The 43656-nt window shown below is 64.9% G+C and carries 38 protein-coding genes; 20 read left to right on the top strand and 18 right to left on the bottom strand.

What is annotated here, in order from left to right; translation table 11 throughout:
- Positions 1-114: 114 nt before the first annotated feature.
- Together urtB and urtA are read right to left on the bottom strand one after the other, a co-directional pair.
- Positions 115-1713: an urea ABC transporter permease subunit UrtB gene (gene urtB / locus PMN64_RS20935; protein WP_411781978.1), complete on the bottom strand. Its 1599-nt coding sequence runs from the start codon at positions 1711-1713 to the stop codon at positions 115-117.
- A 144-nt stretch (positions 1714-1857) separates the two neighbouring features.
- The gene (urtA, locus tag PMN64_RS20930) at positions 1858-3153 is read right to left on the bottom strand and encodes an urea ABC transporter substrate-binding protein (RefSeq protein WP_411781977.1); all 1296 of its coding nucleotides are present in this window, start codon (positions 3151-3153) and stop codon (positions 1858-1860) included.
- A gap of 564 nt (positions 3154-3717) precedes the next feature.
- Between urtA and PMN64_RS20925 the strand changes: the two genes are divergently transcribed.
- The 3 genes from PMN64_RS20925 (at position 3718) to PMN64_RS20915 (ending at position 5958) form a co-directional block, all read left to right on the top strand.
- Positions 3718-5148 carry a DEAD/DEAH box helicase gene (locus PMN64_RS20925; protein ID WP_411781976.1) on the top strand — a complete coding sequence of 477 codons (1431 nt, stop codon included), beginning with the start codon at positions 3718-3720 and terminating at the stop codon, positions 5146-5148.
- A 24-nt stretch (positions 5149-5172) separates the two neighbouring features.
- Positions 5173-5466 (top strand): translation initiation factor IF-1, encoded by a 294-nt coding sequence (infA, locus tag PMN64_RS20920; RefSeq protein WP_016842649.1) that lies wholly within the window; start codon positions 5173-5175, stop codon positions 5464-5466.
- 279 nt (positions 5467-5745) lie between these two features.
- Positions 5746-5958, top strand: a complete 213-nt coding sequence (locus PMN64_RS20915; protein WP_016842648.1) for a cold-shock protein — start codon at positions 5746-5748, stop codon at positions 5956-5958.
- A gap of 222 nt (positions 5959-6180) precedes the next feature.
- Here PMN64_RS20915 and PMN64_RS20910 read toward each other — a convergent pair whose 3' ends face one another.
- From PMN64_RS20910 to PMN64_RS20890, 5 genes are all read right to left on the bottom strand, one after another.
- Positions 6181-6810: a TadE/TadG family type IV pilus assembly protein gene (locus PMN64_RS20910; protein ID WP_244980827.1), complete on the bottom strand. Its 630-nt coding sequence runs from the start codon at positions 6808-6810 to the stop codon at positions 6181-6183.
- A gap of 8 nt (positions 6811-6818) precedes the next feature.
- Entirely contained in the window at positions 6819-7388 is a 570-nt protein-coding gene (locus tag PMN64_RS20905; protein WP_016842646.1) for a TadE/TadG family type IV pilus assembly protein, read from the bottom strand.
- A 170-nt stretch (positions 7389-7558) separates the two neighbouring features.
- Positions 7559-8065, bottom strand: a complete 507-nt coding sequence (locus tag PMN64_RS20900; RefSeq protein WP_038387572.1) for a pilus assembly protein N-terminal domain-containing protein — start codon at positions 8063-8065, stop codon at positions 7559-7561.
- Positions 8066-8261: 196 nt separating this feature from the next.
- On the bottom strand, positions 8262-9707 hold the full coding sequence (locus PMN64_RS20895) for a hypothetical protein (RefSeq protein ID WP_411781975.1): 1446 nt from the start codon (positions 9705-9707) through the stop codon (positions 8262-8264).
- A gap of 15 nt (positions 9708-9722) precedes the next feature.
- Positions 9723-10553: a sterol desaturase family protein gene (locus PMN64_RS20890; protein WP_411781974.1), complete on the bottom strand. Its 831-nt coding sequence runs from the start codon at positions 10551-10553 to the stop codon at positions 9723-9725.
- 280 nt (positions 10554-10833) lie between these two features.
- On the opposite strand from PMN64_RS20890, the gene PMN64_RS20885 reads away from it, so the two are divergent.
- The 9 genes from PMN64_RS20885 to PMN64_RS20845 all read left to right on the top strand — a co-directional run bounded on the left by PMN64_RS20885 (position 10834) and on the right by PMN64_RS20845 (position 19584).
- Complete coding sequence (locus tag PMN64_RS20885) at positions 10834-10998, top strand: Flp family type IVb pilin (RefSeq protein ID WP_016842642.1); 165 nt, start codon at positions 10834-10836, stop codon at positions 10996-10998.
- A gap of 171 nt (positions 10999-11169) precedes the next feature.
- The gene (locus PMN64_RS20880; RefSeq protein ID WP_028342284.1) at positions 11170-11694 is read left to right on the top strand and encodes a prepilin peptidase; all 525 of its coding nucleotides are present in this window, start codon (positions 11170-11172) and stop codon (positions 11692-11694) included.
- A gap of 127 nt (positions 11695-11821) precedes the next feature.
- Complete coding sequence (gene cpaB / locus PMN64_RS20875; RefSeq protein ID WP_411781973.1) at positions 11822-12616, top strand: Flp pilus assembly protein CpaB; 795 nt, start codon at positions 11822-11824, stop codon at positions 12614-12616.
- A 2-nt stretch (positions 12617-12618) separates the two neighbouring features.
- Positions 12619-14097, top strand: a complete 1479-nt coding sequence (locus tag PMN64_RS20870; protein WP_085970777.1) for a type II and III secretion system protein family protein — start codon at positions 12619-12621, stop codon at positions 14095-14097.
- Between the two features lie 8 nt (positions 14098-14105).
- Complete coding sequence (locus PMN64_RS20865; protein WP_411781972.1) at positions 14106-14858, top strand: CpaD family pilus assembly protein; 753 nt, start codon at positions 14106-14108, stop codon at positions 14856-14858.
- Positions 14855-16123: a CpaE family protein gene (locus tag PMN64_RS20860; protein WP_028342288.1), complete on the top strand. Its 1269-nt coding sequence runs from the start codon at positions 14855-14857 to the stop codon at positions 16121-16123. Before PMN64_RS20865 ends, PMN64_RS20860 begins: the two co-directional genes overlap by 4 nt.
- A gap of 24 nt (positions 16124-16147) precedes the next feature.
- On the top strand, positions 16148-17611 hold the full coding sequence (locus PMN64_RS20855) for a CpaF family protein (RefSeq protein ID WP_028342289.1): 1464 nt from the start codon (positions 16148-16150) through the stop codon (positions 17609-17611).
- 11 nt (positions 17612-17622) lie between these two features.
- Positions 17623-18600: a type II secretion system F family protein gene (locus PMN64_RS20850; RefSeq protein ID WP_028342290.1), complete on the top strand. Its 978-nt coding sequence runs from the start codon at positions 17623-17625 to the stop codon at positions 18598-18600.
- A 9-nt stretch (positions 18601-18609) separates the two neighbouring features.
- Positions 18610-19584, top strand: a complete 975-nt coding sequence (locus PMN64_RS20845; RefSeq protein ID WP_028342291.1) for a type II secretion system F family protein — start codon at positions 18610-18612, stop codon at positions 19582-19584.
- A gap of 336 nt (positions 19585-19920) precedes the next feature.
- On the opposite strand, the gene PMN64_RS20840 is transcribed toward PMN64_RS20845, so the two are convergent.
- On the bottom strand, positions 19921-20718 hold the full coding sequence (locus PMN64_RS20840) for a tetratricopeptide repeat protein (RefSeq protein WP_411781971.1): 798 nt from the start codon (positions 20716-20718) through the stop codon (positions 19921-19923).
- 205 nt (positions 20719-20923) lie between these two features.
- On the opposite strand from PMN64_RS20840, the gene PMN64_RS20835 reads away from it, so the two are divergent.
- Entirely contained in the window at positions 20924-22300 is a 1377-nt protein-coding gene (locus PMN64_RS20835; protein ID WP_411781970.1) for a leucyl aminopeptidase family protein, read from the top strand.
- Complete coding sequence (locus PMN64_RS20830; protein WP_411781969.1) at positions 22293-23135, top strand: C40 family peptidase; 843 nt, start codon at positions 22293-22295, stop codon at positions 23133-23135. Before PMN64_RS20835 ends, PMN64_RS20830 begins: the two co-directional genes overlap by 8 nt.
- 275 nt (positions 23136-23410) lie before the next feature.
- Here PMN64_RS20830 and PMN64_RS20825 read toward each other — a convergent pair whose 3' ends face one another.
- The 6 genes from PMN64_RS20825 to PMN64_RS20800 form a co-directional block, all read right to left on the bottom strand.
- Positions 23411-25036, bottom strand: coding sequence for an ABC transporter ATP-binding protein (locus tag PMN64_RS20825; protein ID WP_411781968.1), 1626 nt, complete (start codon positions 25034-25036; stop codon positions 23411-23413).
- Positions 25037-25039: 3 nt separating this feature from the next.
- On the bottom strand, positions 25040-26224 hold the full coding sequence (locus PMN64_RS20820; RefSeq protein WP_028342296.1) for an ABC transporter permease: 1185 nt from the start codon (positions 26222-26224) through the stop codon (positions 25040-25042).
- Complete coding sequence (locus PMN64_RS20815; RefSeq protein WP_016842625.1) at positions 26224-27333, bottom strand: microcin C ABC transporter permease YejB; 1110 nt, start codon at positions 27331-27333, stop codon at positions 26224-26226. Before PMN64_RS20815 ends, PMN64_RS20820 begins: the two co-directional genes overlap by 1 nt.
- Positions 27334-27336: 3 nt before the next feature.
- Positions 27337-29208, bottom strand: coding sequence for an extracellular solute-binding protein (locus tag PMN64_RS20810; protein WP_411781967.1), 1872 nt, complete (start codon positions 29206-29208; stop codon positions 27337-27339).
- 17 nt (positions 29209-29225) lie between these two features.
- Entirely contained in the window at positions 29226-31082 is a 1857-nt protein-coding gene (locus tag PMN64_RS20805) for an extracellular solute-binding protein (protein WP_411781966.1), read from the bottom strand.
- Positions 31083-31345: 263 nt separating this feature from the next.
- Positions 31346-31894: a c-type cytochrome gene (locus PMN64_RS20800; protein ID WP_028342300.1), complete on the bottom strand. Its 549-nt coding sequence runs from the start codon at positions 31892-31894 to the stop codon at positions 31346-31348.
- A gap of 200 nt (positions 31895-32094) precedes the next feature.
- Here PMN64_RS20800 and PMN64_RS20795 point away from each other — a divergent pair, with 200 nt between their 5' ends.
- Positions 32095-32835, top strand: a complete 741-nt coding sequence (locus PMN64_RS20795; RefSeq protein WP_411781965.1) for a 3-deoxy-manno-octulosonate cytidylyltransferase — start codon at positions 32095-32097, stop codon at positions 32833-32835.
- A 21-nt stretch (positions 32836-32856) separates the two neighbouring features.
- Entirely contained in the window at positions 32857-33717 is an 861-nt protein-coding gene (locus PMN64_RS20790; protein WP_411781964.1) for a prephenate dehydratase, read from the top strand.
- Between the two features lie 169 nt (positions 33718-33886).
- Here PMN64_RS20790 and PMN64_RS20785 read toward each other — a convergent pair whose 3' ends face one another.
- On the bottom strand, positions 33887-34906 hold the full coding sequence (locus PMN64_RS20785; protein ID WP_411781963.1) for an LLM class flavin-dependent oxidoreductase: 1020 nt from the start codon (positions 34904-34906) through the stop codon (positions 33887-33889).
- 389 nt (positions 34907-35295) lie between these two features.
- On the opposite strand from PMN64_RS20785, the gene metF reads away from it, so the two are divergent.
- From metF to maiA, 3 genes are all read left to right on the top strand, one after another.
- Positions 35296-36210, top strand: coding sequence for a methylenetetrahydrofolate reductase [NAD(P)H] (gene metF / locus PMN64_RS20780; protein ID WP_038387593.1), 915 nt, complete (start codon positions 35296-35298; stop codon positions 36208-36210).
- A 3-nt stretch (positions 36211-36213) separates the two neighbouring features.
- Complete coding sequence (gene metH / locus PMN64_RS20775) at positions 36214-40068, top strand: methionine synthase (RefSeq protein ID WP_411781962.1); 3855 nt, start codon at positions 36214-36216, stop codon at positions 40066-40068.
- Between the two features lie 227 nt (positions 40069-40295).
- A complete protein-coding gene (gene maiA, locus PMN64_RS20770; protein WP_411781961.1) occupies positions 40296-40955 on the top strand; it encodes a maleylacetoacetate isomerase in 660 nt (219 codons plus the stop codon).
- A 304-nt stretch (positions 40956-41259) separates the two neighbouring features.
- Here the strand turns inward: maiA and PMN64_RS20765 are convergent, their stop codons facing one another.
- The 3 genes from PMN64_RS20765 to PMN64_RS20755 all read right to left on the bottom strand — a co-directional run bounded on the left by PMN64_RS20765 (position 41260) and on the right by PMN64_RS20755 (position 42986).
- Complete coding sequence (locus PMN64_RS20765) at positions 41260-41886, bottom strand: glutathione S-transferase family protein (RefSeq protein ID WP_304498454.1); 627 nt, start codon at positions 41884-41886, stop codon at positions 41260-41262.
- Between the two features lie 203 nt (positions 41887-42089).
- Positions 42090-42380 (bottom strand): hypothetical protein, encoded by a 291-nt coding sequence (locus PMN64_RS20760; RefSeq protein ID WP_028342307.1) that lies wholly within the window; start codon positions 42378-42380, stop codon positions 42090-42092.
- Between the two features lie 12 nt (positions 42381-42392).
- Positions 42393-42986 carry a GNAT family N-acetyltransferase gene (locus PMN64_RS20755; RefSeq protein ID WP_411781960.1) on the bottom strand — a complete coding sequence of 198 codons (594 nt, stop codon included), beginning with the start codon at positions 42984-42986 and terminating at the stop codon, positions 42393-42395.
- A 152-nt stretch (positions 42987-43138) separates the two neighbouring features.
- Between PMN64_RS20755 and PMN64_RS20750 the strand changes: the two genes are divergently transcribed.
- A complete protein-coding gene (locus PMN64_RS20750; protein WP_411781959.1) occupies positions 43139-43420 on the top strand; it encodes a hypothetical protein in 282 nt (93 codons plus the stop codon).
- The last annotated feature ends 236 nt before the right edge of the window (positions 43421-43656 follow it).

Genomic DNA, 43656 nt, shown 5'->3' with positions numbered 1-43656 from the left:
CCATGGTCGTCGGCAGCGTCAGATGTGTATAAGAGACAGACCCCAACCCTCCCCCGCAAGCGGGAGAGGGAGTTGCAGCGCGCTTCGGGGCAGCCATTGGTTGCTCAGAGCAGGTCATGCTTCCACCGCCCGCCCCTTGAGCGCGAACAGGCCGCGCGGCCGCTTCTGGATGAACAGGATGATCAGCACCAGGATCGCGATCTTGCCGAGCACCGCGCCGGCCATCGGCTCGAGGAACTTGTTGGCGATGCCGAGCGTGAAGGCGCCGACCAGCGTGCCCCAGAGATTGCCGACGCCGCCGAACACCACGACCATGAAGCTGTCGATGATGTAGCTCTGGCCGAGATTCGGGCTGACATTGTCGATCTGCGACAGCGCCACGCCGGCAATGCCGGCGATCCCCGAGCCGAGGCCGAAGGTCAGCGCGTCGACGCGCGAGGTGGCGATTCCCATCGAGGCCGCCATGCGGCGGTTCTGCGTCACCGCGCGCATCTCGAGTCCGAGCGCGGTGTAGCGCAGCATCGCCAGCAGGATGGCAAACACCGCGAGCGTGAAGCAGAGGATCCACAGCCGGTTATAAGTGATGGTGATCTGGCCGAGCTCGAAGGCACCGCTCATCCAGGAGGGGTTGCCGACCTCGCGGTTGGTCGGACCGAACGCGGTGCGTACCGCCTGCTGCAACACCAGCGACAGCCCCCAGGTCGCAAGCAGCGTCTCCAGCGGGCGGCCGTAGAGGAAGCGGATGATGGTGCGCTCGATCACGACACCGATCAAGCCGGCGACCAGGAAGGCGAGCGGCACCGCAATCAGCAGCGAGTAGTCGAACAGCGCAGGATAGCGGCTGCGGATCACCTCCTGCACCACGAAGGTGGTGTAGGCCCCGAGCATCACCATCTCGCCATGCGCCATGTTGATGACGCCCATCACGCCGAAGGTGATGGCAAGCCCGATCGCGGCGAGCAGCAGCACCGAGCCGAGTGACAGGCCGTACCACGCATTCTGCACCATCGACCACATCGCCAGATTGCTCTGGATCGAGGACACCGCGCTCGCGGCCGCGTTGGCGACCAGCGGCGGCTGGTCGGTGCCGAGCCCTGTGAGCAGCGCCAGCGCCTCCTGATCGCCGCGCGCCTTGACCACGGCGACGGCGTCGAGCTTGTCGCTGTCGGATGCGTCCGACTTGAACAGGATGATGGCGGCGCGCGCCTCGGCGAAGGCCTGCTTGACCGACTTGACGCTCTCCTTGGCGAGCGCAGTCTCCACCGTCGGCAGCAAATTCTCCTCGTGGCTCTTGAACACCGACTGCGCGGCGGCGAGGCGTTTGGCCGGATCCGGCGACAGCAGCGTCAGGCCGCCGAGCGCGGCCTCCACGGTGCGGCGCAGGCGGTTGTTGAGGCGGACGGCAGCGGCGTTGTCGGGCAGCTTGTCGACGGCAGCACCCGTGGCGGCGTCGACGATCTTGCCGTCGGTCCGCGTGATGAAGACCTTCTTGCTGTCGGGATCGGCCGAGAGCCGGCCGTCCTGCAGCGCGCCGATGATGGGCGAGGCCAGCGCATTGCCCGACGCGGCGACCTCACCGATCGCAGCCTCGGTGTCGGAGAACTCGTCATTGGCGAATTTGGCGACCGAATCCTCGAACGGACCGGCCAGCGCCGGCACAGCAAGGCAGCTCAGCAGCACGATCGAGAGAAACAGCGCACGAAAACGATCAATACAATTGGCGAACACGTCAGTACCCCGGCAGGAGTGTGAGGAGAAGGCGGCGAGCTGTACCGCCTTCTCCAGGTTCTTGGATGGTTGTGTTGTGTCGTCGATCAGGTCAGGAGCTCAGGAGCCCTGTTGTCAGGAGCCTTGTTGTCAGGAGCCCTGGCCGCCGCACTTGTTGGTCTTGGTGTTGTAGTTGCCGCACTTCTTGCCGACCCAATCGCCGATCAGGTCCCTGGAGCCCTCGAGCTCCTTCGACCAGGCGTCGCCGGCCACCAGGCCCGGGGTCTTCCAGACCACGTCGAACTGGCCGTTGCCCTTGATCTCGCCGATGAACACCGGCTTGGTGATGTGGTGGTTCGGCAGCATCTGCGACACGCCGCCGGTCAGGTTCGGCGCCTCGATGCCGGGAAGCGCATCGATCACCTTGTCCGGATCGGTCGACTTCACCTTCTCGACCGCCTTCACCCACATGTTGAAGCCGATGTAGTGCGCTTCCATCGGATCGTTGGTCACGCGCTTCGGATTCTTGGTGTAGGCCTGCCACTCCTTGATGAACTTCTCGTTCGCCGGGGTCTTGATCGACTCGAAGTAGTTCCAGGCGGCGAGATGGCCGAGCAGCGGCTTGGTGTCGATGCCGGCGAGCTCTTCCTCGCCGACCGAGAACGCGACCACCGGGATATCGGTCGCCTTGATGCCCTGGTTGCCGAGCTCCTTGTAGAACGGAACGTTGGCGTCGCCGTTGATGGTGGAGACCACCGCGGTCTTCTTGCCGGCCGAGCCGAACTTCTTGATGTCGGCCACGATCGTCTGCCAGTCGGAGTGACCGAACGGCGTGTAGTTGATCATGATGTCGTCCTGGGCGACGCCCTTCGACTTCAGATAGGCTTCCAGGATCTTGTTGGTGGTGCGGGGATAGACGTAGTCGGTGCCGGCCAGCACCCAGCGCTTCACCTTCTCTTCCTTCATCAGATAGTCGACGGCGGGGATCGCCTGCTGGTTCGGCGCCGCGCCGGTGTAGAACACGTTGCGCTCGGACTCCTCGCCCTCATACTGCACCGGATAGAACAGAATGTTGTTCAGCTCCTTGAACACCGGGAGCACGGATTTGCGCGACACCGAGGTCCAGCAGCCGAACACGACCGCGACCTTGTCCTTGGTGATCAGCTCGCGGGCCTTTTCGGCGAACAGCGGCCAGTTCGAGGCGGGGTCGACCACGACGGGCTCGAGCTTCTTGCCGAGCACGCCGCCCTTCTTGTTCTGCTCGTCGATCAGGAAAAGGATCGTGTCCTTCAGCGTGGTTTCGCTGATGGCCATGGTGCCTGACAGCGAGTGAAGGATGCCAACCTTGATGGTGTCGTCGGCCGCTTGCGCGGGCGCGAGGGACGAGGACGCAGCCAGGCCCAAAACCAGGCCGGCCGTCGCCGCGAGCGCGCGGCGGCGGGTCATCGTCGTTATTTTGTGAGAAAGGTGAGTAAGCATGAAATGTCGTCTCCCTGACGCAGGCGTGGAACGCTGCGAACGGCCGCTTGGCCGCCTGCGGTTAAGGGAATCGCAAGAACTGTGCCACGGTGCGCAGCCCCCGTAAGCCGATGAACCGGCTGGATAATTTCATCGGTTCCGGGCAAATACGGAAGCCGTTTGCTCAATCATTGAGCCGTCAACTTGACTGCCGAAAGAGCAATCAGACTATTTTGTAGGCAAAATCGCAGTCTTGGCTAAATTTCCGGCACCGATTTGTGACAGTTTGCGCGATGGTTCAGCGAACTCCGGGCACCAAAGACGACGATCTCATCTTGAAACCGCCCAGTTCCTGGTCCATATCCTCGCCATGCCCGCGACATCGCGGTGCCTTCGCGAGCTGCGTGTTCAAGCTGCCCCAAGCGGCTTCTGGCTCGCCTTTCAGCTAACCCAGCTTGACGCCCCAGACACGCGGGTGTCCCCGAATGCCTTCCTGCGCTTCCGGCCGATATGGGCCGGGACGACGACGGCTTTTATGGAAAGAACCACCTTTTGACCTCCTTTCAGGATTTCGGCCTCGCCGATCCCATCGCCCGCGCGCTCCGAGAAGAAAATTATCTCACGCCGACCCCCATCCAAGCCCAGACCATCCCGCTAGCCCTTGCCGGCCGCGACGTCGTCGGCATCGCCCAGACCGGTACCGGCAAGACCGCCTCCTTCGCGCTGCCGATCCTGCACCGGCTGCTTGAAAACCGCGTCCGCCCGCAGCCCAAGAGCTGCCGCGTGCTGGTGCTCTCGCCGACCCGCGAACTGTCCGGGCAGATCCTCGACAGTTTCAACACCTATGGCCGCCACATCCGGCTGTCCTCGACGCTCGCCATCGGCGGCGTGCCGATGGGCCGCCAGGTCCGCTCCCTGATGCAGGGGGTCGAGGTGCTGGTCGCCACCCCCGGCCGCCTGCTCGACCTCGTGCAGAGCAACGGACTGAAGCTCAACCAGGTCGAGTTCCTGGTGCTCGATGAAGCCGACCGCATGCTCGACATGGGCTTCATCAACGACATCCGGAAAATCGTCGCCAAGCTGCCGATCCGGCGCCAGACGCTGTTCTTCTCGGCCACTATGCCCAAGGACATCGCCGAGCTCGCCGAGGCGATGCTGCGCGACCCGGCCCGCGTGGCGGTGACGCCGGTGGCCTCGACGGTGGATCGCATCGCCCAGCGCGCGATCCAGGTCGATTTCGCGGCCAAGCCGACGGTTCTCGCCCAGTTGCTGAAGCAGGAACCGGTCAACCGTGCCCTGGTCTTCACCCGCACCAAGCACGGCGCCGACAAGGTGGTGAAAAGCCTTGCCAAGGCCGGCATCGAGGCCAATGCGATCCACGGCAACAAGTCGCAGAACCACCGCGAGCGCACGCTGGCGGCGTTCCGTTCCGGCGAGATCCGTACGCTGGTGGCGACCGATATCGCCGCCCGCGGCATCGACGTCGACGGCGTCAGCCACGTCGTGAATTTCGACCTGCCCAACATCCCGGAGACCTACGTGCACCGCATCGGCCGCACAGCGCGCGCCGGCGCCGACGGCGTCGCGATCTCGCTGATCGCCGGCGCCGAGGAGATGGGCTATTTGCGCGACATCGAGCGGCTGATCCGGATTACCGTGCCGCGGGAAGACCGCCGCACGCAAGGCAGCTCCTCTGGCGGCCGCGAAGCCGCCGCGTCGGCCCAGGCCACCCACCCGCACCGGGGCGGCCGTTCTGCGCCTCGCGCACATAATGTCCGTGGGAATGAGGCCGCTCCGGGTGCAAAAGGCCCTCGCCGCCGCCGCCGTCGAGGTGGTAATAATGGCGCGCCGCAGACGAGCCGGGGCGAGTCGCCGCGTCCGTCGCAGGCCGGCAATAGCGAAGGCATCCAGGGCGTCGCCTTCTTGCATCGCGAGAGCCGGCCGAATCCGCAACACAACCGCAACAACCGACCGAAGCACTAGCCGTCGCTCGATCTGGAGAAACATATGGCTAAGGAAGAGCTGATCCAGTTCGAAGGACTGGTGACCGAAATCCTCCCCGACGCTCGTTACCGGGTGCAACTCGATGCCGGTCACGAGATCGTCGCCTACACCGCCGGCAAGATGAAGAAAAACCGCATCAAGACGCTGGCCGGCGACCGTGTTACGATCGAAATGTCGCCCTACGATCTCGAAAAGGGGCGCCTGATCTTCCGGCACAAGGACGAGCGTCCGAGCGGCGCGCCGGGCGGCCCGCCGCGGGGCGGAGCCCAGCGCGGCGGCCAGTTCCGCCGCCGATAAGCGGGGTATTGCAACCGCTGCGGGCATGACGTCCTGATGTCCTGCGAACAATTGGCCGGCGGCTGCGCCGGCCAAAAAATCGCGCACGTCAGGATTGTTTTCAGGATTGTTTTGAAGCCTTCTATCGAATAATATCCTACCCATCGATTTTCGGCCGGACGACATTAGCCAATACCGGTACAGCCGGTTCAGACGCTGACGACCCTTCCAAAAATTCGATCTCACCACCCCGCCGATCAGCGGGTCTTGAACTTGTATATCTGAGAAGGGACTACCCACGTGAGCATGGGAACCGTGAAGTGGTTTAACGCGACCAAGGGCTACGGCTTCATCCAGCCAGATGAAGGCGGGAACGACGTGTTCGTGCACATCAGTGCAGTCGAGCGCGCCGGCCTTGGCACTCTGCGTGAAGGCCAGAAGATCTCCTACGAGATCGTGGCTGACCGCCGTTCCGGCAAATCCTCGGCCGACAATCTGCGCGCCGCCGGATAAGCCGATTTCCCGGGAGCGCGAAGCTCCAGGAAATTGTCGCTAAAGCATCAAGGGCCGCATCTTCGGATGCGGCCCTTTTTGTCTGGATTGCCAACCGGCGTCAGCGTCGTTCGAAAAGCTCTAGAGCCTATCCCGTTCCGATTGAATCGGAACGGGGCTCTAGATTCTTGTTTTGACGCGTTTTCTTCACGCGAACCGGTATCCACTTCGCTCGAAAACGCTCTAATAGGTCGAGCAGGTCGTCGGCATCGTGGCGGAGGTCGGGGCGTAGAACACGCAAACCGACTGCCGCGGCCTGGTGAAGGCGACATCGGTGAGATTGATGCCGCTCTTGGCCATCACATAGCCGACCGTCGGAACGTATTTGTAGCTGACTTCGCTGAAGATCAGATAGGTGCCCGCAACCAGCAGCGCCGCCGGAACGACGCTGGTCACGACATCGCCCTGACTGCGGCTCGAGGCCGTCAATGTGGCCTGCGTGGCCCCCGTGGCCATCACCCCCGCCTTGCTCCACTGGATCCGCGCGACCTTCGAGGCATCGACGTAGATTTCCGACAATGTGACCTTGGTCGGCGTCGGATCGTACGGCGTCATGATGCCGACGCTGGCGCTGAAGAAGTTCTGCAGGTCGGCATCCACCACCTGCGTCGACTGCGAGGTCAGGTCCGACGCGGCGCGCGCCATCAAGGTGACCTTGCGGTCGACCGCGACACCGGATGAAAACTCGACGGTGCCGAAGAACAGCACCAGCATCAGCGGCAGGACGAAAGCGAACTCGACCGCGGCAAGGCCCCGGCGGTCATTGCAGAGGGCCGCGACGGAGCGCAGCAAGGCCGCGGCCCGGGTTTTCATGACGTTGCTCATGAGCATGTCGCCCCGGCGGTCCCGGATGGCTCGTTCTTGAATGTCGCGGTCGCGGTCAGCAACCGCTTGCCGTTGGCGAGGTTGGCGACATTGAAGCCAAGCTTGGTGACGAACAGCGGCCACTGATAGAACAGCCGGACCACCACGACGTCGCCGTCCTTGCCGGGACACCATTTCATGGTCGGGATGAATGCGTTGTTGGAATCGATTGGAGGCGCGATGTTGACGCTGCTAAAGCCCGTCGCAGCGGGATAGCTGCGCACGTCGACCGATATGCCGTTGGCGCAATCGAACAGCGCGCTGACCTGGCCGCAGACGAAGTTCTTGAACTGCTGCTGGGTATAGCTTGCGCCCTGCGCCTGACCGGTCATGATCATGCGCGCGGAATCCTGCGTCACCGTCTCCAGCACCTGGCTCGCGAAGAAGATCATCGCCACTTCGATGATCGCAAACAGCAGTCCGAAAAACAGCGGCGCGACCATCGCGAATTCGACCGCGGTCGCGCCACGGCGGTTTCTGCGAAAGCGATGGAGGAGGCGCGCAAAAGAATGAGCGGGCAGCGGCATCAACGACCCCGGATCAACATGGCGACAACAACTACCCAAGACTCATTGTCGAAGTATTTCGCCGGATCGAGACAGAGCGACCCGATCCGTTAGGCTTTTCTTAACCATGTCGGATGAACCGCCTCGGCCGGCGGCTGCCCCGGCGTGTGAAACGCCGGCGCGGACACGCGCTAGTTCTGCGGCTTCGCGGCCGCGCCCGAGCCGGAGGCCTGGCTGTTGAGCGAGCCGGCCTGGTCCATGGTCGACTTGAAGTAGGTCTCGCCGTCACCGAGGGTGATGCGGCGCTGGCAGACCGGCATGCAGCTGTAGGTCTCGCGATCGACGCCGCGATAAACAGTGACCAACTGGTCGGTCGGGCCTTCGACCTGGATCTGACGATCCACCAGCACCTGGCCGGTGCGGTCGAGTGCGATGAAGTTGGTCGCGCCGTAGCCCTTGCCGGTCACGACGACAACGCCGCCGTTCTGCAGGGTGACGTCGGCGATCAGCGGGTTGCCGACCACGATGGTGGAGATGCCGCCGGGCAGCTTGACGAGCTTGGCCTGATCGACATTGACCGCAATCCGGTCCGGATCCGGCGCAGCCGTTGCGAATGCGGGCCACAGCAGAACGGCTGCGGCCAGCGAGATGAATCCAATGCGCGCGACGGCGCGAATACGCTGGGACTGAAACGACATACCTTACCCCGGGACGTTAACAAGCCGGCAAAAGCGATACGCAGCGGACCGGCGCCCGACGCAGGCAAATCTGACGGCAATTCATTTAAGAAGAGCAAAAATCGACCGCCGAATTGCGCGGATGTCACGACTTCCGGAACGGATCGGCCAACGGCCCGGTGATCCCGCGGAAAAGCGCCCCCGCGGGGACCGCCGCCTAGCCGGCGCCACGCACATGCACCACCACGCGATCGTCAGCGTAGAGGCGCTGCCATCCATCGATGTGATCGAGAAATTTGGAGGCGGGCGTTGCCGGATCGAGCATCACCGCATCGATCCTGTAGGTCTTGAGCAGATCGAGGAAGCCGTCGACGTCCTTGAGCTGGAGCGCATGGTAATAGGCCATCTCGAAGCTCTCGCCGTAAAGCTCGGCACGGCCGTCGACGAACACCGGCACCTGACGCCAGATCAGATAGCCGCCGAACTGCAGATCATTGAGCACGCGCTGCACGTTGTGCGCCTTCAGCGCGTCGACGGCGGCAGCGGGCGAATGGATCGCCGGCGGCGACATGTCCCGGCGCGCCGCAATGAACCAGGTCGCGACGCAGAGCGCGGCGATCAGCATCGCGGCCGGCGTGGCCTTCAGCCGGACCACGCCTGCGGCACGCAGGGCGAACTGGGTTGCCACCGGCGTCAGCACGGCCAGCGGTAACAGCAGGGCGAAGAGCTCGAGATTCCTGACATGGGATAGCGCCATGTGCAGCAGGCCGAGCGCCAGGGCGATTCGCGGCAGCGGCAGCTTCACCCCGCAATAGAGCGCCCCGCCGATCAGGCCGAGAATGGTCAGCTCGAACGCATCGACATGGCTGAAACTCGCCGGCATCCATTCCGCGATGAGATGCAGCAGTTCACCGAGGCTGAGAATCCTCAGCGAGGCGAGGATCGTTCCCCACCCATAGGGCGTTACGCAGCACGCGGCCAGCGCGCCGAGGCCGAATGCGGCCCAGCGCAGCGCCAGCGGCAATCTTTGCGCCGGCGCGGCGTTCCACAGCGCATCGAGCGCGAAGGCGCCGGCCAGCACCAGGCCGAACAGAAAGCCGCCATGCAGGTTGGCCCAGAGCGCGATCAGCGGCAGCAGCCAGAACGAAGGAGCCTCGCGGCGTTCGCTGGCGACCATCAGGCCGTTCGCCCAGACCATCATGATCGGCAGTGCAAGCACATGCGGACGGGCCAGCAGATGCCCGCATGTCAGCACCAGCGCCGCCAGCGCGATCAGGCTGGCGTAGATCGCCGGCAGCGCGCGGCTGAGGATGGCGGTGAGCAGCGCGAAGGTGGCGGCGCCGCAGGCCGCGGCCAGCGCCGCGGGCCCGGTCCACCCGGCAAGGTCGTAGGCCTTCGCGAACAGGACCTGCGCCAGCCAGGACGACGACACCCACGGCTCACCCGCCTTGGTGAAGGAATAGATATCGACCGACGGCAATGCGCGGTGGTCGAGGATCCACCGGCCGACGGCAATCTGCCAGTAGGTGTCGGAATCGGCGAGCAGCCTGTCGCCGACGACCAGCAGCAGCGCATAGACGCCGCACGCCATCCAGAACCAGGCCGGGACTTCGGCGAACACCGAGGCCCGCGCCTGTGGGACGGTTGCGGTCTCAGCACTCATGCGCGCGCGGTCCGGTCAATGACGGAACGGATAGGCCAGCTGTCCGCCGATTTCGGCCGGCACGCCCTGCTCGGCGTCGACGCCGTAATCATCCGGAAGCTTGCCTTCGGGCATGCGGAATGTCCCGAACAGAATGTCCCAGAGCGGAAACGTACCGGCGAAATTGGTGTCGCCACCCTCCTCCAGCGCGGTGTGATGCCAGCGATGAAACACCGGCGTGGCGATCACATATTTGAACGGACCGAGCGTCCAGTTCAGGTTGGCGTGCACGAAGGCGGAGTGGAATGTGGTGAAAGGACCGACCCACAGCATGATGTTCGGCGAGATGCCGGCCATCAGCAGGATCACGTCGACCGAGATCGTGCCGATCAGCAGATTGACGGGATGGAAGCGCGCCGCCGAGATCCATTCGAGATCCTCGGAGGAATGATGAATGGCGTGGTACTTCCAGAAGCCGCCGCCGTGAAACATCCGGTGCAGCCAGTACAGCATGAAGTCGGAGGCGACCAGGAAGATGATCGATTGCAGCCAGAGCGGCAGCTGCGCCAGCGGGCCGTGTCCGTTCTCGTAGAACGAGATCAGCTCGTCGGCACCGTGCACGTCGAACACCGCGGCCGCGCCCACCACCAGCAGCCCGATGCGCAGCACGCGGGCGAATACCGGCACGAAGAACCAGTAGCAGATGTCCGTGACCAGCTCGCGCTTCTGCCACCACGGCTTGCCGGGATTGCAGGCCCAGAAGTGGGTCAGCACCGTGAAGAACAGCGCGAGGACGATCGTGATCGGCACCACCCTCATCATAGTCTGGCCGAGCATCTCGATGACTTCGATCGGAAGGGTGGACATGGCAGCCTCATACTACGGAAGCCCCATGGGTATAGATGTGCGCTTAAGGAGCCGTGAATAGGCCCCGGGCGCCCGATCGCAGCAACAGTCTGCAATTCTAGCGGACCGCTTAATGCCAAATTTACTGTGCGCAACAACAGCGGGTTCCCGCAGAGTTTATGCGATCAAATTAACTGCGCCGAAATCGTCCAACACTAGGGTGCCGCAATGGTCACGGTGCTGAGAACGCCGGCGAGACCAAATCTAGTTCGACCAGCCACGTGTACACAGGAGTGATTTTATGAAGAACCTCGTTTCGCGCTTCGTGAAGGACGAATCGGGCGCGACCGCCATCGAGTACGGCCTGATCGCCACCGGTATCGCCATCGCGATCATCGCTGCAGTCAACGGCGTCGGCACGAAGCTCTCGGGTACCTTCAACTCGATCTCGGGCTCGCTGAAGTAAGCCGGCTTCGACGAATTCGCATCAAAGGTCCCGGCAATCCCGGGACCTTTGCTATTTGTCGGGGGCCGATCGGCAGCCTCCGTTGATGGTGCCGGCAATCCTTTTCCGATTGTTCACCATTGGCCGCTAGCGTCGGTCTCGACCGCAGCTCCAGCTTGACGGCATGAATTCATGATCCTCGACATCGCACGCTTGATGCTGTTTCCGGCCCTGATGGCCTTTGCGGCGGCGAGCGATCTCTTGACCATGACGATCCCGAACCGGATTTCGCTGGCACTGGTGGCGGGCTTCTTTGTCCTGGCGCCGCTGACCGGGATGGGCGTCCACGATATCCTCACCCATGCCGGCGCAGGCGCGCTGGTTCTCGTGGTGGCGTTCGGCATGTTCGCGATGGGCTGGGTCGGCGGCGGAGACGCCAAGGTCGCGGCCGCGGCCGGCCTGTGGTTCGGGTTCGAGCATCTGCTGCCCTATCTGGTCTTTGCGTCTTTGTTCGGCGGTGCGCTGACCGTGCTCTTGCTGCAGCTGCGGCAATGGCCCCTGCCCTACCCGCTCGCGTCGCAGGCCTGGCTCAGCCGCCTGCACGACAAGCAGACCGGAATTCCCTACGGCATCGCACTCGCCCTCGGCGCCCTGCTGATCTATCCCGAGACGGACTGGATCAAGACGATCGATCTCGCGCACTTCGCGATGCGCTGAGAAAGCAGCGGTAACCGCCCGTTAAGGCGATTTAGATACGCCTCATTAACCATGCTTTGACGAATAGCTGGTCAACTCCCATCACGGCGGCGGCAGCGTCGCGGCGTCATGTGGAAAGTGAAGCGTAATGGATAAGGCCCGCATTCTGGTCCTGGCAATTGCAGGCTGCGCCGGCCTTGCGGCGCTTTATTTGGCGAGCGGAAGCGACGACAAGCCGGCGGCCCCTCCGCCAGTTGCCCAGCTGCCGACCGTCGACATCCTGGTCGCGCGCGCCGACATCAGCCTCGGCCAGGCAGTGAAGGCCGAAGATCTGCAGTGGCAGACCTGGCCGGCGGCGACCGCCAGCGCCAGCTTCATGCGCAAGGACAGCCACGCCGACGCCATCAAGGACGTCACCGGCTCGATCGCGCGCGCCCCGTTCATCCAGGGCGAGCCGATCCGCGAGCAGAAGCTCGTCAAGGCCGACGGAAGCGGCTTCATGGCCGCGATCCTGCCGACCGGCATGCGGGCGGTATCGACTGAAATCTCTCCCGAGACCGGTGCCGGCGGCTTCATCCTGCCGAACGACCGGGTCGACGTCCTGCTGTCGAAGCGGGACAAGAATCCCGACCGCAGCGGCGCCGACATCGTCAATTCCGAGGTCATCCTGACCAATATCCGCGTCCTTGCGATCGACCAGGCGCCGAAGGAGAAGGACGGCACCAACGCACTGATCGGCAAGACGGTGACGCTGGAGCTGAAGCCTGACCAGACCGAGACGCTGGCGCGCGCGCGCCAGAGCGGCGTCCTGTCGCTGGCGCTGCGCAGCATCGCCGACAACAACGGGACCGACGTCAGGACCGACGACAACCACCAAAGACGCGGTGAGACCATCAACATCATCCGCTTTGGCGTTGCCAACCAGGCAACGATGCAGAAGTGACCATGAGGACACAGGTGATGAAGGGCGGGGCAACTCAACGGACGATGCGGGCCTTCATGGTCCGCGCATTGTCGTTCTCGGCCGTCGCGGCGCTCACGCTCAACCCGGCACTGACGCCGGTGGTGGCGGGCGACTACCGCGCCGCTCCCGCCGCGGCCGACGGCCAGATGAACGCCCGCTTCCTCGCACTCGGCGTCGGCAAATCGGTGGTGATCGATCTGCCGAGGGACATCAAGGACGTGCTGGTCGCCGATCCCAAGATCGCCAATGCCGTGGTCCGCTCGGCGCAACGCGCTTACATCATCGGCGCGACGGTCGGCCAGACCAACATCGTGTTCTTCGACGCCGCCGGTCAGCAGATCGCGGCCTATGACATCGCGGTTAAGCGCGACCTCAACGGCGTGCGCGCGGCTCTGCGCGCAGCACTGCCGAATGCCGATATCCAGATCGAGGGTGTCGGCGAGGGCGTCATGCTGACCGGAAGCGCGGCGAGCCCGATCGAAGCGCAGCAGGCCGGCGAGATCGCCACGCGGCTGGTCGGCAGCGCCGACAAGGTCGTGAACTCCATCACGGTTCGCGGCCGCGACCAGGTGATGCTGAAGGTGACGGTCGCCGAAGTCTCGCGCAGCCTGATCAAGCAGCTCGGTATCGACCTCACCGCGAACCTCAATTACGGCACCACCGTGGTGAAATTCACCAACAACAACCCGTTCACCGCGAACAACGCGGCGCTGGTGCCCGGTAACGCCCTCACCACATCGTTCGGCGCGGCTCCGTCGGTGTCGGCGACGCTACGCGCCATGGAAAGCGCAGGCGTGGTGCGGACGCTCGCCGAGCCGAACCTGACTGCGATCTCCGGCGAATCGGCGACCTTCATCTCGGGCGGCGAATTTCCAATTCCGACCGGCGTGACCTGTCAGACGACGACGGGAGGCGCGATCGGAAATTGCGTTCAGACCGTCAGCTTCAAGAAATTCGGCATTTCGCTCAACTTCACGCCCGTGGTGCTGACCGAGGGACGGATCAGCCTGCGCGTGATGACGGAAGTGTCGGAAGTCTCGACCGAGAACTCGCTGACCGGCGGCGCCGGCGGAACGACGATCCCCTCGATCAAGACCCGGCGCGCCGAGACCACGCTGGAAATTCCCTCGGGCGGCTCGATGGCGATGGCCGGCCTGATCCAGGACCAGACCAAGCAGGCGATCAATGGCCTGCCCGGGCTGGCGTCGCTGCCGGTGCTCGGAACGCTGTTCCGCAGCCGGGACTTCGTCAACAACCAGACCGAAATGATGGTGCTGGTGACGCCCTATGTCGTTCGCGCGGTGGCGCAGAAGGACCTGTCGCGTCCGGATGACGGCTTCGCCAACGCGTCCGATCCGCAGGCCGACCTGCTGGGCAGCATCAATCGCGTCTACGGCGTGCCCGGCCGCACCGAGCCGGCGCGGAATTACCGCGGCACTTACGGCTTCATTACGGACTGAGGCGGACGATGACACAGACCACATCCAGGACATCCGCCGGTTACCAGCGCGGCATCGCTCTCGCCGGGGCGCTCGTCAGCCTCGCGATGACGCTGGGCGCCTGCCAGCACGCCGCCGACAACAGTTTCGCGATGGTGAACGCGCCGGCCGACTATCGCCAGCGTCACCCGATCGCGGTCACCGAGGCTGATCGCTCGATCGTGGTCTTCGTCGGCCGCAGCCGCGGCGGCCTGACTGCGGAGCAGCGCGCCGAGGTGATGGGGATGGCGCAGGACTGGATGCGCGAGGGAACCGGCGCCGTCACCATCGACGTTCCCGCCGACACGCCGAACGCACGGACCGCCCAGGAATCGCTGCGCGAGATCCAGGCCACGTTCACCGCCGCCGGCGTGCCGCCGCGCGGGATCCTCGTTCGCAAATACCGTCCCGAGGATCCGCGTCAGATGCCCGCGATCCGCGTGAACTATCCAAAGATGAAAGCGGTCGCCGGGCCGTGTGGCCTCTGGCCGGAAGATCTCGGCCCGTCGATCCACAACGGGTCCTACATCGAGAACAAGCAGTACTACAATTTCGGCTGCGCCAATCAGCGCAACCTCGCAGCCATGGTCGAAGACCCGACCGACCTCGTGCAGCCGCGCGCGGAAACCCCTGCCTATACGTCACGTCGTAACATCGCCTTCGACAAGTATCGCAAGGGCACCACCACCGCCACGACTTATCCCGAGTCCGACAGGGCCAAGCTAAGCGACACAGGAAAATGATCACCTACGCGCAGCAAAACTCCGAAGAGCAGACGGACGCCCCGCCGCAGGCCGCGGACGACCATATTGCTCCGGCGCCACGGGTTTCGGTCCAGGCGTTCTGCGAAACGGTCGAGACCGCTGCCGCCGTGCAGTCGGCGGGCGAGGATCGCCGGCTGGCCAAGGCTCACCTCAAGATCCAGATGGGCGGCATGGCGGCCGCCATCGAGGCCTATCGCTCGGCGCCGACGCCCAACGTCATCATCCTCGAGACCGAGGGGCGCGGTGACATCCTGGCCGGCCTCGATCAGCTCGCAACAGTGTGCGACGCCGGCACCCGCGTGGTCGTGATCGGCCGCGTCAACGACGTGACGCTGTATCGCGAGCTGGTGCGCCGCGGCGTCAGCGATTACGTGATTGCGCCGGCCCATGCGATCGACGTGGTGCGCGCGGTCTGCAACCTGTTCTCGGCGCCGGAAGCCAAGGCGGTCGGCCGCATCGTCGCCGTCGTCGGTGCCAAGGGCGGCGTCGGCGCCTCGACCATCGCCCACAATGTCGCCTGGGCGATTGCCCGCGATCTGGCGCTTGATTCCGTGGTCGCCGACCTCGACCTTGCCTTCGGCACCGCCGGCCTCAACTACAACCAGGATCCCGCGCAAGGCATCGCCGACGCCGTGTTCTCGCCCGACCGCGTCGATACCGCCTTCGTCGACCGCCTGCTGTCGAAATGCACCGACCATCTGAGCCTGCTGGCGGCGCCGGCGACGCTCGACAAGGTCTACGATTTCGGCGCCGAGGCGTTCGACGCGATCTTCGATACGCTGCGGACCACGATGCCCTGCATCGTGCTCGACGTGCCGCATCAATGGTCCGGCTGGACCAAGCGCGCGTTGATCGCGGCCGACGACATCCTGATTGTGGCGGCACCCGACCTCGCCAATCTGCGTAATGCCAAGAACATGTTCGACCTGCTGAAGGCGTCGCGGCCCAACGACCGCGCACCGCTGTACTGCCTGAACCAGGTCGGCGTGCCGAAGCGTCCCGAGATCGCAGCCGGTGAGTTTGCCAAGGCGATCGAAAGCCAGCCGATCGCCGCCATCCCGTTCGATCCGCAGATCTTCGGTTCGGCCGCCAACAACGGCCAGATGATCGCCGAGATTTCTGCCAATCACCGCGCGGTCGAGATGTTTCTGCAGATGGCGCAGCGGCTGACAGGCCGCGGCGAGACCAAGAAGCCGAGGGGGTCCTTCCTGTCGCCCCTGCTCGAAAAGCTGCGGTCCAAATAGTGGTCCGCGTGGAGTTAAGACGTCGTGTTTGGTAAGCGTAGCGGAAACGATGGGGACGTGCGGGCACCCAAGCCCGCGTTTCAGGCGCCGGAGCCTGCCGGCGCGCCGGCGATGTCGCGCGAGTCCGCCGCACCGGCGATCTCGTCGCCGCCGCTGGCACCTAGCAAGCCACCGCCTGCTCCCGCCGTCGAAGCCCGCCGCTCGGACAACTACTACCAGGTCAAGGCGACGATCTTCGGCGCCCTGATCGAGGCGATCGACCTTGCCCAGCTCGCCAAGCTGGACAGCGAATCGGCGCGCGAGGAAATCCGCGACATCGTCAACGAGATCATCGCGATCAAGAACATCGTGATGTCGATCGCCGAGCAGGAGGAGCTGCTCGACGACATCTGCAACGACGTGCTCGGCTACGGTCCGCTGGAGCCGCTGCTGTCGCGCGACGACATCGCCGACATCATGGTCAACGGCGCAGGCACCGTATTCATCGAAGTCGCCGGCAAGATCCAGCGCACCGGCATCCGCTTTCGCGACAACCAGCAGCTTCTCAACATCTGCCAGCGCATCGTCAGCCAGGTCGGCCGGCGCGTCGACGAATCCTCGCCGATCTGCGACGCCCGCCTCGCCGACGGTTCCCGCGTCAACGCCATCGTGCCGCCGCTGGCGATCGACGGGCCCGCGCTCACCATCCGCAAATTCAAGAAGGACAAGCTGACGCTGGAGCAGCTCGTCAAGTTCGGCGCGATCACCCCGGAAGGGGCAACCATCCTGCAGATCATCGGCCGCGTCCGCTGCAACGTGATCATCTCCGGCGGCACCGGCTCGGGCAAGACCACGCTGCTGAACTGCCTGACCAACTATATCGAGCACGACGAGCGCATCATCACCTGCGAGGACGCCGCCGAGCTTCAGCTGCAGCAGCCGCATGTGGTGCGGCTGGAGACCCGGCCGCCGAACATCGAGGGCGAGGGCCAGGTGACGATGCGCGAACTGGTCCGCAACTGCCTGCGTATGCGCCCGGAACGCATCATCGTCGGCGAAGTCCGCGGCCCCGAGGCGTTCGACCTGTTGCAGGCCATGAACACCGGCCACGACGGCTCGATGGGCACGCTGCACGCCAACAATCCGCGCGAAGCACTGTCGCGCTGCGAATCCATGATCACCATGGGCGGCTTCTCGCTTCCGTCTCGCACCATTCGCGAGATGATCTGCGCCTCGGTCGACATCATCGTGCAGGCGGCGCGCCTGCGCGACGGTTCGCGCCGCATCACGCACATCACAGAGGTGATGGGCATGGAAGGCGACACCATCATCACCCAGGATGTCTTCCTCTACGACGTGGTCGGGGAAGACGCCAACGGCAAGATCATCGGCAAGCACCGCTCGACCGGCATCGGCCGGCCGCGCTTCTGGGAACGTGCGCGCTACTACAATGAAGAGAAGCGGCTTGCGGCGGCGCTCGACGCCTCCGACGCGCCGGCGCCGGTCTAGGGGAACGCAGGATGCAGACGCAAACTCTGGCTCTCGCCTTCCTCGCCGCCACGACGGTCGGCGGCATCGCCTGGGTCTTCCTGTATCCCTACCTTTCGGGGGAAAAGAAGGCCGAGTCGCGCCGCGCGTCGGTGGCGCGCAGCGAACCCACGACGACACGAAATGCCGACCGCACGCAACGCTCCCGCCGCGAGCAGGTCGAGGGATCGTTGAAGGAGCTCGAGGCGCGGCGTCAGAAGGACAAGAAGGTCCCGCTCGGCGTGCGCATCTCGCAGGCCGGACTGGACTGGTCGGAGCAGAAATTCTGGATGATCTCGGGCGCCCTTGGCCTGTTCGGGTTCGGCGTGGCCTTCATGGTTGGCGGAGGCCTGCTCGGCGCGGCCGGCATCGGCTTTGCCATGGGTCTCGGCCTGCCGCGCTGGGTGCTCGGCTTCCTGAAGAAGCGGCGGGAGAAGGCGTTCCTGAAGGCGCTGCCTGACGCCGTCGACGTCATCGTGCGCGGCATCAAGGCCGGCCTGCCGCTGTTCGAATCGCTCAAGGCGGTCGTCAACGACGCGCCGGAACCGCTGCGCAGCGAGTTTCTCGCCATCATCGAGACCCAGGCGATCGGCATGCCGCTCGGCGAAGCCTGTGCCCGGCTCTACGAGCGGATGCCGCTGCCGGAGGCCAACTTCTTCGGCATCGTGATCGCGATCCAGCAGAAGTCCGGCGGCAATTTGTCGGAAGCGCTCGGCAACCTGTCGAGGGTGCTGCGCGACCGCAAGAAGATGGCCGAGAAGATCCAGGCGATGTCGATGGAAGCGAAGGCCTCCGCCGCTATCATCGGCTCACTGCCGCCAATCGTGATGATCCTCGTGTTCCTGACGACGCCGGACTACATCGCCCTGCTGTGGACCAATTCGATGGGCCAGCTCATGCTGGTCGCCTGCGCGATCTGGATGTCGATGGGCGTGCTGGTGATGAAGAAGATGATCAACTTCGATTTCTGACGGTGCAGCATGATTGATATTCTGGTCGCCAAGCTCCACGACGTCAGGTTCATGACCATGCTGCTTGCCTTCTTCGCGGCAAGCGCGACGGTCTACACGCTGGTGATGCCGCTGCTCGCCGGCGGCGATCTCAACAAGCGCATGAAGGCGGTCGCCAGCGAGCGCGAGCGCCTGCGGCAGCGCGAGCGCGACCGTCTCTCCAAGTCGGAAAAGGTGACGCTGCGCCAGACGCCGAAGCAGGCTGTCTCCAAGATGGTGGATGACCTGAATCTCACCAAATGGCTGGCCCAGGAAGCGGCGATCGAGAAGCTCGTGATGGCGGGCTATCGCGGCCACGCTCCGTATGTCTATTTTCTGGCAGCGCGGGCGGTCACGCCGATCCTGATGCTGATCGGCGCGATCATCTATACGTTCTTCATTGCCGGCGCGAACTGGTCGCTCACGCTCAAGATCGGCATTTGCGTCGGCGCGGCCTATGCCGGCCTGCAGGCGCCGATGCTGTTCCTGAAGAACGCGATCTCCAAGCGCCAGCTCCAGATCAAGCGCGCGTTCCCGGATTCGCTCGACCTGCTGCTGATCTGCATCGAGTCGGGCATGTCGGTCGAGGTCGCATTCCGGAAAGTGGCCAACGAGATCGCCGGGCAATCGGTCGCGCTGTCGGAGGAGTTTGCGCTGACGACCGCGGAGCTGTCCTATTTGCAGGACCGCAAGACGGCCTATGAGAACCTGGCGCGCCGCACCGGCCTCGAAGGCGTGAAGTCGGTGTGCATGGCCTTGCAGCAATCCGAGCGCTACGGCACGCCGCTCGGCCAGAGCCTCCGCGTGATGGCGCAGGAAAACCGCGACATGCGGATGAACGAGGCCGAGAAGAAGGCCGCATCACTGCCGCCCAAGCTGACGGTGCCGATGATCCTGTTCTTCCTGCCCTGCCTGTTCATCGTGATCCTCGGCCCGTCCTACATCAAGATCGCCACGATGCATTGAGTTGCGCAGCAGCGGACTGCGTTACTGCTTTTCCTTCCCCCTGAAAGGGGGAAGGTCAGGATGGGGGTCGGCCGCAGACGCCGCTGCGCAATGGAGAGATGATCCCCACCCGCTTTGCTCTCGCGAGCAAAGCGACCTCCCCTTTTCAAGGGGAGGTTTGGAGTATGCATAGCCCAAATGACGGCCTGCCTTCTCCTTCCCCCGGAAAGGGGGAAGGCCGGGATGGGGGGTCGGCCGCAGACGCCGCTGCGCGTGGAGAGATGATCCCCACCCGCTTTGCTTTCGCGGGCAAAGCGACCTCCCCTTTTCACGGGAGGTGGAGCTGCCACGTTTGGTTTAGTCGTCCTTGGCGACGACCGGCGCCGCACGCGACGCGGTCCGCGGCCCGTCCTTGCGGTTCAGCATGTCGCGGAGATAGGCGACGTTGGCCGCGGCCTCATCCGACGGCAGGTCGGCCTTGACGATCGTTTCGGCCTCCGCGAAGCGGCCCTGCAGGCCGACGACCAGCGCAAGGTTCTGCCGGATCCGGGTGTCGGCGCGGGCGCTGGCATAGGCCTGGCGCAGCGTCTCTTCCGCTTTCGGCAAATCCTTGGTCAGCATGTAGGACAGGCCGAGATTGGACAGCACCGACGGCTCGTCCGGAGCCAGCCTGAGCGCACTGGCGTAATAGCGCCGCGCCTCCTCGTGCCGGTTCATCTTGTCGAGCGTGGTGCCCTGCACCGACAGGATCCGCCAGTCCGGATTGTCCGGGCTATGCGCGCGGCTCAACACGTCGAATGCAGCCTGCGAATTGCCGTTGTCGGCCAGCGCGCGGCCATAGGCGGCGAGCAGCGCCTTGTTGCCGGGGTTGGCGATCGTGGCCTGCTCGAGCACGGCGCAGGCCTGCGAGCGCTGTCCGGTCATGCGCAGGGCCTGGCCGTAGCCGACCGCGGCGGCGACATCCTTGGGATTCTTGCGATAGCGCTCGCCATAGACCTCGACGGCGCGGCGCGGATCATCGGGCGTGGGATCGGACCGGGACGTGATCGATCCCGCCACGTCGGACATGGTCTGGCAACCGCCAAGCCCTGCGGCCAGGACCGCCAGGAGGGCTGCGGAAGCGAGATGCCGGGTCAGATTGGACTGTTGACGCATGGCACGGTGACTCACGAAATCGGACGAACGGTTCCAGCCGAGCGTGCCAGCAATAGACTGTTAACCCTAACGTCTGGTTAACTGGCGGCGTGACAACCGGCCCGCCGGTTGTCGTCTGCACGGCGCGTGAACCGTTGGCGCGCTACCATCCGTGGCGAAAGGCGTGTAGTAGCCCACCAACGACGCCAGAACAGCCGAGAGCCGCATGCCATCCGTGTTCGAGACCGCCACGACCGCCGCCACGCCGATCACCTTCGTCACCAAGGCGACATGGGATGCGATTCGGGGCGAGCTGCCGGCACCGGCGCGCCAGTTCGCGGCGGCCAATGACTTTGCGGCCAAGCCCGGCAAATTGCTCGTCCTGCCGGGGGCAGACGGTGGCATCGCGCAGGTGCTGTTCGGCCTCGAGGACGCCGACCACAAGGCGCGCGATCCGTTCCGGCCCGGCGCCCTGCCCGGCCTGCTGCCGCCGGGCGTCTATCGGTTCGCCAATGCACCGCACGACACCAGGCTTGCCGCACTCGCCTTCGCGCTCGGCTGCTATCGCTTCGGCCGCTATCGCCCGAACAAGGTCCCCGAAGTCCGCCTGGTGCCGCCCGACGGCGTCGACGCCGCCGAGATCACCCGGATGGCGGATGCCGCGGCGCTGGCGCGCGACCTCATCAACACGCCGTCCAACGACATGGGGCCGGCCGAGCTCGCCGATGTGGCGCGTGACCTCGCGACGCGGTTCGGTGCGGCCTTCAATTGCGTCGACGGTGACGAGCTCGCGCAGAACTTTCCGCTGATCCACGCCGTCGGCATGGCGTCGACTCGCGCGCCGCGGCTGATCGAGCTGAGCTGGGGCGACCCCGCCCATCCGAAGGTGACGCTGGTCGGCAAGGGCGTCTGCTTCGATACCGGCGGGCTCGATCTCAAGCCTTCGAGCGGCATGCTCATTATGAAGAAGGACATGGGCGGCGCCGCCAACGTGCTGGCACTGGCGCAGATGGTGATGGACGCCAAGCTGAAGCTGCGGCTGCGCGTGCTGATCCCGGCGGTCGAGAACGCGGTTGCCGGCAACGCGTTCCGCCCGCTCGACATCTTCAAGTCGCGCAAGGGCATCACCGTCGAGATCGGCAACACCGACGCCGAAGGGCGGCTGGTGCTCGCCGACGCGCTGGCGCTCGCCGACGAGGAGACGCCCGATCTGCTGGTCGACCTGGGCACGCTGACCGGCGCCGCGCGGGTGGCGCTGGGCCCGGATCTGCCGCCGTTCTACACCAATGACGAGGCGCTTGCCGGCGACGTCGCATCTTGTGCGAAGAGCGAGAACGACCCGTTGTGGCGGATGCCGCTGTGGCCGGCCTACGACGCCTGGCTCGACTCCAAGACGGCCGACATCACCAACGCACCGTCGGGCGGTTTCGCGGGCTCGATCACCTGCGCGCTGTTCCTGCAGCGCTTCGTCGAGCATGCGAGGAGCTGGCTGCACGTCGACATTTACGGCTGGACGCCGTCGGCAAAGCCCGGCCGTCCCGAAGGCGGCGAGTGCCAGGCCGCGCGCGCGATCTACAAATTGCTGAGCCAGCGCTATGCATGACCCCCGTCTGACGCCGGCCCGCGACGACCTCGCGGCGAAATATCTCGAGGGCAAGGTCAAGGCCTTGCGTTTCGTCGAAGGCGAGACGCTCGAGGTCGGCGACGCCATTGCGCCGCTGCGCCAGGCGCCGGCGAGCGATGCCGAACAGATGACGCAGGCGCTCCGGGGCGAGCGGATCACGGTGTACGATCGCAACGGCGAAGGCTGGGCCTGGGGCCAGCTTGCCGATGACGGCTATGTCGGCTGGATTCCCGAGGCCGCGCTGACGACGCCCGGCGCCGCCCCGACGCACAAGGTCGCGGCGCTGCGCACGCTGGCGTTTCCGGGCCCGTCGATCAAGCTGCCGCCGGTCGAGGCGCTGGCGATGGGGACGAAGCTCGCCATCATCCGCGAGGACGGTGCGTTCGCGCTGACCCGCGAAGGCTGGCACCTGCCACGCCAGCATCTCGCGCCGCTCGACACGATGGCAGGTGATTTCGTCGCGATCGCCGAGCAATTCGTCGGCACACCGTATCTGTGGGGCGGCAAATCGAGCCTCGGCATCGATTGCTCCGGCCTGGTGCAGATTGCGCTGACCGCCGCCGGCACCGGTTGCCCACGCGACAGCGACATGCAGCAGGAAGGGCTCGGCGGCGAATTGACGGCTGTCGAATCGAAGCAGCTGCAACGCGGCGACCTGATATTCTGGAAGGGCCATGTCGCCATCGTGCGCGACGCGACGACGATCGTGCACGCCAACGCGCATCACATGGCAACGGCGCTGGAGAACACGCACGCCGCCATCGCCAGGATCAAAGCCGCCGGCAGCGAAGTCCTCGCGATCAAGCGGCTTTAGGCAATATCCATCCCCGTCATCCTGAGGAGCGCGCTCTCGCGCGCGTCTCGAAAGATCGACGGCCCCACTCGGGCCACGCATCCTTCGAGGCTCGCCCAGCGGCGCAATTGCGCCGCAAGGCTCGCACCTCCAGCGACAACGGCGAAGCCGTTGCGCGGGGACGACGTGGGACTAGAAGCGAGATGCGTAGGATGGGTAGAGCGCAGCGGAACCCATCAAGCTGCTACCGCGCGGAGAAATGATGGGTTTCGCTTCGCTCTACCCATCCTACGAGATTACGTCGCCACCGCCCCGTCGCCGGCCGCTTCGATACGGAACGCGGCGGCGAACAGCGCGCGGGTGTACTCGCTCTTCGGATTCTTGAACAGCTCGGAAGCCGGTCCCTCCTCCTCCACCTTGCCGGATTTCATCACGATCAAATGGCTCGCCAGCGAGGCGACCACGCGCAGATCGTGCGAGATGAACATATAGGTGAGGTCGCGCTTGCGCTGCAGGTCGCGCAGCAGGTCGACCATCTGGGCCTGCAGCAGCATGTCGAGCGCGCTGGTCGGCTCGTCCAGCACGACGAAATTCGGCTCCAGCACGACCGCGCGCGCGATCGAGATGCGCTGGCGCTGGCCGCCGGAGAATTCGTGCGGATAGCGGAAGCGCCAGTCGGGATCGAGCCCGACATCCTTCAAAGCCTTGATCACCCGCGCTTCACGCTCCTCGCGCGACAGCTGCTTCTGGTGCACCTCGAGGCCCTCGGCAATGATGTCGGCCACCGACATGCGCGGGCTGAGCGAGCCGAACGGGTCCTGGAAAACGATCTGCATGTCGCGGCGGAACGGCCGCATCTGCTTGAAGCGCAGGCCCTGGATGTCGCTGCCGAGGAACACGATCGGACCATCGGACGAAATCAGCCGGAGCAGCGCGAGCCCGAGCGTGGTCTTGCCGGAGCCGGATTCGCCGACCACGCCGAGCGTCTCGCCCTTGCGCACCGCGAGGCTGACGCCATCGACCGCCTTGATGTGGCCGACGGTCGAGCGCAACAGCCCGCGCTTGATCGGAAACCAGACCTTGAGATTGTCCGCCGACATCACGACCGCTGCGCCCGGCTGCGGCGGCGCCGGATCGGGCTTCGGCTCGGCCGCGAGCAGCGCCTGGGTATAGGCGTGCTTCGGCGCGGTGAAGACCTGCTCGACCGGCCCCTGCTCGACGATCTTGCCGTTGTTCATCACGCAGACCGTGTCGGCGATGCGGCGGACGATGCCGAGATCGTGGGTGATGAACAAGAGGCTCATGCCGAGCCGCGCCCTGATCTCGGCCAGCAGCGCCAGGATCTGCGCCTGCACGGTGACGTCGAGCGCGGTGGTCGGCTCGTCCGCGATCAACAGATCGGGCTCGTTGGCGAGCGCCATCGCGATCATCACGCGTTGGCGCTGGCCGCCGGACAATTGGTGCGGATAGCTCTTCAGCCGGGTCTCCGGCTCGGGGATGCCGACCTGGCCCAATAGCTCCAGCGTCCGCGCCCGCGCCGCCGCGCCACTGACGCCCCTGTGCAGCGACAGGATCTCGCCGATCTGGGTCTCGATGGTCTGGAGCGGATTGAGCGAGGTCATCGGCTCCTGGAAGATGATCGAGATGTCGTTGCCGCGAACCTCGCGCATCTCCCGATCGGACGCGGTCAGGAGGTCGCGGCCGCGGAAGCGGATCGCGCCGGTGGGATGCGATGCCGTCGGATAGGGCAGCAGCTTCAGCACCGACAGCGCGCTGACGGATTTTCCCGAACCGGATTCGCCGACCAGCGCGACGCACTCGCCGCGCTTGATCGAGAACGAGATGCCGTCGACCGCAACCGCGCGGCCGAAGGCGACCGAGAGGTCGCGGACATCGAGCAAAGGCTGGTTGATCGCGTCCATGCCTCAGCCCTTCGAGAACGTCTTGCGGGGATCGAAGGCGTCGCGCGCGGCTTCGCCGATGAAGATCAGGAGCGACAGCATGATCGCGACCGAGAAGAAGCCGGTGAGGCCGAGCCACGGCGCCTGCACATTGGCCTTGCCCTGCGACAGCAATTCACCGAGCGAGGGCGAACCGGGCGGCAGGCCGAAGCCGAGGAAATCCAGCGCCGTCAGCGTCATCACCGAGGACGACACGATGAAGGGCAGGAACGTCATGGTCGCGACCATCGCGTTCGGCAGCAGATGGCGGAACATGATCACGCCGTTGGACACGCCGAGCGCACGCGCCGCCTGGATGTACTCGAAATTGCGGCCGCGTAGGAATTCGGCGCGCACCAGGCCGACCAGCGAGACCCAGGAGAACAGCAGCAGGATTCCGAGCAGGATGAAGAAGCCCGGCGGCAGCACCGCCGAGATGATCAGCAGCAGATAGAGCGAGGGGATCGCGGTCCAGATCTCGATCAGCCGCTGGAACATGAGATCGGTCCAGCCACCGAAATAGCCCTGCACGCCGCCCGCGGCGATGCCGATGATCGAGGACAGGATGGTCAGCGTCAGGCCGAACAGCACCGAGATGCGGAAGCCGTAGATCAGCCGCGCGACCACGTCGCGGCCCTGGTCGTCGGTGCCGAGCCAGTTGTACTCGAGGTCGCGGCAGCCGGTCAGTCCCTTCCGCTTCACCACGTCCTTGCACTGCTCTTCGGTCAACAGCCAGGTCGGCTTCGACGGCACCGCCGTCGGCGGGTCGAGGTTGCGGCTGTCGTAGGAGTAGCGGATCGGCGGCCAGATCATGCTGCCGCCCTTGGCGGCGATCTGCTTCTGCAGGTAAGGATCGCGATAATCGGCTGCGGTCTCGAAGTCACCGCCGAAGGTGGTCTCGGCGTAGGTGAAGATCACCGGCCAGTACAGGCGGCCGTCATATTTGACCATCAGCGGCTTGTCGTTGGCGATGAAATTGGCGAACAGCGACGCCACGAACAGCACGAGGAAGATCCAGAACGACCAGTAGCCGCGGCGATTGGCCTTGAAGTTCTGCCAGCGCCGCCTGTTCAGCGGCGACGGCGAGAAGCCGTGCCGCGTGGCGGGCACCGCCTCGCCGAGCGGCGATTGCGTCGAGGTCTCGACCGGTTGGGGCGCGAGCATCGTCATCAGACCTCCCGCGCTTCGAAATCGATCCGGGGATCGATCCACATATAGGCAAGGTCGGAGAGCAGATTGACCACCAGTCCGACCAGCGAGAAGATGAACAGCGTCCCGAACACCACCGGATAGTCGCGGTTCAACACACTCTCGAAGCCAAGCAGGCCGAGCCCGTCGAGCGAGAAGATGGTTTCGATCAGCAGCGAGCCGGAGAAGAACGCGTGGATGAACGCGCCCGGGAAGCCGGCGATCACGATCAGCATGGCGTTGCGGAAGATGTGGCCGTACAGCACCTGGCGCTCGCTGCAACCCTTGGCGCGCGCGGTCATCACATATTGCTTGCGGATCTCATCGAGGAACGAGTTCTTGGTCAGCAGGGTCATGGTGGCGAAGGCGCCGAGCGCCATCGACACCAGCGGCAGCGTCAGGTGCCAGAAATAGTCGATGATCTTCCAGTACCAGGGGAACTGCGCCCAGCCGTCCGAAGTCAGGCCACGCAGCGGAAAGATATTGAGGAATGAGCCCCCGGCAAACAGCACGATCAGGAGGATCGCGAACAGGAAGCCCGGTATCGCAAAGCCGATGATGATCACCGCCGAGGTCCAGGTATCGAACCGCGAGCCGTCCTGCACCGCCTTGCGGATGCCGAGCGGGATCGAGATCAGATAGGTCAGCAGCGTCATCCAGATGCCGAGCGACATCGAGACCGGCAGCTTCTCCTTGATCAGCTGCAGCACGCTGACACTGCGGAAATAGCTGTTGCCGAAGTCGAACCGCGCGAAATTCCACACCATCAGCGCGAACCGCTCCGGCGCCGGCTTGTCGAAGCCGAACTGCACCTCGAGCTTCTTGATGAAATCGGGATCGAGGCCCTGCGCGCCGCGGTATTTCGAATTGATGGCCGCGCCGGCGCCCGCGCCCTGACCGCGCTGCGCGCCGAAATCGCCGCCACCTCCCGACACCCGCGACGTGCCGCCGGTGTCGGCGCCGTTGATCTGCGCGATGACACGCTCGACCGGACCGCCGGGGGCAAACTGCACGACCACGAAGGAGACGAACAGGATGCCGAGCAGCGTCGGCAGCATCAGGAAGATACGTCGGGCGATATAGGCGCTCATCGGCTACTTCGCCTGCTCGAGCTTCGCGGCCTTGGCCGCATCATACCACCAGTTCTCCGGGGCGCCGACGCCCTGGGCATATTTCGCCAGCTTCTCGGTATGGCCGAACTGGTCCCAATAGGCGATCGGATGCGTGTTGCGGTACCATTGCGGCACCCAGTAGCGGCCGGCGCGGAACACGCGGTCAAAGGCGCGGCAGGCGATCGTCAGCTCATGGCGGCTGTTGGCGCCGATGATCTTCTCGATCAGCACGTCGATCGCGGGATTGGCGATGCCTGCGAGATTGTAGGAGCCCTTGGTCTTCGCGGCGTGCGAGGAGAAGAACGGCCGCATGCTGTCGCCGGGCGTCGCCGAGAAGCTGAAGCGCTGCATGGTCATGTCGAAATCGAAATCTTCCACCCGGGCGCGGTACTGCACCGCGTCGACCAGGCGGAACGTCGCCGCGATGCCGAGCGTGCCGAGGTTCTTGATGTAAGGCCCATGGTGCGGCTGCAGCGAGGGCTCATCGTTGAGGAATTCGATGGTGATGGGCTCGCCGTTCGGCAGCACGCGCTTGCCGTCCTTGACGACACAGCCGGCCTCGTTGAGCAGTTGCACCGCCTTGCGCAGCAGCGCGCGATCCTGGCCGGAACCGTCGGACATCGGCGGCACGAACGGCAGGCCGAACACCTCGTCGGGCACCTGGCCGCGGAACGGCTCGAGCAGCGCCAGCTCCTCCGGCGAGGGAGGCCCGTCCGCCACCATATCCGAGTTCTGGAACGGCGAGACGGTGCGCGCATAGGCATCGTACATGATGGTCTTGTTGGTCCACTCGAAGTCGAAGGCGCAGATCAGCGCCTCGCGCACGCGTGGATCCTTGAACTTGTCGCGGCGCGTGTTGATGAACCAGCCCTGTGCGCCGGACGGCGTATCGTCGGGCAGCGTCTCGCGCTTGACGCGGCCATCCTTCACCGCGGGGAAATCGTAGCGTGTCGCCCAGACGCGCGCGGTGAACTCCTCGCGGAACAGATAACTCTTCGAGGTGAAGCCCTCAAACGCCACATCGCGGTCGCGATAGAATTCGTAGCGCACGGTGTCGAAATTGTAGCTGCCGCGATTGACCGGCAGCTCGGCACCCCACCAGTCCTTGATGCGGTCGAATTCGACGTAGCGGTTGACCTCGAACCGGCCGACCTTGTACGGCCCCGAGCCGAGCGGCGCATCGAGCGTCGAGTCCTCGAAGGACCGGTTCGCGTAATAGGCCTTGGAGAAGATCGGCAGGCCCGCAACATAGAGCGGCACGTCGCGCGCGCGCCCCGCCGCGAAGGTCACCACCACGGTCGCGTCATCGGGCGCCTCGGCCTTGACGAAGTCGCGCAGCTGCACCTGGATCAGCGGGTGGCCTTTTTCCTTCAGCGTATTGAGCGAGAAGGCGACATCCTGCGCGGTCAGCTTCGAGCCGTCATGGAAGCGCGCCTCGGGGCGCATGGTGAAGCGGTAGGTCAGCTTGTCCGGCGAGATCTGCACCGACTTCGCGGCATAGCCGTACATCGCGTCGGGCTCGTCATTGGCGCGCGACATCAGCGTCGCGAACGTCATGTCCATGCCCTGCGCGCCTTCGCCCTTGAGGACGTAGGCATTCAGCGAATTGAACGTGTAGTAGGACTGGTTGTAACCGCGCACCCACGGGATCACCGAGAACGCCCCGCCCTTCGGCGCCTTCGGATTGACGTAGTCGAAGATCTTAAAATCCCCCGGATATTTCAGGTCGCCGAACACCGACATGCCGTGCATCTCGGTTCCGTTGTCGGCCACCGCCGGTGCAGCACGCAAGCCTGCAGCACTCAACGCACCGATGCCGAGACCGAGTGCGTGCCGACGGGAGAATAGCGCCATGCGCGAATCCTTGAGTTTTATGAACGCTTGAGCTTGGCCGCCTTGTCGGCGTCGTACCACCAAAGATTTGGGAATCCCGAAACTGCGTATTTCGGCAGCGGGTCGGGATGGCTGAAGCGATCCCAGTACGCGTAGCGCTGCTTGTCGTAATTGAAGTGTGGAACAAGATAGAAGTTCCAGAGCAAGACCCGGTCCAGCGCCTTGGCGGCGGCGACCTGATCGGCGCGGCTGTTGGCGAAAATGATGCGCTCGATGATGGCATCGACGGCCGGATTCTTGATGCCGGGAAGATTGTTGGAGCCTGGCCGGTCGGCCGCCTGCGAGCCGAAATTGTCGCGCTGCTCGTTGCCGGGCGAGATCGACTGCCCCCAGACCTGGGTCACCATCTCGAAATCGTATTCGCGGACCCGGTTCTGATACTGCACCGTGTCCACGGCACGCAGATTGACGGTGATGCCGAGACGCTCAAGGCTCGGCTTGTAGAACAGCGCAATCCGCTCCATGCCGGAATCGCCGCTGTTGCCGAGTATCTCGACCGTGAACGGCTGACCGGACGAATCGATGAGCTTGCGATCGCGGATCTCGAAGCCGGCTTCCTTCAACAGCCGCGTCGCCTCGCGCAGATTGGCGCGCACGTTCTCCGGCGTGCCGCCGACCGGATCCTTGTAGGGGGTCGTGAAGACTTCCGGAGGCACCTTGTCGCGCATCGTCTCCAGGATCTCGAGCTCCTTGCCTTCCGGCAGGCCGGTCGCCATCAGATCGGGGATGCCGTCGAAATAGCTTGAATCGCGATGATACTCGCCGGTCGAGAGCACGCGATTCATCTCTTCGAAATCGAACGCGTAGTTGAAGGCGCGGCGCAGCCTGGCATCCGCGAATTTCGGGCGCCTCAGGTTGAACACCCAGCCCTGCATCCGACCCTGGTTGCGGACGGTGAAGAGCTCCTTGAGCAGCCGCTTCTCACGCACCGGCGACACGTCGTAGGCCGACGCCCACTCCTTGGCGCTGCGCTCGTTATACCAATCGAACTGGTCAGCCTTCAGCGCCTCGCGCGCGACGGTGTCGTCGCGGAAATATTCGTAGCGCAGCTCGTCGAAATTGTTCTGCCCGATCGCGATCGGAATGTCCTTGCCCCAGTAGTCCTTGACGCGCTCGAGCACGACCGACCGTCCGGCGACGAACTCCTTGATCCGATAGGGACCCGAACCGAGCGGCGGCTCCAGCGTGCTTGCGGTGATGTCACGCTTCTTGCCCTGCGCGTCGGTGCCTTCCCACCAATGCTTGGGCAAAATAGTGAGCTGGCCGGTAATCATCGGCAGCTCGCGGTTGCCTGCGCTGTCGAAGGTGAACTTGACGTCGCGATCGCCGATCTTCTCGGCCTTAACGATATGCCGGTAGTAGGCGCTGAACATCGGGCTGTTCGCCTTCCACGCCTCGAAGGAGAAGATCACGTCCTCCGGCGTGACCGGCTTGCCGTCGTGCCAGCGTGATCCGGGCCGCAGGCGGTAGATCACGTAGGAGAAATCATCGGGAAAGGCTGCCGCCTCGGCGAGTTCGCCGTAATAGGTATCGGGCTCGTCGAGCGAGGCCTCCATCAGCGAGTCGTAGATGCGAGCGACAGCCGCCGAGACGGAGCCCTTCAACCCCGCAACGACGAGGTTGAAGCTGTCATAGGTGCCGGGCTGGAACAGCCGCACCGCGCCGCCCTTCGGCGCGTCCGGCTTGACGTAGTCGTAGCGCTTGAAGTCGGCGGGATATTTGATTTCGCCGTAGGTCGAGAGGCCGTGCCGCCATTTCAGCCCGTTGGGGGCATCGTCGGCGAAGGCCGGCGTGATCGCCGACAGGCTGGTGGTGAGTCCGAGCGCCGGAGCCATTGCCGCCAGTGCGCTGCCTTGAAGGAGGTGTCGTCGGGTGATCGCCAAATTCGGTCTTCCTGCTTGCGGCCCCGCTTACATGGGACCCAATATAAGGCAACGGTTCGACAAATTACGTTGCTTTTTCCTCATGATATTGGCCCGGGAACAATATCGGTGCGGCGAAACGTCCCGATAACAACCCCGCGACAGCGGATTCCCCATGCGAAAACGGCCAGGCATTGCCTGGCCGTTTCATCCGCATGCTTGCGCGAAGCAAATCGTTACTTCGAGGCGGTCGGGAGCGGAGCCGGGTGCTCCGAGTTCGAATTCAGATAGGCGATGATGTCGGCGCGCTCGCTGTCCTTCGGAACGCCGGCGAAGCCCATCGCGGTGCCCGGGATGAAGCCCTTCGGGTTGGTCAGGAACTTGTTGAGGTCGTCGAACGACCATTCGCCGCCCTTGCCCTTCATCGCGGCCGAGAAATTGAAGCCACGGCCCTCGCCCTTCTTCTCGCCGACGACGCCGAACAGGTTCGGACCGACGCGGTTGGGACCGCCCTTCTCGAAGGTGTGGCAGGCCTGGCACTTCTTGGCGGCCGCGGCGCCCTTCTCGACGGACGCGGTCTGCAGCAGCTTCTCGATCGGCTCGGATGCGGCCGCAGCGGCCTCGCCGCCACCGCCATGGGACTCTTCCTTCACCGCGATCTCAAAACCCGGCTTCTCCGGCAGCTTCGGCGCGAATTTCGCGCTGGCGGCAAAGCTCATCACCAGGACGACGATGCAGGTGCCGAGAACCGCACCGAGGATTTTGTTGAGTTCGAAGGAGTCCATTTTGGGTCAGGCTCCGGGCCTTGAATGTCGACTTCAGGCCGGGAATACGGCCGCGGGGAAAGACCTGGGAATCGGCCTTATCGCACCGCCCCAAGCAGGGTTGAGATATCGGTTTGCCCGCGCTCTGGCAACCCGTATAAACGCGCCGAATTCAACCTCCTCCCCGGCAATTTCCGCAGGCCGGACGGGCCCCGACACGAATGACCCAACCCCTTACCTTGGTGCTGATTCCGGCCCGCATGGCCGCCACCCGGTTGCCAGGAAAACCGCTGCTCGAGATCGCCGGCGTGCCGATGATCGTCCATGTGCTGCGGCGGGCCGAGGCGGCAGGCATCGGCCGGGTTGCGGTCGCCACCGACACGGCCGAGATCGCTACGGCCGTGAAGGCTGCCGGCGGCGAGGTCGTGATGACCCGCCCCGACCACCCGTCCGGCTCGGACCGGATTTATGAAGCGATGACGACCCTCGACCCCGGCGGCCGTGCCGAGATCGTGGTCAATCTGCAGGGCGATTTCCCGACCATCAGTCCCGAGACCATCCGCAGCGTGATGCCAGCGCTTGACGATCCCGCAGTCGACATCTCGACCCTGGCCTCGCGCATCCATAGCGAGGAGGAGGATCAGGCCCCCAGCGTCGTCAAGGCGGTCGGCTCGCCGATCGGGCCGAACCGGTTGCGCGCGCTGTATTTCACCCGCGCCACCGCGCCCCACGGCGACGGGCCGCGCTACCATCATATCGGCCTGTACGCCTACCGGCGCGCCGCGCTGGAGCGGTTCGTAGCGCTGCCGCCATCGCCGCTGGAGCAGCAGGAAAAGCTCGAGCAGCTGCGCGCGCTGGAAGCCGGGATGCGGATCGACATCACCATCGTCGACACCGTCCCGCGCGGCGTCGACACCCCGGCCGACCTCGAAACCGCCCGCAGAATACTTTCCAAAGCCTGATCGGCTGGTAAAAGGCCACCCATGACCAAGAAGCTGAAAATCGCGTTCCAGGGCGAGCCTGGCGCCAATTCCCATATCGCGATCGTCGAGGCCTATCCCGACGCCGAGCCGATGCCCTGCCCGACCTTCGAGGACGCGCTGGCGGCGATTTCCTCGGGCGAGGCCGATCTCGGCATGATCCCGATCGAGAATTCGGTCGCCGGCCGCGTCGCCGATATCCATCATTTGCTGCCGGCCTCGGGCCTGTTCATCGTCGGCGAATGGTTCTTGCCGATCCGCCACCAGCTGATGGCGATCAAGGGCACCAAGCTCGCCGACATCAAGAGCGTGGAGAGCCACGTCCACGCGCTCGGCCAATGCCGCCGCGTGATCCGCAAGCTCGGCATCAAGCCGATCGTCGCCGCCGACACCGCCGGCAGCGCCCGCGACATCTCCGAGCGCGGCGACAAGAGCGTGGCGGCGATCGCCTCCCGCCTCGCCGCCGATATCTACGGCCTCGACATTCTCGCCGAGGACATCGAGGACGAGGCCCACAACACCACCCGCTTCGTGGTGCTGGCGCGCGAGGCCAAATGGGCCGCGCAGGGCTCGGGGCCGCTGGTCACGACGTTTGTCTTCCGGGTGCGCAACTTGCCCGCCGCGCTCTACAAGGCACTCGGCGGCTTTGCCACCAACGGCGTCAACATGACCAAGCTCGAAAGCTACATGGTTGACGGCAATTTCTTCGCCACGCAATTCTACGCCGATGTCGACGGCCACCCCAACGACCGCGGGCTCGCCTTTGCGGTCGAGGAATTGAAATTCTTCTCGCGCGAATTCCGCATCGTCGGCGTCTATCCCGGCCATCCGTTCCGCGCCACCTTCAGCGAGACGCAGGATTAGACCAGGCGAGCGCAGCCTCTCTACGGGGTCGTCCCGGCCTAGTGCGCAATTGCGCACGGGAGCCGGGACCCATAACCACCGGCGTTCGTAGGCAGCACATCGACAACCAGCTTGTTCAACAACTGGAGCCGCGGCGTATGGGTCCCGGCTTTCGCCGGGACGACAATCTTTATGCCGCAACCCTCTTCTCCAACCCGAACGCCTCGGCAAGCAGGCTGTACGACTTCTTCCGCGCCGCGTGGTCGTAGACCGCTGATATCACCATCAGCTCGTCGGCCTGGGTCGCCGCGATCAGCGGCTGCAGCTTCGTCATCACGGTTGCGGGGCTGCCGACGAAGAGACGGGCGCGGTTGCGCGCGATCGAGGCGCGCTCGGCGTCGGTGTAGGGATAGGCTTCTGCCTCCTCGACGCTAGGCAGCGGCAGATACTGGCCGCGGTCGCGGCGCAGCCGGTTGAGATCCATCGACATCGCAAGCCGCTCGGCTTCCGCGTCGGTCTCCGCCGTAACAACCGCGACCGCCAGGATCGACTGCGGCGTCGCGCGCCAGCCCGATGGCTTGAAATGCGCGCGGTAGTTCGTCATCGCTGCAATTGCGTCGTGAGTGGCAAAATGATGCGCGAATGCAAAGCCCATCCCGACCTGGGCTGCGAGCTCGGCGGAATAGTCGCTCGAGCCGAGCAGCCAGATCGGCGGCAGCGGCGAGTCGTCCGGCATCGCCACCACATTGTTGTAGGGATGGCCGGGTGGGAAATCGCGCGTCTCCCACAAGGTCAGCTCGTGCAGCCGCTCGAGGAAATCATCGCCCTCGCGGCGATCGAGCCGGCTGCGCAGCGCGTAGGCGGTGGCGCCGTCGGTGCCGGGCGCGCGGCCGAGGCCGAGATCGATGCGGCCGGGAAACAGCGCCTCCAGCATCTTGAAGCGTTCGGCGACCACCAGCGGCGCATGGTTGGGCAGCATCACGCCGCCGGAGCCGACACGGATATGCTGCGTCACCGCCGCGATCTGCCCGATCATCAGATCGGGCGCCGGGCTCGCGACGGAAGCAAGGTTGTGGTGTTCGGCGAGCCAATAACGTGTGTAGCCGAGGCCATCGACATGGCGCGCCAGATCGATGCTGTTGCGGAGCGCAGCGGCCGGCCTGGTGCCAGTGGTGACGACGGACAGGTCGAGGACGGAGAGCGGAATCATGGCCGTCAACCTAGTGTGGCGCCACGGGGCGACAAAGGTCCCGACCGCGCAGACCAGTCCCGCAGCGGAACGTCGGCGCCACCAGCTGCTGATTTTGGGACGATATACGTCGGTTCATTGATGCGCCAAACTACCCACAATCGATTTCGACATCCAACCATCTACAAAATAATTATTATTTCAATATTCTCAATATCTTAATACTATTAACGCGAAACCAGTGGCTTGCCCACCGGAGATTCTTGATAGTCAATTTTTGCCGAATCTACGCGACGAATGGGCAATTTCCCATATCCGATGGGCTATTTGATCCCACGCGTTTGGCTTATCTTAGGGCCTTCATATCCAGGCCGGACGTCTGCCCTCCAGTTGCGGAGCCTTTGCGTATCATGACCGAGACCATTTCCTCTGTGCATAACGCACCGCGTGCGCCCAAGGCGCCGAAAATCTCCTTCGAGTTCTTCCCGCCGAAGACCGAGGAGATGGAGCGCAATCTCTGGGAGACGATCAATCGCCTGGCGCCGCTGACGCCGAACTTCGTCTCGGTCACCTACGGCGCCGGCGGCTCGACCCGCGAGCGCACCCATTCCACGATCACCCGCATCCTGCGCGAGACCGATCTGCTGCCGGCCGCGCATCTGACCTGCGTCAGCGCCTCGCGCGGCGAGATCGACGACATCGTCGACCGCTATCATGAGGTCGGCGTCCGTCACATCGTCGCGCTGCGCGGCGATCCGCCCGGCGGCATCGGCACGCCCTACTTCACCCATCCGGACGGCTACCAGAGCTCGGCCGAACTCGTCGCCGGAATCAAGAGGCGCCACGCCGACATCGAGATCTCGGTGTCCGCCTATCCGGAGAAGCATCCGGAAGCGAAGGATTTCGACGCCGACATCGACACATTGAAGGCCAAGGTCGACGCCGGCGCGACGCGCGCGATCACCCAGGTGTTCTTCGACAACGACCTCTACCACCGCTATGTCGACCGGGTGCGCGCGCGCGGCATCGAGATTCCGATCGTGCCGGGCATCATGCCGATGCACAATTTCAAGCAGGCGCGCAATTTCGTGACGCGCGCCGGCACCAGCGTGCCGGACTGGCTCGCCGAGAAGTTCGAGGGCCTCGACAACGACGCCGAGACCCGCAAGCTGGTCGCCGCCACCGTCGCCGCCGGCCAGGTGCAGAAGCTGTTCAAGCACGGCGTCGACACCTTCCACTTCTACACCATGAACCGCGCGGACCTCGTGTTCGCGATCAGCCACCTGCTCGGCATCCGGCCGAACGGTGCCCAGAAAGCTGCCTGACACATGCCCGTTCCCGTTTCCCCCAAGCGTAACGCTTTGCTCGCGGCTGCCCGCGAGCGCATCCTGGTGCTCGACGGCGCCATGGGCACGATGATCCAGGGCTTGCAATTCGACGAAGCCGCCTTCCGCGGCGCGCGCTTTGCGGACTTCCACCGCGACATCAAGGGCAACAACGATCTCCTGATCCTGACCCAGCCCGCTGCGATCACGGACATCCACGCCGCATATCTGCGCGCCGGCGCCGACATCGTCGCGACCAACACCTTCTCCTCGACCTCGATCGCGCAGGCCGACTACGACATGGCGGATCTCGCCTATGAGCTGAACCTGCAGGGTGCTCGCCTGGCGCGCACCGCCGCCGAGCGGGTGAGCGCCGAAGACGGGAAGCCGCGCTTTGTCGCCGGCGCACTCGGCCCGACCAACCGCACCGCCTCGATCTCGCCCGACGTCTCCAATCCCGGCTATCGCGCGGTCACCTTCGACGATTTGCGCAAGGCCTATGGCGAACAGGCCAAGGGCCTGCTCGACGGCGGCGCCGACCTGCTGCTGGTCGAGACCATCTTCGACACGCTGAACGCCAAGGCGGCGCTGTACGCGATCTCCGAGATCATCGAGGAGCGCGGCATCGACGTGCCCGTGATGATTTCCGGCACCATCACCGACAAGTCCGGCCGCCTGCTCTCCGGGCAATTGCCGGAGGCATTCTGGCATTCGGTGCGGCACGCCAGGCCGATCACGATCGGCTTCAACTGCGCGCTCGGCGCCGAGGATCTGCGCGCACACATCGCCGATATCGGCCGCGTCGCCGACACGCTCGTGTGTGCTTATCCGAACGCCGGCCTGCCCAACGAATTCGGCCAGTATGACGAGACGCCGGACTACATGGCGCGGCTGATCGGCGAATTCGCCGCTGCCGGCCTCGTCAACATCGTCGGCGGCTGCTGCGGCACCACGCCCGACCACATCGCGGCGATCGCCAAGGCCGTCGCCCCGCACAAGCCGCGCGTGGTGCCCGAGATCGCACCGCGGCTCAGGCTGTCCGGCCTCGAGCCGTTCACGCTGACCGACGCCATCCCGTTCGTGAATGTCGGCGAGCGCACCAACGTCACCGGCTCTGCACGCTTCCGCAAGCTGATCACCGCTGGCGACTACACCGCCGCGCTGCAGGTCGCACGCGACCAGGTCGAGAACGGCGCCCAGGTCATCGACGTCAACATGGACGAGGGCCTGCTCGATTCCGAGGCGGCGATGGTGACGTTCCTCAACCTCGTCGCCGCCGAGCCCGACATCGCGCGGGTGCCCGTGATGGTCGACTCTTCGAAATTCCACGTCATCGAAGCCGGCCTGAAATGCATCCAGGGCAAGCCGATCGTGAACTCGATCTCGATGAAGGAAGGCGAGGAGAAATTCCTGCACGAAGCGACGGTCGCCAAACGTCACGGCGCCGCTGTCGTGGTGATGGCGTTCGACGAGACCGGCCAGGCCGACACGTTCGCGCGCAAGACCGAAATCTGCAAGCGCGCCTACGATATCCTGGTTGGCAGGCTCGACTTCCCGCCCGAGGACATCATCTTCGATCCGAACATTTTTGCGATCGCGACCGGGCTCGAGGAGCACAACAATTACGGCGTCGACTTCATCGAGGCGACGCGCTGGATCCGGGCGAACCTGCCGGGCGCCCACATCTCGGGTGGCGTCTCCAACCTGTCGTTCTCGTTCCGCGGCAACGAGCCGGTGCGCGAGGCGATGCACTCGGTGTTCCTGTATCACGCGATCCATGCCGGCATGGACATGGGCATCGTCAATGCCGGGCAGATGATCGTCTATGACGACATCGACCCCGAGCTGCGCCAGACCTGCGAGGACGTCATCCTCAACCGCGATCCCGGCGCCTCCGAGCGACTCTTGGCGCTGGCCGAGAAGTTCCGCGGCAAGGAGAAGCAGACCAAGGAGCAAGATCTCGCCTGGCGCGAATGGCCGGTCGAGAAGCGGCTGTCGCACGCGTTGGTGCACGGCATCACCGAGTTCATCGAACAGGACACCGAGGCAGCCCGCCAGAACGCGTCCCGTCCGCTCGACGTCATCGAGGGCCCGCTGATGGCCGGCATGAACGTGGTCGGCGACCTGTTCGGCGACGGCAAGATGTTCCTGCCGCAGGTCGTGAAGTCGGCCCGCGTGATGAAGCAGGCGGTCGCCTATCTGATGCCGTTCATGGAGGAGGAGAAGGCCCGCAACCTCGCCAACGGCATCACCGGCGGCCGCAACGCCGCGGGCAAGATCGTGCTCGCGACAGTGAAGGGCGACGTCCACGACATCGGCAAGAACATCGTCGGCATCGTGCTCCAGTGCAACAATTACGAGGTCATCGACCTCGGCGTCATGGTGCCCGCCAACAAGATCATCGAGACCGCGAAGGCCGAGGGCGCCGACATCATCGGCCTGTCCGGCCTGATCACGCCCTCGCTCGACGAGATGAGCTTCCTCGCCGGCGAGCTGCAACGGCAGGGCATGAGCCTGCCGCTCCTGATCGGCGGCGCCACCACGAGCCGCGTGCACACCGCCGTCAAGATCGACCCGAACTATCCGGGCGGCCCGGTCGTGCATGTCAACGATGCGAGCCGCGCCGTCGGCGTCGCCTCCTCGCTGCTGTCGGCCGAGAGGAAACAGGCCTACGCCGCCGAGGTGCGGGCCGAATACGCAAAAATCTCGACGGCGCATTTCCGCGCCCAGGCCGACAAGAAGCGGCTGAAGCTGGGCGACGCCCGCGCCAACAAGGTCGCGATCGACTTCGCGGCGGCGCCGCCGAAGAAGCCGGCTTTCTTCGGCCTGAAGAGCTTCGACGCCTACGATCTCGCCGAGCTCGCCGACTACATCGACTGGACGCCGTTCTTCCAGACCTGGGAGCTGACCGGCCGCTACCCGGCGATCCTCGACGACCCCAAGGTCGGCGAAGTCGCCCGCTCGCTCTATGCCGACGCGCGCAAGATGCTCGACACGATCATCAAGGAGAAGTGGTTCACCGCCCGCGCCACCGTTGGCTTCTGGCCGGCCAACGCAGTCGGCGACGACATCGAGGTGTATGCCGACGAGAGCCGCGCCGGGAAGATCGCGACCTTCCATACGCTGCGCCAGCAGCTCGAGAAGCGCGAGGGCCGCTTCAACGCCGCGCTGTCCGATTTCATCGCGCCGAAGGAAACCGGCATCGCCGACTATATCGGCGGCTTCGTCGTCACCGCGGGGATCGGCGAAGATGCGGTCGCCGATCGCTTCAAGAACGCCAATGACGACTACTCCTCGATCCTGTGCAAGGCGTTGGCCGATCGCCTGGCGGAAGCCTTCGCCGAGCGCATGCACCAGCGCGTGCGCAAGGAGTTCTGGGCCTATGCGCCCGACGAGGCCTGGTCGGCGGACGAACTGATCCTCGAGAAATATGACGGCATCCGCCCCGCGCCCGGCTATCCGGCGCAGCCCGACCACACCGAGAAGCAGACGCTGTTCGCGCTGCTCGACGCCGAGGCAACGGCCGGCGTGAAGCTGACCGAAAGCTTTGCGATGTGGCCGGGCTCGTCGGTCTCGGGCCTGTACTTCTCGCATCCCGAAAGCTTCTATTTCGGCGTCGGCAAGATCGAGCGCGACCAGGTCGAGGACTATGCCGCGCGCAAGGCCATGACGGTCGCCGAGATCGAACGCTGGCTGGCGCCGGTGCTGAACTACATCCCCGCGCAGGACGGCGCCAAGGGACCGGCGATCGCGCCCGCCGCGACGCCCGCCAACGACGCGGAGCTGGCCTCGCATCCGCAGGGCTGCACCTGCGCCGTGCACCTCGCCTGGCGCAAGAAGAAGGTGGGCGCGGGATAGCTCCGCTCGTCTCTTCACCTCGCCCCGCTTTTGCGGGGAGAGGTCGAAGCCGAAGGCTTCGGGTGAGGAGTGCCCCCGCAATGACAGTCGCCTTTGTTGTCCGGTGAGGATTTCCGAGTCGGAGAGGGCTATAGTGCGGGACAACCGTGCCTTGCCCCTCACCCGGCGCTGCGCGCCGACCTCTCCCCGCCAAAAGGCGGGGCGAGGTGAACATCGGATCCCCCCCCATGCAATTCTTCTCCTTCTGGCGATCGCTGGCGAGCTTTCGGGTGCGGATTGCGCTCAACCTCAAGGGCGTGCCGACCGACGTCGTCTTCGTCGATCTCGATGCGGACGCGCATCGCACCGACGCCTATCGCAAGATCAATCCGCAGATGGCGCTGCCGGCGCTGGTGACCGACGACGGCACGGTGCTGTTCCAGTCGCTGGCGATCATCGACTGGCTCGACGAGACTTTTCCGACGCCGCCGCTGCTGCCGGCGGATGCGCTCGGCCGCGCCCGGGTGCGCGGGCTGGCACTGATCGTCGCCTGCGAGGGCCATCCGCTGCTGACGCCGCGGGTGCGCCGCTATCTCGACCGCGAGCTCGATCTGCGCGACAGCCAGCAGAACGCGTGGCGACGGCACTGGACGGTCGAGACGCTGGCGGCGCTCGAAGGCCACCTCGCCGGCCACAAGGCCACCGGCCGGTTCTGCCATGGCGATGCGCCGACCCTTGCCGACATCTGCCTGGTCGGCCACGTCACGGCGGCGATCAACCAGCAGATCAGCCTGTCGCCCTGGCCGACCGTGAAGCGCATCCACGAGACCGCCATGGCGCTGCCGGCCTTCGCCAAGGCGCATCCATCCGCGCAGCCGGATACACCGGAAGCGATGCGGGCGAAGTAGCTTGCGGACGCGTTGCAAAGGACACGCAGAGGCGCAAGCGTGTGCGCGGCTTTCTCTCGACCGTCGTCCCGGCGAAGGCCGGGACCCATACGCCGCGGCGGATGTTGCGGATGGGACTGGTCGTTCCAGCATCGCATAACCATTTGCAGCGGTGGTTATGGGTCCCGGCCTTCGCCGGGACGACACTGAGTATGTTGCACGGGCTGTCAGTCATACTTGCGCATTCTCACTTGCGCATTCTCATTCCCCGGTGCGCAATTGCGCGCCGGGGAATGACGACGGAGAGAGATGACGCTACGCCGCCCTAACCGCTCGGCGGCGCCAGCGGCTGCACGATCTCCTGGAACGGCGGCAGCGCCTCGCAACGCGCGGCGTGGGCCTTGAGCGCCGGATAGCGCGCATCGAACAGATGCGGATGCGCCTCGCCGGTGAAGCGCAGCGCGCAGGCCACCGCGACGTCGGCATGACCGATGCGATCACCCAGCCAATAGGGCGACGGCACCGCCGCGCGCTCCTGCTCCAGCACCGCGAGCACGCCCGCGATCTGCGCCTCGCAACGCTCGACCCAGAGTTTCAACTGCTCCTTGCGCAGCACTCGCTCATAGACAAGGCTCACCGCCTTGTCGGCGAGCCCGGTCGCCAACGCCGTGATGCGCAGGTGCTTGCGCCGCTCCGGCCCCGAGCGCGCGATCATCGCCTTGTCCGGCCCGACCAACTCGTCGAGATAATCCAGGATCGCACCGCTCTCGATCAGCGTCTCACCGTCGTCGAGCACCAGCGTCGGCACCCGCCGCACCGGGTTGTAGGCCGCAACCTTCTCCGCATCGCCGAAGGTCGACCACGGCTTGTGCTCAAACGGCAATCCATAAAGCCGCAGCGCGATCGCGGTGCGGCGGACAAAGGGCGAGTCATATTGGCCGATCAAAAACATCTATCATCTCGTCGGTCATGCCGCGGCAGGCCGTGCCTCGAAAGCAGGCTTTCGAAGTGTAGCGGCCCAAGCCGGGTCAGAGGTTGCGCTTTGCACCATCCTAGATGAGATGTACCGCGTTGCAATATGGCAAGTCATTCCGGCGAAGCATTGCCTGCTATTGATTCTGCCGAGGCCACAGGCGGGACGCGACAGAACCGGCGCTACTCCTCAACCATGTTGGTGAGCTCACCTGACTCCATCAATAGCGCCACGGCCTGCTCCATATTCGCCCTTGTGATGGATTGAACTATCACCAGGTTCGGCTCGAAGAACACCCTGCCACGCTCAAGCTCGTCATTGATGGCTTGCGCGAGTCGTGCGGGGTCATAGAAATTCAGAAGGTATCGCTTTCCTGAAGCGTTGATCCACGCTTGCGAGAACCAACCCTTCGCCTCGACTTCCCATTCGTAATCTGCAAAGTCCGCTGGCAATTCCAACGCGAAGTCGGACATATATTCGCCTCTCTATCCAATCACCGGCACATGCCGCGCCGCATCGCGCGGCAGTTTGCCGTCGAGCCTCGGATCATCCGCCACCTCGATCTGCCGCAGGAACGGACGGAAGCCGGAGCGCTGGTAGAACGCGACGGCCGAGGGATGATCGAAGGTGCAGGTGTGCACCCAGACGCGGCTGACGTCGCGCGACCAGGCGATCTCGAGCGCGCGGTTCATCAGGAAGCGCGCGGCGCCGGTGCCGATGAATCTTGCGGTGACGCCGAAATAGAGCAGCTGGCATTCGCCGGGCACGCTGAAATCGAGTTCAAGCAGGCCCTCATCCTGGCCGTCGACGCCCAGCCCGTAGAGCTCGTTGCCGGGGGCGTGGATCCTCGAGGCGAGATCGGAATCATCGAGCCCAGTGCGGGTGAACCACAGCCACTCCTCGCCGACGCGGCGGTAGAGATCACGATACCAGTCGAGCGCGGGCGGATCGACCTTGCGCAGGCGCCACGCGCCGGGCGGATCGTCGCGCCGCGGCGGGCGCGCAGTCATTTCCAGATGTGTGACGACAGCGGCGATCTTGCCGTGTGGGATGTCGGAATAGCCGTCGGGCAGCAGCATTAAGCGACCTTTGTTTCCATATTGCCGTCGGGAAATATCGGCATGTCACTGCGCAGATGCAATGCAACGCCGCGCAACAACGTTACCGATTTGTCAGTGGGGATTTGCGCGAATCAGGCGCTCGATGTCGAGAGGCCACCGGAGCACCGACCGTGTCGCGCCATCACACGCTGCCGCCGATCATCACTATGCCGCCACCGCCGAAGCCGAAGCCCGCGCGGCGCCGGCTTGGCGTCGGTTACGCGCAGGGTGCGCGTGCGGCTGACGAGGCGGCAGACATCGAGGATGGCGCCCCAGTGCGCAGCACGCCGGTTGTTCCGCAGCATGTGCGCTCGGTCGAGACCGTCGAGCGGCGCGCGCCCTCCCCCAACGGCAAGCTCAGCGACGACACGCTGCGCGCGATGCTTGAGGTGCAGGAGAAGCTTGAGAGGTAGGGTGCGCCGGCGCTCGCCACCCACTCGCTGTCGTCCCTGCGGAAGCAGGGACCCATAACCACAGGGTTGCGTTGTTGAACGGCGCTGTGGCCCCGGCACCGCAGAGCAATCGGCATTCGTGGTTATGGGTCCCTGTGTCTTGGAAGTCTGTCAGGATGTGGGTGGGCGGGAAGCCGTTGGGTCCTTGGCGCTTGACGCCGTGAGCCGGCTCGGTCTCCCGCCCGTTCCATCTATCA

It is taken from the genome of Bradyrhizobium sp. UFLA01-814 (assembly GCF_046718885.1).
GTDB lineage: Bacteria > Pseudomonadota > Alphaproteobacteria > Rhizobiales > Xanthobacteraceae > Bradyrhizobium > Bradyrhizobium elkanii.
This window is presented reverse-complemented; position numbering and strand designations above follow the sequence as displayed.

Excerpts from the sequence above, each read along its gene's own strand:
- urtA (WP_411781977.1), bottom strand. The coding sequence starts at position 3,153 with ATGACCCGCCGCCGCGCGCTCGCGGCGACGGCCGGCCTGGTTTTGGGC.
- infA (WP_016842649.1), top strand. The coding sequence starts at position 5,173 with ATGGCTAAGGAAGAGCTGATCCAGTTCGAAGGACTGGTGACCGAAATC.
- PMN64_RS20910 (WP_244980827.1), bottom strand. The coding sequence starts at position 6,810 with ATGAAAACCCGGGCCGCGGCCTTGCTGCGCTCCGTCGCGGCCCTCTGC.
- PMN64_RS20905 (WP_016842646.1), bottom strand. The coding sequence starts at position 7,388 with ATGCCGCTGCCCGCTCATTCTTTTGCGCGCCTCCTCCATCGCTTTCGC.
- PMN64_RS20900 (WP_038387572.1), bottom strand. The coding sequence starts at position 8,065 with ATGTCGTTTCAGTCCCAGCGTATTCGCGCCGTCGCGCGCATTGGATTC.
- PMN64_RS20895 (WP_411781975.1), bottom strand. The coding sequence starts at position 9,707 with ATGAGTGCTGAGACCGCAACCGTCCCACAGGCGCGGGCCTCGGTGTTC.
- PMN64_RS20890 (WP_411781974.1), bottom strand. The coding sequence starts at position 10,553 with ATGTCCACCCTTCCGATCGAAGTCATCGAGATGCTCGGCCAGACTATG.
- PMN64_RS20885 (WP_016842642.1), top strand. The coding sequence starts at position 10,834 with ATGAAGAACCTCGTTTCGCGCTTCGTGAAGGACGAATCGGGCGCGACC.
- PMN64_RS20880 (WP_028342284.1), top strand. The coding sequence starts at position 11,170 with ATGATCCTCGACATCGCACGCTTGATGCTGTTTCCGGCCCTGATGGCC.
- cpaB (WP_411781973.1), top strand. The coding sequence starts at position 11,822 with ATGGATAAGGCCCGCATTCTGGTCCTGGCAATTGCAGGCTGCGCCGGC.
- PMN64_RS20870 (WP_085970777.1), top strand. The coding sequence starts at position 12,619 with ATGAGGACACAGGTGATGAAGGGCGGGGCAACTCAACGGACGATGCGG.
- PMN64_RS20865 (WP_411781972.1), top strand. The coding sequence starts at position 14,106 with ATGACACAGACCACATCCAGGACATCCGCCGGTTACCAGCGCGGCATC.
- PMN64_RS20860 (WP_028342288.1), top strand. The coding sequence starts at position 14,855 with ATGATCACCTACGCGCAGCAAAACTCCGAAGAGCAGACGGACGCCCCG.
- PMN64_RS20850 (WP_028342290.1), top strand. The coding sequence starts at position 17,623 with ATGCAGACGCAAACTCTGGCTCTCGCCTTCCTCGCCGCCACGACGGTC.
- PMN64_RS20845 (WP_028342291.1), top strand. The coding sequence starts at position 18,610 with ATGATTGATATTCTGGTCGCCAAGCTCCACGACGTCAGGTTCATGACC.
- PMN64_RS20840 (WP_411781971.1), bottom strand. The coding sequence starts at position 20,718 with ATGCGTCAACAGTCCAATCTGACCCGGCATCTCGCTTCCGCAGCCCTC.
- PMN64_RS20835 (WP_411781970.1), top strand. The coding sequence starts at position 20,924 with ATGCCATCCGTGTTCGAGACCGCCACGACCGCCGCCACGCCGATCACC.
- PMN64_RS20830 (WP_411781969.1), top strand. The coding sequence starts at position 22,293 with ATGCATGACCCCCGTCTGACGCCGGCCCGCGACGACCTCGCGGCGAAA.
- PMN64_RS20825 (WP_411781968.1), bottom strand. The coding sequence starts at position 25,036 with ATGGACGCGATCAACCAGCCTTTGCTCGATGTCCGCGACCTCTCGGTC.
- PMN64_RS20820 (WP_028342296.1), bottom strand. The coding sequence starts at position 26,224 with ATGACGATGCTCGCGCCCCAACCGGTCGAGACCTCGACGCAATCGCCG.
- PMN64_RS20815 (WP_016842625.1), bottom strand. The coding sequence starts at position 27,333 with ATGAGCGCCTATATCGCCCGACGTATCTTCCTGATGCTGCCGACGCTG.
- PMN64_RS20810 (WP_411781967.1), bottom strand. The coding sequence starts at position 29,208 with ATGGCGCTATTCTCCCGTCGGCACGCACTCGGTCTCGGCATCGGTGCG.
- PMN64_RS20805 (WP_411781966.1), bottom strand. The coding sequence starts at position 31,082 with ATGGCTCCGGCGCTCGGACTCACCACCAGCCTGTCGGCGATCACGCCG.
- PMN64_RS20800 (WP_028342300.1), bottom strand. The coding sequence starts at position 31,894 with ATGGACTCCTTCGAACTCAACAAAATCCTCGGTGCGGTTCTCGGCACC.
- PMN64_RS20795 (WP_411781965.1), top strand. The coding sequence starts at position 32,095 with ATGACCCAACCCCTTACCTTGGTGCTGATTCCGGCCCGCATGGCCGCC.
- PMN64_RS20790 (WP_411781964.1), top strand. The coding sequence starts at position 32,857 with ATGACCAAGAAGCTGAAAATCGCGTTCCAGGGCGAGCCTGGCGCCAAT.
- PMN64_RS20785 (WP_411781963.1), bottom strand. The coding sequence starts at position 34,906 with ATGATTCCGCTCTCCGTCCTCGACCTGTCCGTCGTCACCACTGGCACC.
- metF (WP_038387593.1), top strand. The coding sequence starts at position 35,296 with ATGACCGAGACCATTTCCTCTGTGCATAACGCACCGCGTGCGCCCAAG.
- metH (WP_411781962.1), top strand. The coding sequence starts at position 36,214 with ATGCCCGTTCCCGTTTCCCCCAAGCGTAACGCTTTGCTCGCGGCTGCC.
- maiA (WP_411781961.1), top strand. The coding sequence starts at position 40,296 with ATGCAATTCTTCTCCTTCTGGCGATCGCTGGCGAGCTTTCGGGTGCGG.
- PMN64_RS20765 (WP_304498454.1), bottom strand. The coding sequence starts at position 41,886 with ATGTTTTTGATCGGCCAATATGACTCGCCCTTTGTCCGCCGCACCGCG.
- PMN64_RS20760 (WP_028342307.1), bottom strand. The coding sequence starts at position 42,380 with ATGTCCGACTTCGCGTTGGAATTGCCAGCGGACTTTGCAGATTACGAA.
- PMN64_RS20755 (WP_411781960.1), bottom strand. The coding sequence starts at position 42,986 with ATGCTGCTGCCCGACGGCTATTCCGACATCCCACACGGCAAGATCGCC.